This is a genomic window from Chryseobacterium gambrini, from assembly GCF_027920505.1.
GTDB lineage: Bacteria > Bacteroidota > Bacteroidia > Flavobacteriales > Weeksellaceae > Chryseobacterium > Chryseobacterium gambrini.
Map to the genome: position 1 here is coordinate 230,686 of NZ_CP115857.1, position 57,671 is coordinate 288,356.

Sequence of the window (57,671 nt, forward strand, 5' to 3'; positions counted from 1 at the left end):
TAAAAAGTTTTCCTGTGGTGATTCACGAAATGATCCTATATACTCACCTTCACAATCATTACTTTTTGAAATGTTTTTTAATTTTTTTAAAAGTTCAGCCTTAGCATTATTTAGCGATTCGTAAACAGACTCATACCTTTCTTTCAGTTCCTTACTTGCTATGAATGAACTTATTTTATCAGTAGCGTCAAAAGAATTATCTTCTGCATCAATAACAAGGATTGAGTTTCTATTGATTTCGTTCCCATCCATTAAAATTTGATAGGTAGATGTTTTATTGTATACTAAATCTTTAGGCTTTTCATTTTTGGAAATCATCTGCAAAGTTTTTGCAAATGAGGTTTTCATTGTACCATTTGGAGCGTAGATAATGTAAGAGTTTGACTCATTAAAATCAAATTCATATTGTAATTTTCCAATTCCAAAGCAGTTTTTAAGATTAATTGTTAATTTTTTCATAGTTAGTAGTGAAAATTAAATGCAATTTTGCTTACTAGCAAAAATAATTGAAAATGCCTATATTATCTTACGGCTTTCCGTAAACAAAAAAATCCCAACTCTCGTCAGGATTTTCATGTATTAATATTTCCAAAAAATTCTTCTAAGGTAATCTCCTTTTTTCGACAAATTCTGATTAAAGTTTTTAAGGACATATTATAATCAGTCTTTGATGTTCCTAACGCAATATTTTTAATTCTTCTTATGGTACTTTCTTCTACGCCGCATTTTGACGCAAAATCTCTTTGCGATTCCGCTTTTGAAATCCAATTAGTGTAAATGTATTTGCAAATAGAAATGATTACGTCTTTTTCATCGTCCATATTAACAAATTAAAAGAAAGAGAAAAAAAACAGTGCGGTTTTCTGTGCGCAATAATGAAATATTATTACATTTGTAAAATAAGTTACATAAGTAAAATAAGTTACATAAGCAACCCAAAAAACAATAAAAACACAAAACCTTCTTCGTATGAAAAAGAACAGCATAGACTTTGAATCCCGTTTTTGGTGCGGCCGGAAGAAACATTCCGCGCTTTCCCTGATGGAAGTATTTTTCCAGTTTCATGATTTGGTAACCGCCAAAAAACATCTAAATCTCATCATGCAATACGCCGCACAGCGCAAAACACGGATTCCGGAAGAACCTTCCGTTATCTTTTATTTTCACCAGTCGCTCCGGTCGTTTATTCGGGCAGGATATTCCCTTAGAAAAGATCGCGGAAAATGGCTGGTTCATGAACTTTCGGAACATAAAAACCCGATGTTGCAGGGTTCATTGTCAGAAAAAGAATACCGCGATCCGGCAAAAGTTTTCCGGAAAGCCTTTAAAAAATACCGTCTTGAGGAATTCGAAGAGTTTCTGTCGGAAGTCGTTTATTTCTCGCTCGGAAACTTCAACAATGTACCGGAGCGCAATATCGTAGATCCGTATTTGTACCTCATAAAAATGCTGGATGCAGCATGGCTCATTCTGGAACGTGAAAATATCAGGGAAAAACTTCCGCATGAGGAGGAGTCAATTGCTGAACTTCAGTCATGACAATATTTCAGTTCAATCCAACGCGATCAGAAAATTATACCTTTATGGTTTAATTTAAAGAAAAGAGTTAGAGAGTCAAGTAAAATAAGCGGAAATATAAAAAAAACCGGCATGAAGTAAACTTCTAATGCCGGTTTTTGTGACCTCGACAGGATTCAAACCTGTAACCTTCTGAGCCGTAATCAGATGCGCTATTCAGTTGCGCCACGAGGCCGTTGTTTCCTTATCGTTTAAAGGTTTGCAAATATAGCACTTTTTTCTTTTCTTTGAAAGATGAAATCAAGAATTTTACTATTAATCGCGTTTTTCGCGCTAACCTCTTGTAAAAGAGAGATAAAAAATTCACCTTCAGAAGCTGTTTCAGTTTCAAATTTGGTGCAGTACAAGGAAGAGAATGAAGGAATACACATCAAATCGGGAAATTTCACCTATGATTTCAAAAAAAATCAGCTTCCTTTTAAAAGAATTATCCTGCTGAATGCAAGTATGGCGGGATATATTTCCGGTCTTAATGCAGAAAATCTCATTATCGGCGTTTCAAATCCGGAATATATTTATTCAGAAAAAATTCAGAATTTAATCAGGCAGGGAAAAATTCAGAATTTGGGAAGCGAGCAGAAATATGACGTGGAAAAAATTATTTCGCTAAAACCCGACGCTATTTTTACCAATCATATCGCAAGTTTTGACAATACGTACCAATTGCTTAAAAACAACGGAATTCAGGTCGTTTTTCTGGATGAATATCTGGAACAGAAACCTTTGGAAAAAACAGCCTATATCAAGCTTTTCGGAAAACTTTTCGGAAAAGAAAAAGAAGCAGATGCAAAATTTGATGAGGTGGAAAAAAATTACAGTGATCTGAAAAAACTGGCGCTTACCGCAAAAGAAAAGCCAACCGTTTTGGCGAACGAAATGTATGGAGATGTTTGGTATCTTCCGGGAGGAAAAACTTCTGCTGCAAATTTTATTTCCGATGCCAATGCAGAATATATTCTTAAAGACAATACAGATCAGAAAGCCGTAACCATGAGCTTTGAAGAGGTTTTTGCAAAATCAGGCAAAGTACAATACTGGATTAATGCAGGAAATCATATCTCCAAAAAAGAAATGTTGGGCATGAATCCTTTTTACAGCAAACTGGAGGTATTCAACAAAGGAAAAATCTATGTGATTACAGGAAAGGAAAAAGGACAGGCAAATGATTTTTTTGAAAGCGGCGTGGTGCGTGCAGATTTGGTATTAAAAGATTATATTAAAATTTTTCATCCGGAACTTTTACCCGGTTATCAGCTTACTTACATGAAAGAATTGCAATAACTCGGAGTATTTCCTTATTTTTGACTTTCTTTTTTAAAAATTATGTGGAAAAAAATTAAACAGATTATATTTATTCTTCTTATTGTGAACGTAGTTTTTATTGTGTGGGGCAGGTTTTTCAATCCTCCCATCACGCTTACCCAGATTGGCGGACTCTTCGAATACGGAAGGTTGCAGAGAGATTATATTTCCTATGATGAAATGGGAAGTAACGTAAAAAAAGCTGTAATTGCCTCTGAAGATCAGAAATTTTTCGATCATGACGGTTTCGATTATACAGCCATCGAAAAAGCCATGAAAAACAATGAAAAAGGCAAGAAACTAAGAGGAGGAAGCACAATTTCCCAGCAGACTGCAAAAAATATTTTTCTTTGGCAGGGCAGAAGCTGGATCAGAAAAGGACTGGAAGCGGTGTATACTTTTATCATCGAAAAAGTCTGGAATAAAGACATCATTCTTGAAAGATATCTTAATTCCATTGAAATGGGACAGGGCGTTTTCGGGATAGAAGCCGCTTCGGAATACTATTTTGGGAAATCTTCCAAAGATCTCACCACTTCAGAAGCAGCCTGGATTGCAGCCGTTTTACCCAACCCTAAAAAATACGATCCCAAGAATCCGTCGCCGTATCTGAGAAAGAAACACAACTGGATCATGAGACAGATGAGGAATGTGCGTTTGAAATAGTATCTTTGCACCAATGAAACTTTTTAATTCCAGCACAAATTTTGACTCCGTTCTTAAAAAATATTTTTCTTTTAAGAATGAAACGGTTTCGCTAGATCCGCTTGCCGAAATTCTGAGCAGTGTAAAAAAATCTGATTTTACACATGTGCTTGATTTTTTCAGAAACAATCCTGAGCTTCTTGAAAATTTTAAATACTATCTTCATCATATATTTCAGGGAAAAGCCTTTAATTTATCGCTTACGGAAGCCAATATTCTTTCGGAGAATGCATTCTTTCCCGAGCTTAAAAAAAGAATTCTGAATAAAATTCTTCCGCCGGTCGTTAATGAAAATACGATCTGGTATATGGTTGATAACGTAAGTCTTACCCCAAAAGATGATTTGGGTTTCTTTCATAATCTTCCTGAAAATGAAATTGATGAGCTTTTCAGACTTTTAGGGATTTCAGATTTTATCATCAGTCCGGAAGTGAAGAAAGAAATGCTGTTTTCCATGAACATCCTTTCGTGGCGCGTTACCGGTTCTGCGATGGAAGTTGAAGTCGTAAGAATGGCTCCTCAGTACAAAAATTTCGATAATCCTTTTCTGGCATTGCAAAATGAGCTGGAAGAACTGGCGGCAGATTTCGAAAAAGACAATCAGCTTCAGCTCAGTTCCAAAAACAGCCGTTATAAGCAGATTAAAATTTACATCGAGCAATGTCTGGAATTTGTAAATATTGCCTTTAAAAACTCCTCAAAATACGGAATTTCGGGGAAAATCAATCAGTCGCTTCTTAAAATCCGCCAACAGGTACAGCGAATTTTTGAAATCATTCAGCTTTTGGTTATTGATGAAGAGAAAGATGTTTTGTTAAATTCCAAACAGTTGGTTTTTAATATTTTAAGCTATAAATCTCACAGAAATAACATTTCTGAACTCATCAACGACAGTACAAGGCTGATTTCGCACCTGATCACGAATCACACTGCCGAAACAGGAACCCACTACATCACTTCGAGCCGGAAAGAATACATGACGATGTTCTACAAAGCGAGTGGAGGAGGAATTATCGTAGGTGCTTTGTGTGTACTGAAAATGCTGTACGGATACATTCCCGGAAGCGATTTTTCCCATGCATTTTTATATTCCATGAACTATGCGATGGGATTCGTGATGATCTATCTCATGGGTTTCACCTTAGCAACGAAACAGCCTGCAATGACAGCGGCAACGATGACGAAAGTTTTGGCAGAAGAAGGAAATATTAAAAGCAGTAGTACAGAATTTGCGCATTTGGTTTCCAAATTATTCAGAAGCCAGTTTATTGCTTTTGTCGGAAATGTTTTGCTTTCCTTCCCGATTGCTTTGCTGATTATTTACGGACTGGATGTATTTTTCTCGCAAAATTTAGCCATAGAACGATCTGATAAATTACTGAAAGATCTGGATCCTTTTAAATCCAAAGCCATTCTTCACGCCTGTATTGCAGGATTTTATCTTTTCATTTCCGGAATTATTTCAGGGAATATCGGAAACAATTCGGTGTTCTATCAGATTCCGGAAAGAATAGCAAAAAGTATTTCCATCAGTCGTTTATTCGGTAAAAATTTTGCCAAAGGACTATCCAAATACTACGCTAAAAACTGGCCCGGAATTGTTTCCAACTTCTGGTTCGGGGTATTTCTTGGGGCAACAGCTCCGGTAGGATTATTCTTAGGACTGGATCTTGATATTCGACACATCACTTTTGCCGCAGGAAATTTAGCTTTGGGATTGTACGGGAAAGATTTCACTATCGATTCTTATACCTTCTTCATTTCTCTGGTAACGGTTTTCCTGATTGGGTTTTTCAACTTTCTGGTAAGTTTCAGTTTGTCTATGTTTTTGGCTTTCAGATCCAGAAAACTGAATTTCGGACAGGTTGGAGAACTTTACAAAGGAATTTTCAGGTATTTTTTAAAACATCCGCTGAAGTTTTTCTTTCCGATACGATCCGGTCTTGATAAAAAAGCAGACGAACTCATGAGCAATACGAAATCTGCCAAACCTGAAGAAGAGTAAAATCTAATTTTTACAATATCTGAAGATCATCAAACTTCTCCACACCGAATTTATCCTGAAATTTTCTCAGGAAAAAGCTTTTCCGCATCTGGAAATCGTGCTTCAAAAGCGGCGAGTTAATTTTTATAAAAACGCATTTATTTTCAATATTTACACTCTGGATTTCGTTGAAAAGGCTTTCATCAAGATAATCCGAAAGAAAATCTTTAATCTCAAAAGCTAAAAGTTTATGCTCAAAACCATGAATTTTGGCAAAAGATTTTACAAGTTCCGAGGACTGGAATTCACGTTTTTTCTTCTTCATTTATTTACTGATGTATTGTGTTTGCAAACCTTTGCTTTGGAAAAATTTTTCTAATTCAGGATATATAAATTCACAGGCTTTTTTCCAGTTGAAAAATTTTGAAGGATAGCTTTCTACATTTCCGCACTCAAAGCAAATTTCAATTATTTCGAATATTCTGTCGTTTTCATCATAAAAAACAATGGCATTTCTTGGGGAAAAGCATCCTGACTGAGAAAACATAGTGATAACATGTTTATTACAGGTATTAAAAATAATATGACTGAGTTTTGATATTTCTTCTAAATTCAGAGTTTTAGATTCTTCAATTTCTTTTTCAGATTGATTTTCTATAATCTCTCTGAAATCTATGGACTTGGGAAGATGATAAAATTCGTTCAATTGTACAGAATCTTCTTTTGTTTTTGGCGGCGGTGGTGGCGGTAAATATCCTGAACTCTTTTTAAAATTTAAGTTATAGGAAACAATTTTGATTTTGCTTGCTTTATTAAAAGGGTAGTTTTTTATTCTCTGACCGAATGAAACCGGATGGTAATTTTTATTGATTTCGCCTTCTGAAAAAGCATAATCATCAGGCAGGTCTTTCGGATTTTTCTTCTTTTGACCTGAATGAAAACAATAGCAAAAAGCAAAAAATAAAAACAGTATATTTTTCATGGTCTAAATCTCAAAAATGATACTTTCCTCATTAATCTTCTTCACCACACTTTCCGTGCGTTCACGATGTGTATCCGTAATAAAAATCTGTCCGAAATTTTCCTGATTCACCAGTTCTATCAATTGAGAAACACGGCTGTCGTCCAGTTTATCAAAAATATCATCCAGCAAAAGAATAGGCGTTTTCTTTGTTAATTCTTTTATCAGGCTCATTTGCGCCAGTTTCAAAGAAATTAAAAAGGATTTCTGCTGTCCCTGAGAGCCAATTTTCTTAATTAAGACAGCATCCATTTCAAAAAGCAGATCATCTTTATGAATTCCTTTCGAAGTATAAGTCAGCATTCTGTCTCTTTCCAGACTTTCTTTCAGCAGATTTTCAAAGGAATTTTCAAGCAGATGAGACTCATAAAGCACAGAAACCGTTTCTTTTCCTCCTGAAATAATCCTGTAGAAATTCTGAACAATCGGATTTAATTTTTCAACGAATGTTTTTCTTTTAGTAAAAATTTTTGTTCCGAATTTAATGATCGGATCATCATAGATTTCCAGTGAATCTTTATCCCAAACCCTGTTTTTGGCAAAATATTTCAGCAAAGCATTTCTCTGCTGAATGGTTTTCTGGTACTGAATTAAATCAAAAAGATACTCAGAATCCGTTTGTGAGATCATCGAATCCAGAAATTTTCTTCTGCTTTCTCCCGAATCTGAAATTAAATTTGAATCATACGGAGAAATCATCACACTGGGTAAATAGCCGATGTGATCCGCCATTCTGTCGTAGCTCTTATCATTTTTTTTAATGACTTTTTTCGCTTCTTTGGGCTGAAGTACTTTGATGTTGTCTTCACTGTCATCATTCTGAATTTCAGCATCTATCGTAAAGAAATCTTCGTCATTTTTAATATTGTTGAGATCCGTATTTCCCAAAAAACTTTTGCCTACGGAAAGATAATGAAGCGCATCCAGAATATTGGTTTTTCCCACGCCGTTATTCCCTACAAAACAGTTGATTTGCGGAGAAAATTCGAATTTTTTCTCGGTGTGGTTCTTAAAATTGTACAGGGAAAGCTTCTTGATAATCATTCGTCAAAAATACTTCATTATTCCTAAAAATAAAAAGGGAAGTGCCGAACAAGTTTCTACCCCGAAAGAAAAATACAGATCATCTCTTTCGTTTTCAGAGAAATAGATGAAAATATACGTGACGATGCTTGAAAGAAAAAAAGCTAGTGCATAATTGAAATCAAGATAAAAAACAGATAAAATATTGCTGATAAAAATAAGCAGATACGCCAGATATTTAGTGTTCTGAATGCCGATCATCGTCGGAAATGTTTTCACGGTATCAACATTCATATCCCGAATGTCGAAAGGTAAAACCAAAGCCGTAATGAAGAAAAAGCTGATTAGGAAGATCGGGATACTGAATTCCGGCAACGTAAGCCAGCAATTCATCAGTCCCCAAACCAATCCTACATAAAATACCTTCAGTAAAGGGATTTTTCGGATATAAACATCAAGAAAAAAGCTGTTGTACAGTAAACCTAAAACAACGATTACAAACCATTTCATCAACCGTATTTCGTTGTGGTTATGAATAATTAACAACGAGCAGATAACTCCTGCAACAGCATTCAGAATCAGAATTTTAAAAAAATGCTTTGTTTTCTGGTATTTGGTGTACAGATAACCGCTGAAATACGTTATAAAAAGGAGGGAAACCGTCGGATAGCGGAACGTGTTTTGCTCCAACATGAAAAATACTGCAAAAAGAGTTCCCGTTAAGGATACGTAAAACTGACTGTCTATAACGGATTTTTTCAGTACTTTTAAGAAATTCATTTATCAAAAATAACATATATGAAAAGATTTTCCAAGATTTTTATGCTTTTGCTTCTCCTGCTGAATTTTTCGGGGATTTCCGCCCAGAAATATTATGAAGAGCAATGGAAAAAAATATCAGCAAATTCCCAGAAAGGAGCGTATAAATCTAATCTTCCCATCATTTCAGAAATACAGAAACAGGCGATGAAAGATAACAATACTTTACAGCTTATCCAGTCTTTAAAAGCAGAATTCAGCATTGTAAACCAAACACAGGACGATGAAAAGAACGATTCCGTAAGCAGGCTTTTCAAAAAATTGAGTGAGGTAGAAAAACAACTGAAAGACGATGACAGGATATTATTTGAAGTTCTGCTGAATGGTTTTTTCCTCGATTATTACAACCAACATTCCTGGGAGATCGAACAGCGTACCAATATCAATTCTCAGGATCTCTCGCAGATCGAGACATGGAGCAAGCTTGATTTTAAAAATTATCTGAATAAAAAATATCAGGAACTTGATCTGCAAAAAGATAATATGAGAAAAATTTCTCTTATAAAATATGATAAAGCTTTTTCATACAACGATTATATTTCTTATTTCCCGACTTTATGGGATTGGTATTCAACCAAAAAGATCGAATTTCTTTCTGATAATGATCTCTTTACCAAAAATGAACTTACGGAAAATCAAATAAAGATTAACGCGATCTATGATGATCTGATAGCACAGAATTCAGGTAATTCCAAATTGTATTTCATGCATAAAAATTTGCAGGCCAACTGTGATCGGACGCTGTGTAAAGATCGTCTGACTCAGCTTCAAAACCTTTTGAAAACGGAAATTGAAGGCGATTATAAAGTTCTGATCATGGAAGATATCATAGAGCAGTTGCTTTCCCAAAAAAAGGAAAAAGAAGCTCTTGCAGTTGCGGATCAGGCAAAAAAGCAGTATCCCAAATCTCCTTTTATTGATAATATTAAAAATAAAGAAAATCAGATCTTAAATCCGTTTCTGAATATTAAATATGAGCAGCAGACCCAAAGCAAAAAGCCGATTCATTTTGTGGCAGAATATAAAAATGTTTCCGCCTTTTCTATTACAATTTACGAAGTAAAAGAGGATCTCACTACTTTTTTGCAGTACGCCAAAAACTCGTATTCTACTAAATTTAATAAGATTAAAAAAAATCTGGTTAGGAAAGAAGCTTATAAACTGGATGATCCGAAAGATTTTAAGAATCATAAAACGTCCTTAGAAATAAAATCTCTTCCGCCGGGAATTTATCTTGCCGAATACAACGTTGCCGGAATCAGCGACAATGAAACCGAAGCGGAAAAAGACTTTTATTTTCTGGTTTCGGATAACAGAATTATTTATCAGTCAAAAACAGACAGAGATCAGTTATCCAATCAATTGAAATTAGTGAACAGTGAAAACGGACAACCCGTAATTAACGAAAATCTTACGTTTTATGAATTTGTTTCCAATAATAATTTAACCAAAATAAACGGTAAAACAGATAATAACGGTATTTTCAAATTTCCTGCGACAAAAAACAATGATTATTACAGAACATTCCTGATCCGACAGCCAAAAACCAATGATGTGCAGATCATGGAAGTCTATGGAGAAAGGGGTTACAATAGTGATCTGAATATAGAAACAAAACAAAGCAAGGTACAGATTTTCACAGACCGGGCAATTTACAGACCGGGACAGACGGTTTATTTTAAAGTCATTAATACACAGCGTGATAAAGATATAGAATCTGTAGTGGCCGGATTAAAACAGAAAATTACATTAACCGATACCAACGGACAGGAAGTTTCTTCGCAGACATTTACCACCAATGAATTCGGTTCTTATCACGGAAGTTTTGTGCTTCCGAAAGGGAAACTGAACGGAACTTTTTATCTGAGAACAGATGGAAATGACGGGTATAAAAATTTCAGAGTGGAGGAATATAAAAGACCGAAATTTGAAGTGACGTTCGATCCTGTAAAAGATGAGTACAAATACGGACAAACCATAGAACTGAAAGGGAAAGCCATGATGTTTTCCGGAGTTGCTTTAAGCAATACAACCGTTAATTATGAAATTAAAAAACGAAATATCCGCGGGAGATATTTTTCATGGTATCCGCAAAATGATGATGATAATGAAAACTCAGTTTTAGGAGAAGCAAAAACCAATGAAAAAGGAGAATTTATCATTAAAATTGATCCTAAAAAAGACGAAAATGTAGAAGGAATTCAGATTGATAATTATGAAATCAATGCATCCGTTACAGATATCAACGGCGAGACACAGACTGCAGATACACAGCTAAAAGTAGCTTCCGTTTCTCATTACATTCAGGCTGAAGAAATAAAGAATGTTTTTTCTGATGAAAATGTAAAACTGAATGTTGAAACAAAAAATTATAACGAACAGCTTCTTAAAAAATCGTATCAGGTAAAATTATCAAAACTGGTGTCTCCGGACAGAATTTTCAGACAGAATTTCAAATCTGAAGTTCAGGATTTACCAAAATTCTCAAAAGAAGAATTCATCAGCAGATTTCCGCATGATTTTTACGATAAAAATGATGAGCCTAAAAACTGGAAATCAACCGTAATTCTTGAGAAAATACAACAGCCAATAACTAACGACCAACAATTATCAACCAATCTGGACTTAGGAAAACTGGAAGCCGGAGATTATCAGTTGGAACTGTATAATATTGAAGGAAAAGACACAATAAAAACTTTGCAGAATTTCAGTGTTTGGGATAAAAAATTGCTTAAACCCGATCAAAAAACTTTCCTGACGGTTGTGCAGTCCAAAAAAGAACTGAAAAGAGGAGAAAAAGTTTTATTTACAGTTTATTCTTCGGTTCCAAACGCTCTTCTGAATATTTTTGTACAGAATGGTTCAGGAAAAACGGTTTCTGAAGTTTTGCCTTTTAAAAACGGAATGCTGGAATATACAGCAGATATTCCAAAAGATAAAGATATACGAATTTTGAATGTACAGTTTCAGGTAGTTGCCTTTAATGACGTTCAGACAGAATCTGTAAATCTGGATATAGATGATACTGATAAGTCTTTGACGATTGAAACCCTTACTTTCAGAGATAAAATTCAGCCGAATTCAAAAGAAAAATGGTCTGTAAAAGTTTCAGGAAATGAGAAAGAGAAAATTAACGCCGAAGTTTTAGCGAATATGTACGATATGTCTTTGGATAAATTTGCTGTTAATCGATATGACTGGTACACTTTATATGCTCCGTTTATAAGTACAGTATCATACGAACTGAGAGATTATCTGCGACAAAAAAATTACCAGAAAAGATTAGATTATTTTTCAGGAGAACAGGTTGAGGTTCCTGTTTTTAACTGGTTTGACGGAAGTATATTATGGATGTATAACAAAAGTAACCTTTTAGAAACCAGAACAGGAATGGTTAATGTAGAAGGCGTAAAAGCAGCGGCATATACACCGCCACCTCCGCCGTCGTCAGCAAAAGCTCGAATGAAATTATCAAGTGTAAGAATGGATGATGCGGCAATTGATATTCTTAATTCAGGAAGACAATTAACAGAGCAGGAAAAGAAAGAATATTATGATGGAACCGATGGAGATGGTATACTGGATAAAGATGATAAACCTTTGGAAAATATTCCCGTTCGCCAAAACCTAAATGAAACCGCGTTTTTCTACCCGGATCTAAGAACCGATTCCGAAGGCAATGTAAGCTTCGAATTTACTTCTCCAGAAGCACTGACAAAATGGAAACTGATGTTTTTGGCGCATACGAAAGACGCAAAAGCAGGAACACTGGAAAAAGAAGTCGTAACGCAGAAAGAATTTTCGGTAACGCCAAACTACCCAAGATTTTTGAGAGAAGGGGATGAACTGAATCTCCAGTCCAAACTATCGAACTTAACGAACAAAAAATTAAACGGTTCGGCAAGCTTACAGATTCTGGATGCATTTACCAATGAAGATATTTCGTCTCTGTTTGGTTTAAATTCAAGCATTCAGAACTTTGAATTAAATGAAAACGGAAATTCAGCTTTGACATGGAAAATAAAAGTTCCGGAAAATGCTTCATCCATTATTTTAAAAGTGGTGGCGAAAGCAGGACAATATTCCGATGGAGAACAGAAAGCCATTGCGGTTCTACCGAACAGAATGCTCGTAACAGACGCGGTTCCGGTTTTTGTAAAAGAAGGCGAAACCAAAACATTTGAACTGGAAAACCTTAAAAATTCAACTTCCACCACGATTTCCAATGTCTCCAATACACTGGAACTTACGACCAACCCAATCTGGGAGATCATGTTTGCGCTTCCGAGCCTGAAAAATGACCAGAACAATTCTGCGGATGTGATCTTTAACAAATGGTTTGCCGATGTTTTGGCATCAGAAATCTTTAAAGCCAATCCGAAGCTGAAAACCGTTTTCGAAGAATATCAGAATAAAGGATTATTGAATTCCAATCTTGAAAAAAATCAGGAACTGAAACAACTGCTTTTGGAAGAAACACCGTGGGTTCTGGAAAGCAAAAATGAAGAAGAGCAGATGGCTAAACTGGCTTTGCTGTTCGATGTCAATTCAATGAAAAACTCCATTCAGCAGGATTGGGAAGATTTAGAGAAACTCCAGAATCCGGATGGAGGATTTTCGTGGTATAAAGGTTATCCGAGTTCATATTCCACATCATTGTACATTCTTAAAAATTTAGGAAAAATCAATGTCTGGCTGAAAGATAACGTAAAAGATTATCAAAATTCCGAACAGAATGAAATGGTTTCAAATCTGATCAAATACGTAGATAATGAAATTGAAAAATACACTTCGACTTCGCTCAGTGCGGGAAAAGAAAATGTAATCAATAACTGGACTTTAGACTATCTCGACACGCGAAATTACTGGGAAAAACAATATCCGTTAAAAGGAAAAGGAGCCACTTTAAAATCCTTGGTAAAACAGAAAGTAAAAACGATGAAAATTACAGATTTTACCTTCTTCGGACTGCATCGTGCCGCTTTGCTGATGAATGATTATGGATTAAAAGAAGTTTCAGATAAACTTTTAAATTACCTGAAAGAAACTTCCGTAGATTCAAAAACGCAGGGTGTTTACTGGAAACAGAATCTTGATGACTGGGGTTGGTTCAGCTCGAAAGTGGTGAATCATGCAGGAGCATTGGAAGCATTTAACAAATTAAAACCCAACGATCAGAAATTCATTGAAGATTTGAAAATCTGGCTTGTTACGCAGAAAGAAGTGAATTCATGGGGAAGTTCAAGAGGAACTTCAGAAGTTATTTTTACGATTTTAAATTCAGGAAAATCATGGACGAATGCGGAAAGCGATAAAGCAACCATTATTTGGGGCGGAAAAGAGCTTCAGCCACAGACTCAGGCGACGGGTTATGTGAAATCTACCGTGAAATCGGATGTTTTGGATAAAAATTTAGCCACCGTTACCATCACAAAACCGGGCGCAGGAATTGTTCAGGGAGGGCTGTTCTGGCAATATTATGAAGATCTGGATAAGATCAAATCCTCTGAAAATTATCTGTCCATCATCAAAGAATTGTACAGAAAAATAAAAACCGTGAACGGGGAAGAATTGCAGAAAATCACTCCGGAAACTCCATTAAAAGTAGGCGATAAAGTGACGGTACGAATGATTTTAAATACCGACCGACCGATGGAATTCATCCATATTAAAGACATGAGAGCATCAGGATTTGAACCTTTGGATGTACTTTCGGGGTATCAGTGGAAGAATAATTTAGGATATTATCAGTCGACCAAAGATGCTTCCACGAATTTCTACATTGAACAGATGCCGAAAGGGAAATATGTTTTTGAGTACGATTACGTTGCCAATGCATCCGGAAGATTCTCGAACGGAATTACCACGATCCAGAATTATTACGCACCGCAGATGAATGCGCATACGAAAGGAAGTAATGTGATGATTTCGGAATGATTTGTTTACAAATGATAAAACGGTAAAAAAGATATTTTAAAAAATCATAAAAGATAACGCGATAATTAGAATATCTTAAGTTTTCAAAAAGAATAAAATTTCAATTTTAAGATTTGGAAAATATAAAAATTAAAATACAGCTTCATAAAAATTGGATACATGATAAAGGAGGAGAGCAGCTGAACGTTGAAAATGAAGAGTTGAGCAATATGGAATTATTTGATGAAAATTTAAATTCAGCTGTATTTTGTAATACAAAATTTATAAACGGAGTTTTCCGAAATGTAAATCTGGGCGGAAGTTCTTTCTTTAACTGTGTTTTTTCTTCGGTCAATTTTGAAAATTCGTATCTCAGAAAGTGTGAATTTCACCAATGCAGATTCCAAAACTGTATTTTTTTAGAAAGTGAAACAACAAAAGCAGAGTTTTATGATACTTCCGTGGAGTTTTGTCTTTTTAAGAATTTAAAATTAGGCTGGAGTTATTTTGGAAATTGTATAATTTCTGGCTCAAATTTTCAGTTGGTAGAAGTGGATGGCTTAATTTTTTCTGACTGTCAGTTTCAGAATCTTGATTTTAAAGATCTGAAATTCAGCAAAGCTTATCCTGTGAAGATAAATGACTGTACAAATATTATTGCTGTAGAAGAATTAAAAAAACAAACAAAATGTACATCCGCCTGAACAGTGAAGAAACGAAAAAATCGTACAGCGATACCCTTAATCTGGCGATACAGAAAACGGAGGAACTAATAAAATTATCTCCTGAAATTCCCATGTATCATTCCATCTATAATCAATTACTTGATATCGATGAAAAAATAATAAAGAATACTAATGTTTTTTCTGAAAACGAATTATACAAAAGGTATTCTTTAGGACATTTGGCTGTGAAAAACTTCGATTACGAAAATGATGAATATGCAAAATTGTTAATTGATATCTTCGGAGGAACATTTGATTATCATGCATCATCCGAAAGTTTCAGGCAGCTTCTGTTTGATGGAGATGAAAGAGAATGTGTAAACAGAGTATTTGAGGTTAATCATCAGAAAATCAGGTTGGTTGATTTTTGTGACAATCTGTTAAAAGAACTGAAAAAAGAAATAGATCATGAAAGTTTTGATCTGATGGTGGAAGAAAACAGCTTTAAACGGATCAATAATATTATTGAAAAATACATTTCTGAAAAAGGGCTGGAAATATATTATCTGAAGAAAAATAATCTGATTTATTTATTTTCCTACGGCGAATATCAACCCGGAAGATATATGCTTTTTTTAGAAGACATCCGGATTTGGAACTTTTAAAATTACGAACATTTTACTGAAACAAATTATATTTAATTAAGAAGAATTGGAAAACGAAATATATGATACGCTGTACTATTACAGCGAAGATGGCGAAGAAGGTTATGATCTCACAGAAGTGCAGCTCCTCGGAAAAACAGACGAAAACCGTGTTGAAAAACTGAAACATTTGCTTCAACATAAAAATGCCTACATTTCTTATCAGGCAATGCTTATTTTGGTTGCTTGGGCAATTCCGGAAGGATTCCATCAGCTTGACCGTTTCATTTCTGAAAAATGGGATGAAAAGCACAGTTTTGAACCTCACAGAATTTATAATGAAGATAATGTATATGATGTTATCGTAGATGCATTATACATTTCAACATTTAATGGGAAAGAAGAACAGGAATTATATCCTTATGTAAAACATTTCTTAAGTATTTACGGAGATAGGTTTTTCGAATCCTGTTTAAAAGATTTTCTGTTGAAAAAAGACTGCGAACCGCTATTGAAAGAAATTGAAGAGGCGATGAAAAGTGCTTTGAAAAATGAAAAATACTATCAGGCAAGTCAGCTTTTTCCGGTTATCGTTCATTACGATAAACACAGGTTTGAGGAATATTTTGAGGTCTTCAGTTCCTTATTAAAAGATGATAAGAGAATTGGATATAATATTGAAGAGGCTGAGAAAATCAGATCATAGATAGTTATAGTTGATAGGAAAACTTATATTTTAATGTTAAGACCAATAAAAAATAATCATGAAAGACCTTTTAGAAAAAAAAGACTGGTATTATTATATTTATAAAAACGGCGATACCATTGAATTATCCGTTCCGATTTCTGCTCCGGCACCGGGTTTTGATGCAATCCATACGCTGACTGATCCTGAAAAAAAGGAATATCTTACAAAAGGAATTACAGCTCTCGAAAACCGAATAAAAGACATGGAAATGAATTTTACTAAGTATGTTTTGAATTCTTGGAAGTAAAATAATAATGAGAGTAAATTTTTATTGTAATCATGTTTGAAACAAAATTGAATACAACAGAAAAATCGGAAGTGTAGATTCTGAATATTATAGTTTTTAAAAACAATAATCTACAAGATTAAACGATCTTCCTGTTTTTATTATATTTGTTTTATGGGAAGATATTACGGTCTTAATGCAAAAACCGAAGAAGAATTTAACGCCAATTTGGAAAACTTGGTAAAGGCAATAAAGAAAAACAAACATAAATTGTCAGATATTAAAGATTTTGACGATTTTTTCAGTTTTATTAGTGGTTTTAAAAATGATGCGGATTACAGAAATCCAATCTGGATTGATGAAGAAAAGATTGTTACTTCCGCGGAAATAGATCTTCTCAGAAGCCATAATTATCCTGAAGATTATATAGAATGGTGCCAAAAATACGGTCAGTACAGCATTGGATTGGGTATACAATTATCATCTGTATCCGATGTGCTCGATAATATTTCCGAAGAATATTACGCGCTACAGGTTAAAAATAAATATTTGTATTTCGCGACCGACGGATCAGGGAATGACTTTGCATTCGATACTGGTGATAACGGGAAACAGATACGGATCTTTTATCACGATGCAGCGATTACTTCAGAAAGTATTCCAGATATTTACAGTGAATTCTATTATTTTTATTTTAATGATGAAACTAACGAATACGAAAATCCTGAAGAACTGGATATTTCGCTAATCTTTGACGAAAACGGCGAATACATACAGGACTCGGTTTATATAAAAGATTATTTGAAAACTGAGGAAGCCAGCAAAATTGTCGGTAACAAAGGATTTTTATCTTTCCTGATTGAAAATACCATTGAAGGACTTGATGCTGTTGTTAACTACTACTGTTACGATATTGAGAATCTGGCACTCTCATATCAGGAAAGAGGCAATTTAGATCATGCTTTTTCATTATACGATACCACTATTGAAGCCAATACACAAAAAGCGCTCGCATACAATAATTGTGCTTATAAATTGCGGACTGCAGGTTTTACAGAAAAAAGTATGGAGTATATCGATAAAGCATTAGATCTGGAACCTGAAGTTGGTTTATATCACGGTACAAAAGCGGAAATACTTTTCGATATGGGATCAGAAGAGCGGTTTTTCCAAAGTCTTGAGCTTGCCTTAAAATTCGGAATGGATAAAAGTCTGATTGATAAGGCAATGATTGAAAAATATAAAAACGACAGCAGATTTAATGGGATCTTATCTCGTTATTGATAGTTTATTTTTTACATTTCATAGAATTTTTAACAAATTAAGATATAATAGAATAAGATAAAAAATATTCGAGTAAAACACTTAAAAAACTGTTTCTGATCAAAATAACCATGGAAGACCAATACATTTATACCGACGAATTTGGTAATGAATCTGTTTTTCTCAGAAGAAAATATTACAAACTCGTCTGTGCAACAGTTACAGACTTTTTTGAAGAGCCGTTGCCGGAAAACTGGTTTAACAGACATTTTTTAAATCTATTAAATACACTGGAAGATTATCACGATGTTTATATTATAACTACTGAAATGCCTTTCTACTGGGCAATTTGTATTATAGAGAATAACTGGACTATAAAGCATCTTCTAAAAAATAAAACAAACGAAGAATATCGGGAATGGTATATTCGCTATAAAAAAGAGAACGATATTGTCAGCTTTATCATTGAAGGAATTAATGAAGAAACTTACGAATTTACAAACAAAGACGGCGATAAAAGCTTATTTTTAAGAAAGAAATACTATGAGTTTATTTGCAGCCTTGTTACAGATTTTTTTAAGAAACCTCTTGAATACAATTCGATGAACGCAGACTTAATAAGTTCTCTTAATGCTTTATTTGCAGATGGAAAACATAAGGATGTCGACAGATTTATCGGGCAGGAAATTTATTGGGCAATGTCTGTTATTGAGGATAAGGAATTCCAAAACCTATTAATTTCTACAAATTTAGAAGGGTATAATGAATTTCTTGCTGACTTTCACAGGGAAAATAAAATAAATTCCTTTGTTATTCAGGAGTTTAAATGAAGAAATATGCTGTAAGAATCTATCCTGTATTTTGAAAATATATTAAATTATTGAAAATTAATAGATTGTATTTTTTTGTGATTAAAAAATTAATGAGTTTACAGGTATTTTAAAAGCAAATGTTGATAAAAGTAAAACAGAAAAATCTTTGAACTTAAATTTAATACATATTGGTTAATGTCTGAAAATATTTATGATTAAAAACATTATCGAAGTCGACAACCTCATGCAGCAAATCGCTTCAAAATACAGGCTCGAAACTTTAAATAAAGAAAGAATAGAAAATCTGTGGGAAGAAGAAACTCTGGAAATCATGAAGCAGGCAGCATTTATAAAAGACGATGCTTATTTTTATTTTTTAAGTCAATACGGAGGCTGCAATATTTATGGAGACGGTTTTGATATTGGGATTTTTGGTTTCGACGACTGGCTGAATCCAAGTCTTTTGACCTCTCCGTTACTGAATGATGCAGACATCTATTTATTGGCAGATCATTATCAGGATCATCATGATGAGATAATTTTTTACGGATATCACGCTACACAGGAAAATGAAAATTCAATCTGGGTTTCCAATGAACTGGAATCCGGATATCAACCGGTTTATAAAAACTTTATAGATTTGTTACAATATATTTTAGCAATTGAGGATGGAGAATAATATAATTTCCGGACTTGTTTATCAGAATGATTTTTTAAATTCCGACGAAGAAAAAGCAATTCTTTCACAGATTGAAAAAGAAGAGTGGGACAACAATTTGAAGCGCAGAGTTCAGCATTACGGTTATATTTACGACTACAAGAAGAAAAATATCAGTCAGGATGTAAGAAAAGGTGAACTTCCGGATTGGCTTCTGGCATTGGAAAAAAAGATTAAAACAACTTTTAATATAGAACAGTCTTTTGATCAGGTCATCATCAACGAATATGAACCGGGACAGGGAATATCAAACCATATAGACTGTGTACCTTGCTTTGAAGACATAATAGTTTCCGTAAGCTTACTTTCTTCCTGCGTGATGCAGTTTTCAAAAGATTCGGAAAAACATGAAATAATACTGAATCCCCGAAGCATTCTTCTACTCAGCGGAGACGCAAGATACCTCTGGAAACACGGGATCAAAGCCGTAAAAAACGATCAATGGCAAAATACAGCAATTCCAAGAAAAAGAAGGATATCAATCACTTTCAGAAAGATAAAAAAATCTTAATTAAAGCTCATATTTTAATTTAAAGTGCGTTTTTTTCTGTGGTATTTCATTTTCAATAAAAACTTCCTATATTTCGAAGAATTTAAAAATTTTAAAACCATGAAAAAAACACTATTCGTTTGTGCTGTTATGTTTAACTTATCACTTTTAAGCGCACAAACCATAGAATCGGGAAGCCGCAGTACAGCAGGATACATCAAAAGCAACGGAACCATTGAAAACAGCAGCCATTCCACAGTAGGGTATATTACAGGAAACGGAACTATCGAAAACAGCAGCCATTCTACAATCGGTTATATTAAAAGTGACGGTACCATACAGAACAAAAGCGGTTCTACAGTAGGCTACGTAAAAAAGGACGGAACCGTGGAAAACAGCAGTCACTCAACCATTGGTTATATTAAAGATAACGGAACGGTAGAAAACGGCAGTCATTCCACCATCGGTTATGCAAGCGGAATTAAAAAAGAATGGGCGGCAGTTGCATTTTTCTTTTTCAAGCTGAATTAATAAGTCAACACAGTTAAACTTTCAATCAGTTTAAACAGATATAAAAAAATACTCCTGACAATTCCTGTCCGGAGTATTCTTTTTATTAAGGGCAAATAAAAAAGATGTATAAAAGTTGGATGTTATTTGTAATTTCTATATGAAATTTGTGTTTTTTGCTTAGTGAATAGTTTATGGAAGTACCTTTGCCTAGTTAAAAGCTGTGAGTATTAAAAAAACTTGCGCACTTTGTGTTAAAATTATCGGATAATCATCTCAAAATTTATTTTTATGAATTTTCCATGTCTTTAATATTCTTTTTCCACGTAAGGAAAAGATTCAGCACTTTAATAATTTTAAAGATGAATATGAAGACAAAGAATGAAATAAGTGTCGTATAAATAGAGTAGTTCGGGAAAAACACATACTGAACAATAAATGTCACGATATTCAGAAGAACAAAAGTTAAGGTAATTCTTTTGTGAGACAGACCCAACTGTAAAAGATGATGATGAATGTGCGATTTATCCGCCTTGAATGGCGATTTTCCCCGCGAAATTCGATCCGCATACACTCTCACAGAATCAATAACAGGAATTGTGAATACAAAAAGAATAAAGAAAATACCGTAAGGAAACTCTTCCGAACCTCTGTCGAATTTCGTAATGTAAATTCCCAGACAGATCAACAAATATCCCAAAAATAAAGAACCCGAATTTCCCAGAAAAATTTTGTTCTTCAAAGAAAAATTATACCGTAAAAAAGCAGCAATACTTCCCACGAAAAGCAGTCCTATTCTTGCCAGTCCGAAATGTCCTTCAATTAAAGCAATAACGAAAAACAAAGCAAAACCTACTCCTGCAACACTTCCTGCCAAACCGTCAATTCCGTCAATTAAATTAAAAGCATTTACTGCCGTTGTAATAATAAGTACCGTAAGAATATACTGAAAATAAACATTCATTTCATGGATTCCGAAAAGTCCGTAAAGAGTGGTAATCCGGATTCCTGAAGTTGCAATAATCACACTCACACAAATCTGTATTCCCAGTTTATAAATCGCTCTGATGTCTGTTTTATCATCCAGCGTTCCCACAAAAAGCATAATGTAGGAAGTAATGATGATCGGAAGAATATCTTTCCAGCTTTTGTCATCAGAAATCCATAAAAGCAAAAAAACAACAAGTCCGATCACAAGACCTCCGATCAGCGGAATAGCAGTCTGGTGCACTTTTCTTGCATTGGGAACATCCACCAGCTTAATTTTCTGGGCAATCATTCTCATGAGCGGAATGACGCACATCGAAAGGATGAATGCAAGAATTCCGTATATAGAAAGTTCTACAAAGTTTTTCATAGCCTCGTTTTTTAGCAGTTTATTTAGAGTTATTGAATAGTTTGATGTGCTTAAGATGCTCTACATTGTACTTTTTCAGAATTGCCTCATCAATTTCAGAGATTCTGGGCATAACATTGGTTTTCTTGCTGATAGTAAAGGTTTCTTCGATAAGCTGACTGTATTTTTTTGCGATTCTTTTCCAAGTATATCTTCTTTCCGCTATTTTCTTCATTGTTCCGGCGCAGAGTTCCAAATCTTCTTTGCTTACCTCCTCCAGAATACTTCTAAGCTCATTTTCATCCGAAAAATAAAAAGCCTGATTCTCGGTTGTCGTTCTGTTGTAAGAAACGCCGTTGCTGATGATCGGCAGACCTAAAAACATGGCTTCCACAAGCGAAGGATTGGTTCCTCCCGCAGAATGCCCATGAATGTAAAGAGAAGCATTTCCGCGGATCAGATCAATGGTTTCCTGTTCGTAAATAGGATCGAGCAGGAGAATATTTTTAAATCCTGAATACTGCTCTTTCAGATTTGTTCCGTACTCGCTGTTTTTCCAGTTTCCAACTAAAACCAACTTGCGCTCAGGAAGCGTGCTGAATACTTTTAAAATCGTATGGACATGATTTTCAGGTTCAATTCTGCATACTTTTACCGCATATTCTTCATTCAGGAAAGGGTATTTTTCAAGATTTTCAGCAGACGGAACACGGTTGATTTTCGTATGATCCGCTCCGTATTCAATAACGCGGCTTATCGTTTTATAGCGTACAGAAGTATAATCCTGGATAGATTCGTTATCCGAAATATCAATATGAGAAAACTTTACCGCCAGTTTTTCTGCCCACCAAAGATATAATTTTGCAGGAACAGACCATTTGTCTCTTTTCCATTCAATTCCGTCGATGGAAATAATAATTCTTTTATTGGTGAATAATTTTACTAATGGTAAAAGCCACGCTCCGGCAACGCCTAAAATCAGAAGAACATCACTTCGGAATAAAGCATGAAAAATAGACCATGTATCGTAAGGAATACTCTGGATTCCGTTGGCGTCTAAAGGAAGATACTTCAGTTTTGCCCCTTTCCAGCTTTCGATTCTCTCTTCCTTGCTGTATTTTTTTGAAGAGCAATATACCGTAAAATCGTAGGTATCGGAAAGTTCTTCCACAAGATGAGCCGTTAAGGTTTCAAAGCCTCCGTATTTTGCAGGCAGACCTACCGTTCCTATAATTGCTACTTTTGTCTTCATAATTATTTTATTTTAACATATTATGACCATTTATGTTCCAAATTGTGTAAAATAATGTAACGTAATGAAAATGTGTTAATTATAATTTATTGAAAGCGTGCCGGATTTCCATAATCTGGAAAATGGATTATAAATTGGAAATTATATCCAGAGATTTTCTCTCAAAATATGCCTCCGAAAACAGAAGACTTTTCTCGTAAGAAGCCTCACTGAAGGATTTGTAGACCGATGGATCGTTCAAAATGTAGTTTAATTTTTCAGAAAGTTCATTTGTGTTTTTAGAATCGATTAAAAAACCGTTTTTATTATCTTCAACCAGTTCTGTAACGCCTCCTAAAGGCGCAACGATCGCAGGTAAGCCGTAACGCATTCCTTCCAGAATCGTAAGTCCGAATGTTTCCACCCAAAGATCAGGATGAGACAGATTAAGAATCATGCTGGCTTCCTGATAAAAAGGATGCGTATCCGTTTGGGTAGGATAAATAATAAGCTGTTTCGGAATTTCCTTCCCTTTAAAATACTCCTGAATTTCCTTTTCCGTCGCATTCACCACAAGTTTGAAAATGTAAGAAGGATTTTTTTTGGCTAATTCCAGAAATTCGTCAACTCCTTTGTAAACTTTTAAAGAACAGATCATTAAAACCACAGGGATTTCTTTTTCCACATTTCGGAAACGGTCTGCTTTTTCGGCAAAATCGCTTTCCAGAACATTGTACAGCAATTCCTGATTGTTAATTAAAGATTCCTGTTTCAGAAGATATTCCGAAACAAAGACAATTTTATCGGCAGTCATTTTTGCTGTTCCGAAAAGAAAATTTTTAAATAGTTTCGGCTTTACCGAAGTTTCGTGGATATGATAAATAATTTTACACCCTCTTAGTTTTCCTGCAATTGCCGCCCCGAAAGGCAAAACCGTGTTGATGTAAACCAGATCACTCTTTTTCAGGAAAAACAGCAATTTAATCATCAGGAAAAACTGACTCAGAAAGAAATTAAGAATTCTTACCAGCGCATTGGATGAAAAGCGATACCAGAACAGATGATTTTTTACCTTGGGAATATCAGACAAAAAACCCTTTCTTCCGCCTGAAGTAAAAAGATGAGCATCCATCCCGTTTTTTGTCCAGGATTTCAGAAGCTGCATCAGAACTTTCGGGCTTCCGCTGTAATCATTCAGAAGATGAACAGAGACAATTCTTTTCATGGCTAAATTTGGTTATAGATTGTATTGAGATGATCGCCTCTTTTTTCCCAGGAAAATCGGTCAAGATAATGTTTTCTGGCTTCAATGCTCATTTTTTGCTGAAGATCTTTGTCTGAAAATAATTTCATTAAAGCATCGCTCAATTCCGTTACCGTTTGATCATATTCCTGCTGTGGAATAGTAAAACCGCATTTTTCGGTAATAAATTCTCCGGGACCTTCATTTTGAAGACAGACAACCGGAAGTCCGAAAGAAAGTGCTTCCGGAACAACCATTCCTGCTCCTTCATGAGACGGAAAAAGAAAAACAGAAGCTTGTTCATACATCTTCATCAGTTCTCTGCGGTCGATCCATTCAATGATTTCAATATAATTTTCAGCGTTATTTTGCTGAATTAAATCTTTGTAAAACTGCTTTTGTTCGCCGGTTCCCACCAAAATTAACTTGCATTTCGCTTTTTCTTCTTCTGAAAGCACATTGATGAATTGAATAAAAGAACGGATCGTGAGATCAAAACCTTTTAACGGAACAAATCTTCCTACGCTGATCACTGCAAAATCCGATTTTATCGCTACTTCATCTTTTTGATAAAAATCTTCCGAAGCAACAGAAGGATAAAGCGAATACTGATTTTTTTTAAGTTTAAGCTTCTCCGGAACTCCGCTGTTCATGCACCAGATGTGATTAGAATGCTGAACTGTTTTCTTCAGAGAAGGCGAAAGTTTCCAGAAAAAGTTTTTCACCATCCAGGTTAAACGGTCTTTAAGGAAATATTTATGGGAATAATCTTTCAGATATTGTTTAGGAATGAGAGGATGATGTCCTACAGGTCCCCAAACCAAAGGCTTTTTTAATTTCCATAAAAAACTTGGCGTCCAGTCGTTATGAAAATTCACATTGTGGGCAATGTCAAAATCCACCTTCTGTTTTTTTACAAATGAAACAATGCCTCGTTGCCATAGATAATAATACAGAAGTGCACCGCGACCTCCTTTTTTCCAGAAACGCATCCAGTAGGGAAGATCAAAATAAAGGAAATTCATGTTCTGATACAACGGATCTGGATTTTCCTTCATGTATTTTTCAATATGTGTTTTATTGTTTTCTCTCGTTACAACAAAAACTTTACGGAATCTGGCGATCTGATACACAAAATTCCATCCCATCGCATCTTCCGATCCTTTATACGGATTGATGGCGTAGCACGTTGCGAGTATCGTCTGATTGGTTTTCATGGGGTCTTGTTTTTAAAAGTTTAGCGGGAATTCCGCCGATGATGCTGTTGTCCGGAAAAGATTTCGTAATCACACTTCCTGCAGCCAGAATACATCCGTCTCCGATTTCCACACCGTCCAGAATCGTTACTTTACTTCCGATCCAGCAGTTTTTCCCGATTTTTATTCCTTTTCTGTTAACGCCCTGAAGCCGGATTGACGTTTCAGGATCTTCATAATTATGATTTTCGGGGTGACAGCTCAGATATTGTCCTACAATGCATTCGTCTCCGATTTCAAGACCTCCTGAACCGCCCAGATAAGCAAATTCTCCGATCCCGACATTATTTCCTATTTTAATTTTTTCTCCGATATTGTTAAAAGAAGTGGAAACAATCACTCTGCTGAAAGCGCCTATCGATACATTGTCTCCAAATTCAATTCCGTGTTTTGCAAGGGCAGAAACATACACATCATTTCCCAGACGCAGAAACTTTCCCCATTTTATTTTAGAAACATTAAAGAAACTTACTCTTTTGCCTAAAAGCATTCCTTTGGGATTTCTGAAAGAGAGAAGCATCCTGAAACCTCTGATGATGCTCCAGAGCTGGATCCAGATAAACTGCAGAACCGCTCCGGAGTTCAAATCATCATCTATAGTAAAGTAGGGACTTCTTAGTTTTATGATTTTTACGACAAGCTTTTTCATCTCTCTGTGATTATTGTGTTCATGATCGTTCCTAATGTCACATCAAGATCATTGTTTTCGATTGCTAAGTACTTCACTCTCTGGTTCTTTCTTTCCAGTTTAGAGAAAAGGGAACTGTATTCTGAAGTAAGGTCGCAAATCGAGTGATACGAAAGTTCTTTTTTTCTGCTAAGTATTTTTTCAGGCGCGGCGTACAGGAAGAAGTTGAACTCCGGCTTCATCAGGAAATGATATCCTGTCTCCGTTACGGATTTCGGAAGCTGAATGTTGCTTCTTCTTGCATCGGCAATAAAATCGAAATAATACCTGTCGTATAAAACTATTTTTCCCCTCAAAACATATTTTGTGTAAATAACAAACTGTCCTAAAATATAATCTGTATAATAATATCCGAATCGTAATAAGGAAGAAAGGGAGTTTTTGTTGTTTCCCTGTCTTGGCAAAGAATTCACCGCGTCCTCATGTGCTTTTTCCTTTCCTTTGGTCCATACACTCAGGATGGGAAGCAGGGAAGGTCTGTGTCTCAGAACTTTTACAGGTCTTCTGTAACGTTTTTCAATAAGTTCGGAAACTTCCGAGATCACGGTAGATTTCCCGGCTCCGTCTACTCCGCTGAATGTGATGATGAATCCTTTTTCTGCAAACGAATCTTTTAAATAATGAACAATATTTTTAAAATAACTGAATCCTCTGTTTTCGTTTTTCATTTTCAGGGTTTTAATGGTAAGTTCTCTGTCGATTATTTTGTTTGATTTTAAATGTTCTGAAACAAATTTCTCATACGTTTCAGGAATTTCTGCATCGTTCAGGCTGTAAAACAGATCAATAAATCGGGCAGTGTCTTTTTCTGAAACTTTATAAACGCCAAATCTGTTTTTTCTTCTGTTTTCAAGGATTTTTGAAACTTCCATGATCTGTATATGCTTCCATTTTACCTGATGAATAAGATCTAGATTAAGAATTTCGTTTTGAAGCGTAACGATTCTTACCGTCTGCATAAAAGATTTTTTCACCGTTGAAACTTTCTGTACGAGACTGTGCCCGGATAAATAACTGACTAATTTCTGGGCGTTATCAGAAGAAATAATCAGATCAATATCAGAATTCAGTTTCAGCTTTTCCGGTTCTTCGTTGTGAAATTTCAAAGCCGCATAATCGGTATGGTAAAGCGCATCGAAAGTATCTAAAATTACGAGTTCTCTTTCGGTAGAGTAGTCTTTAAGAATAACATTTAAGGCTTCGTTCCAAGTTTGTAACAGCCAGTGAATCTGAAGATGCCATTCTTCCTGTGCCGCATAAATGGTAAGGTAAGACAATGTGTTCGTCAGAAGATAAAATTTTAAATATTTCTGAAGTTCCGCGTCACTGAACCGGAAGGTAATTTTATTTTTCTCTTTAATTTCTGTATAAATTTCTTTCCAGCTTTTTTTCTGGATTAAAATTCCGTTCTGAATGATAAAATGAAAGAAATCGAATGCTTTCGGTTTTTCTGTGGAAGACAGTTCCCAGTCGTAAACCGCCAGTTTTTCATTCTTTACGTAGCAGTTCCATGAGGTGAAATCTCCGTGCGAAAAGGCAACATCGATGTTTTCATCTTCGTTGGTGTGTCTCAGGATTGCTTTTATCTTTCGGAGGATGTTTTTCGGAATTCTTTCATCATCAACACTTAAAAACTGTTCTTTCACCTTCTGAAAATACTTCCATTCCGATATTTTCACGCTTCTTTCATGATGTAAGGAAATCATTTTCAATGCTTCCGCATGAATTTTCGTGAAAGAATTTTCACGCATTCCGCCTTTTGAAATATCAGATAATTTAAGAATGTTTTCATTAATCATGGAAGCTTCCGGAACCTGCAATATATTGCCTGAAATAATTTTTCTCAGATTTCTGTTTTCTGTAGCAATCAGCTTTTTAGCAGAATCTGTTTCCGCGATCTTGTAAAAATATCCTCCGCTGAACAGAAGTGCCTTATTGTTGGGACCAACAGTTCCTGTAAAAATAGCCCAGTCATTTTCGATATTAAAAACCGGCTCACTGTTTTTTACATAATAAAGAACCTCTTTCTTAAAAACAATTTTCTGTAAACGCAGCGCAAAAACCGTTTTTACCAATACCTCGAAAAGTTTTGCTTTCGGTGTGGCTGCATTGTAAAATTTTAGAAATAAAGGCTTTGAGGAATCTGAGTTCCAAAACCACCTTACTGTTCCGTCAGGATTTTTGATGTACGAAAAAGAGATTTTCTTGCTGTTCTTTTCCTGTTTTGTAAACAATTTGTACCCTGTATTTCTAAATAATGTTTTCATGATGATTATTGATATACCAAAATAGTATAAAAATATCTGCCAAAAAATTAAAATACTGATAATTAATTAGTTATGAATTTTTTAATTAAATTTAAATTCCAAAATATGGAAAAAATACTGTTCTGTGGAAATTTAGTCCGGCAGTAACTCCGGTCTTTTTTTCTTCAGGATGATTTTCTGCAACCTTGTAAGATGATTGTTGTTGCGGAATGCAATGGAAAATATAATGATCTGATAGAACATGATCCCATAATTACTTTCCCCGAAAATTCCAAATTCTGTAAAGGAATTGATCACAATCGGAATAAGAATCCCGATGAGCATCAGTTTCAGTTCCTTCTGTTCAGACAATATGGATTTTACGGTAAAAAACACCTGAAAAAGAACAATGGTAAACCCAATAAATCCAAGATTCATGAGAACCTGCATAAAAGTATTGTGCGTCATTTTTCCCGGATACGTATGGGCGCTCTGGAAAAACTCTTTGTAATCGATCCTCATAAAGCCAAAACCTAAAAGCGGTTCTCTGGGTAAACCTTCAGTAATTAAAGCCTGCCAAAACGGAAGCCTTCCTGTAAGACTCATGATTTCTTCCAGCCTTTCCTGATCGCCGCCTTTCAGAATAACCGTATATACCGCGAAAGGAGCAACCATGGCAACAAGCGCAATAATGGCAAATTTCAGGGTTTTCTGTTTGGTCTGGTTGATGTGGAAAAAGACAATCAGCAAAACGCCGATCAGCGAAGATCGTGATCCGGTCATGAATAAAGCATATAAAATGACAAGAATTTTTATGATGGTCCAGACTTTCTTTTTAAAGCGGTACAGATCAAAAATAAGACATGCAGAACCCACTCCGGCAAGCATTCCAAGCTCGTTGGGATTCATCATTGTTCCGCCCAGTCTGGCTTCTTCACCACCGTCTGTAAGCCGGAAAAATACATCGGGATTAATCCACATTCCGATGACGAAAACCAGTTGAAGAACGAAAACGGTGTTTCCCAGAAGATGATACAGTCTGATGTTGTGACCTTCGAAATAAACGTCTAAAATTTTCAGACTTTTTACGAAAAAATAAGCAAAAACAAAGCTCTGAAAGGTCATAAACCATTGCAAAGCGCTGAATCCCGGATTGGTACTCCAGGAAAATGATATAAAGCCTAAAATTAAATAGCAGATGTATAAAATCGGCGAAAATATGTTTTTGTATTCTAAAGAATTAATGCTTCCGTATCTGATGATTTTCCGGTACAACAGAATAGAAGAGATCATCACGCCCATTCTTCCGACTACTTTGATGGCTCGTGTAATGTTTACATTTTCGCTCCACGTAAAAAAACACGCCACCATAAGCAGCAGAATAATAAACAGCTGATTGTTGAGCTTTTTAAGAAATTGCTGATGATGAAGAGGTAAGGTTTCCATTTCAGCAGTTGTAGAGTTTGGTATTCATTTCATCAAGAATGTTGTTCCAGTCAAACGCTTCTTCTACCATTTTTACCGCATTTCCGCAGATCTTTTCATAGCTCTGCCGGTCTTTCCAGATTTTGGAAATGTCGAAAAATGCTTTGGTAAGGAGCGCTGTATGAGGCGACGGAATATTGATTCCCGCATTGTATTGTTCAACAAGATAGCCAATGTTGGTGTTTTTGGTAACAATACAGGGTTTCCCGAAATTTGCGGCTTCGATTACGGAAACCGGCAATCCTTCGTTTCTTGAGGGATGCACAAAAACGTCCATCTTTTTCAGGAGATCGTTTTTTTCTTCGCCAAATTTACTTCCGAAAAGGATTGTTTTATTCTCAATTCCCAATGCTTTTATCTTTTGGTGTAGCTCCGCTTTCTCGTCGCTGTCGCCCACAATCCACAATTCAGAATAAGGATCCGCTTTAGAAAATTCAGCAAAACTTTCCACAAGCAGATCCAGACCTTTTGTGTAAATATCCAGCCGTCCAACAAATCCGAAAATCCGACTTTCCTTTTGGGAACTGAAAGAAAAGTCTTCTTTTACTCTTTCAAAACCGTATGGAATTAAAGTGCCTTTTTGGGTTGGATAAATCGACTGTAAACCCTCCATTTCGCTTTCGCCAATGCAGTGAATTTTTGCAGCATTTTTGATGACCGCTTTTTCAAATAACTCGAAGTAAAGCTTTTTGGTAATCATGCTTTTCTGCATTGCGACAGCGTTGTACGCACCGTGGGGCGTAATAATATAATTGAATTTGTGTTTCTGCAAAAATCTGCTTAAAGACGAAAATACAGGAATCCATCCGCCGTGAAGATGAAAAACCGTAGATCCGCTGCTGTTTATAATTTCTTTCTGAAGATCTTCAGGAATGGAAAAAGGATTTTTTTTCCGTTTAAAAATCTTCGTTTTAAAGTTTCTTTCGGGGTAGTTGATCTCCGTGTTTTCGGAAATTCCCCAAACTTCTACATCCTGCCTGTTTTCGGCCTGTTTGGTCGCTATATTGTACACGACTTTATTTACGCCGTTCATTTTTTCAGGATTTGCTTTTCCCAATATCAAATGTACTATGCCCATACCGAAATCTGTTTTCTGTTAAGTAAAATTTTCCAGTACACGATCATTAGAATCTGGTTGATTACAAGTCCTGCAACTGCGCCGTAAAGTGCTCCGTATTTCAGTAAAAAATGAAAACTGAGTAATGAAAACACAAACGAAATGCAGTATCCTGTAAAAAAAGCTTTATTCTGCTCCAGAACTCTTATGGAAAGTCGGGTAGGATAGCTGTACAAAATCACAACATATAATACCGAAATAAGTTTAATAACAAAGCCATACTGCTTATATTGTTCTCCGCCCAATAACGTAATTAAAGGTTCTGAAAAAATAAAGAAACCGATGATCAGAATTCCTAAAGCCATCATTCCTTTAGACATACTGAAAAGCAGGGATTTTTTTTCTTCTTTTTTATCCTGATAATGAAGCTGGGCTGTTTTCGGAAGGTAATAATTTTCAACGGTCTGAAGAATGACATTAATAACCCCGAAAAATGACTGAACCAGCCTCAAAGCTCCCAAAGCATTAACTCCTAAATAGATTCCCGCAACGAGCGTAAAAAAATTACTGGAAAACCACTGAACTATAGAAGCACTTAAAAGCCACTTTCCTTCTGTAACATGATAATGAAAAAGGGTAGCATTTTTCAAACTGAATTCTGCATTTTTCACACAATACCAAACTCCGGGAAGGGAAGCAATGGCGTTGACGATAGCAATGATCAGAAGACTTTTTCCTAAATCAAGACTGTTTTCAAACCAGATTAAAGGAAAAACAAGAAGGAAGATGCTGTCGATAAAAAGCACCAATTGTATGCGGTCTATCGTAAGCAGAACCTTTCTCAGGAAATCCTGAAAAACATATGCCGCCGCAAAAGCGATGATCGCCAATAGATTATCTCTAAAAAACGCCAGTGCAGAAACGGGCAAAAATTTAGCCATCAACAGTAAGGCAGAGAAAATCATTATTAAAACTACTGAAGCCTGAAAAACAAAGCCCAGCGATTTTTTAGTGAATTCTTTGGCTGCCAGAATCTGGAAAGGCTGTACCACAATAGCATTGCAGATGCCTACCAAAAGATACGTCACCAAAAGCACAGACGAGAACAGACCAAAATCTGAAATGTTCAGTTTTCGGGCAAGTAAAAACGTCAGAAGAAAATTTGTTCCGCTGAAAATCAACTGGTCTGCGAAAACCAGAGATGTGGGTCTGCGAAATATTTCTGTAAGCTTTTTCACGATCTTTTTCTGTTTACAAAACTTTTAATAGAGGTCATTAAACTCGGGTTATAGCCTTCTTTATTCAGCACAAACCATAGATTGGTCAGTTTGTATTCATCCTTCAGAAGTTCTACGTTCATAATGGTTTTTTCGGCTGTTTTCCGGCTGTCTAAAACAAACAGATTTTCATCTGCCATTTTCAGGAATAATAGAGGAAGTTTGCCTTGTTTTATCGACTGATTGTTGATGATGCAGAGATCATTTCCTGTCATTTTTTCACGGATCAGATTTTCAATATCCGTTGAAGTTAATCTTAAGTTTTTTTCTTCTGAAAAATCGATATAATCGATGTTTTCAATGTTTTTTAAGTTTCCTGCCACATCAATAACCAATACTTTTCTGGATTGCGCCTGTAAGGCTTTTATGATGTTTTTTGAATGAAACATATGCTGTTTCGATTTATCATAAGACGTGATGCAGATGAGGTTTTTATCTTTAATGATTTCCTTAAGCTCCATTTCCAGCACGTTCTCGAGAAAGTGATGCATTATGTTTTCCCTGTTTTTAATGAAAGGCGTTGTAAATGCAACAGGAATGGTGCTGTTTTTTTCGATGGTATATACATCATTCACTTTGGCTTTTGCAAAATGTACGGCGTAGATGAGGGCAATAGAGCCGATCATGCTCATAATGGCTGCAACAATGATAATGATGGAGCGCATCGGTGAAACCGGCTGTTTCGGCAGTTCTCCTCTTGTAATAATTTTATGAAAAGAAATTTTTGCCGCTTTTGCAATTTCTGCGTCTATTCTTTTTTCGTTCAGGAAGTTGTAGTTTTTTTCGTATAGATTGAACTCACGATTCATAATGTTCAGCAGTTTTTCTTTCTCGGGAAGCCCGATAAAAGCCTGTTCTGCAATCTGAATATCGCGGTCGATATCGTTATATTTGATCTGCAGGTTTCTCTGGGTGTTTTTAATGCTTTCAGTTTGGTAATCGGTAAGATCTTTAATTTTAGAATCAATAACCTTTACTTTCTCATGTTCCGGAGTGTAGGTTAAGAGCAATTCTTTTTTTTCTGCCTGAAGCAGTTTCATATTCTTTACCATTTCGGTTGAAAGAAGGTCGTTGAATGCTTCAAAATTCGGGGCAAGATCAAGATAGTTGTCTTTACCTTCAGAAATATAATTATTGAGATTTTTTATCGCATCCAGATTCATTTTCAGATTGCTTTTCTGAATTTTAAGCTGGGATATTTTTCTGAGATCAGTTTCTGTTTCCTGCGGAATATTGATGATATTTTCTTTGTTTCGATAATTTTCTATACGGTTTTCTGCACCGGAAAGCTTATTGTTTGCCTGTCCGATTTCATTTTTCAGAAAGTCAACCGTCGTATTGGCAGCGCGGTATTTATTTTCAATATAATCCTGAATATAAGTCTCTGCAAGAGTATTTACGAGAAGACTTGCTTTTTCAGGAACATTGCTTTTGTAATTGATTCTGATAACGGGAACATCTTTGTCCACCGAAACAATATCCAGGTTTTTATTTACCTTATCCAGAAGTTTTTCTCTGCTCAGGAATTCAACTTCATACTGATCGACAATTTTAGCACCGGGTTTGGACTGAAGGTAGCTGTCGTTTTTGGTGATCAGGATTTTTCCTCCTTTAATGGCTGTAGGAACTCCGAAAGTGCCTTTTACTTCTTTGGCAGAATCGGAGGCTTTTATTGTAAAATTCTGATTTGAAGTTATATTAATGATAAATTTTTTGTCGTAATTTTTTTCATCGTTTAGAATGCTTTCCACTTTTATCGGAGAATCGCCGAACAATTCTACGGAACGTACTTTCCCTTTTCTGTAAATTTCGGTGGAAAAGGGGAGCTTTTCCAGTGTTTTTTCAATTAATGATGTCGATTTCAGAACTTCTATTTCTGTGCTTATTTTGTTTGGCGTGGCAAAAACGTCGAAATCTTTGAAGAGATTCGCGCTCGGAACGCCTTCCTGTGTATCCGCAAGTTTCAGTTTTGCGGTGCTTTCGTACATCGGCGTTACATAGTTGAGGTATTTTTTTGCTGCCAAAACCGCAATAATCATAGCAAGAACGACGATGGGAAATCCTCGTAACAGCGGTTTCAGAAATCTTACATTCTCATTGTTCATGGTCATCAAATTTTATAATAATCCTATCAGAATCGCGGCTGCGGAAGTAACGGTTGCAAAAGGAATAATGGTGGAAATTCTCTTATCAAAATCTTTGCTTTTCTTGGAAGGAACAATGATGTAATCTCCCGGATGAAGAAGGATATTCTGGTTCGGAACATCTTTCATTTTGGTAAGATCGATATTGGTAACGCGAACGTTTTCGCCTTCCTGTCTCAGAATTTTAATGGATTTTAAATTGGCATACATTTCAAATCCTCCTGCTTTGGAAACCAGCTCCAGTAAAGTGTTCTGGTCTTTATCCACCTGAATTACCGCCGGATTTCTCACTTCGCCCATCACCGCAATTTCTTTATTCAGCACTTTTACATCCACGATAGGATTTACCAGCCATTTTTTAAGCTTTGTTTTTATTTCTTCCTTCAGTTCGGGAAGAGATTTCCCTACAACGGGAGTTGTTCCCAATTTTGGAATTTCTATATTTCCGTTGATGTCTACCAGAAGCCATTTTCCGTATACTTCATTGGAATTGTAAATTCCGTATACAGAACCCACACTCAGATCATCCTGTCCCCAAACGGAAAGCGTAATTTTGTCGTCTTTACGGATTCTGTATTCATAGTTGGGGTCATAGCTGAAATCCTGCATATTTCGGCTTGCCTGTTCCTCTTCAAGTACGTTGTAGGTTTTACAGGATACCAGAAGCATCAGGAAAAAGGATGAGAGTATGAGTTTTTTTAACATAAGATCTAAAATAAAACTGAAAAGAATTTTCTAAAACCTTTACGCTGGTTCTGAGACATTTCTTCTTTAATTTTTAATATTTTTTCTATGGTCTCCGTCATTTTTTCGCATACATTGGCATCTTTTACAATATAGTCGAAAGCGCCGTATTTCAGGGCATTCACCGCAGTGTCTATATTTTCCTGTGCAGAAACCATGATAACGTAAATATTCGGATCGTATCTTTTTATCTTTTTTAAAACCTCGAAACCGTTAAGATCTTCCATATTGTGATCCAGGAAAATGATATCGGGTTTCTGGTAAAGCTCATCCAGACATTCTTCTCCGCTGCTGAATGAGGAAATATCTTCATAATGATTGTTTTTCAGGTACTGCTCATAAACGGTGGCGCAAAATCTGTCGTCATCTACAATAAAAAACTTTAAATTTTTGTTATTTGTTTCCATCTTTTTTATTTGAATAGAATAACGCGATTACTGTGCCTTTATTTAATTATTTGAAAATCAATACATTAATTATTTTTTTAATTCCAAAATATGGAAAATCTCTTTATTTTGGAAAGGGTTTATCTAATTTCCCGTTCCAGTTGTTTTATTGTCTTGAAGAGTGTTTCCTTTACTTCCAGAAACATAGTGTACAGTTCAGGGAAATCGGTCTGCTGCTCTTTGGATTTTACTTCAAGATCTTTTACGGTTTCTTTGATGGAGTAGATTCCCACACCTTCAATACTTGGTTTTATCCTGTGAATGAGGCGTGCTATTTCGGCATAATTTTTCTCTTCAAAAGCTTTTTCCACCATGGGAATGGTTTCCTGTGTCTGCGTGATGAATATGGACAGCATTTTTTGAATAAAATCATCATTTCCGCGGCTTAAAGCCTGAATGTTTTTGAGATCATAAAGAATTTTTTCTTCTTCCGGATTATCGGTTTTTGATGTATTTTGCATTTTAATATTTTTATAAATGATTTTCAGCAGTTCGTCCTCGTCAAAAGGTTTGGTGATGTAGCTGTTCATTCCTGCAGCAATGCAGTTGTCTATTTCTGTTTTGAAAGCATTGGCGGTAAGCGCAATGATAGGAGTGGTAAGTCTGAAGTCTTTTCTTAAAATTTTAGTGGCTTCTATCCCGTCCAGTTCAGGCATCTGAATATCCATCAGAATAATATCAAACTGCTCTTTTGAAAGAATATCCACGGCTATTTTTCCGTTGTCTGCTTTTGTCACTTCGCATCCGAAATGCGTCAGAGAATTTTCTGCAACAAGCTGATTAAGTTCGTTGTCTTCCACAAGCAAAACGCGTGTTCCCTCAATGGAAATGTGCTCTTTCACTTCGATGTTTTTGGATTCCGATTTTCCGATGCTTTTAGTCATATCCAGAAAAATGCTGATCTCTGTTCCTACATTTTTTTTACTTTTAATCTTTATTTCTCCTTTCATCAGATAAATCAGTTCCCGTGTAATTGCCATACCAAGACCGGTTCCGCCATATTTTCTCGAAATAGAACTGTCTTCCTGATTGAATTTTTTAAAGATCTGCTTTACATAATCTTCACTCATCCCGATTCCGGTGTCGGTGATGCGGATTTCAAGATTCTGATGGTCGGGAAAATCCTTCCTGACGTTGCATTCCAGGCATATTTCGCCGACATTGGTGAATTTGAGAGAGTTTCCGATGATGTTGTATAAGATCTGTTTTATTTTGAGCGCATCGGCTTTAAATTCAGAGAAAAGATCATCTGAAAATTTGGCTTTCAACAGTATTTTTTTCTGTCTTGCTTTAGGCTGAAGAATACTGATGATGTTACTGATGCATTCTTTCAGTGAGAAAACGGTGTTATCCAGAGACATCTCACCGGATTCTATTTTGGAAATATCGAGGATGTTATTGATAATCGACAAAAGATGCTGTGCCGCGTTGAAGCTGTTTTCTACAAACTGGCTCTGTGTGGTTGTGAGATCCAGTCTTTTAAGCTCTCTGAGAAAACCTATGATCGCGTTCAGCGGTGTTCTGATCTCATGGCTCATATTGGCTAAAAAGACTTCTTTTGCTTTAGAAGCTTCAATAGCTTTAGATTTTTCCTGCTTGAGATCTTCTTCCAGTTTTTTCTGATCGGTGATATCGAGATGAATTCCTATGGAGCCTAGAAGATTTCCATGATCGTCATAATTTGGTGCACCGCTGATTGCCCACCATCTCAGTTCACCTCTTTTATTTTTTATCGGAAGCTGATAAACACTGGAAATTCCTTTCTCCCTCAGCTCGATCTGTTCCTGTATAAATTCTAGATTGGCTTCTCCCTGCACGAAAAGTTGTGAAGGATTTTTACCAATAATTTCATCCAGTTCAAAACCCGAAACGTTGCAGAAGCTTTGGTTGGCATACCGTACAATCTCGTCATTATCCACCTCAATAAGTCCGAGATTCATATTCGCTATAATATTGCGGTATTTTTCTTCCTGACGTTTTATATTGTCCTGCGCTCTTTTTCTTTCTTTAAGCTGTTCGGCGAGGTATAAGGAAAGTTCTTTAAGGTCTTTATTTTTTTTGGTATCAAAAGCAGAATCCAATAGGCTTAAAGATTCATAAAGGCTTGAAATGGATTCCTGTTTGAGTTCATTTTCTTTTTTCAGATCATTAAACAGCTCTTTGTATTCTTTTTCGCTCTGTCTGAATGCATGATCGGTTAACTCCTTGTCCCGTTCAAAAGATTTATAGGAATCGTTGACTGCGTTAATGAAATTGTTAAACTGCGGATGATTTTTGAAATCTTCCGTCAGATATTTTTTGATCTGTCTGCTGAGTAAATTGTGCAAGTCGGTTTCCATGGTTATTCCGTTTCATTTACAGTGGTTATGGTAATGGTCTGATTATGAAGCGCGCATTCCCCGAAAGGTTTAACCGGAGAAATTTCACCGTAAGAATAGAAGCCGTTAAGAGCGGTCTTGGTGCCTAAAACGTCTCTTACAATCTCTACTTCTTCGGAAACCCGTTCTCCCAACACCATTTTTCTTCCCACACAGCTTACAATAATTGCCAGCTTTGGGTCCGGATTCATCTGAAGGCATCCATGCGCAGCATCATTTGCTGCATCGATGAGACGGTCCAGATTGGCTTTCATAAATCGTACGCGGCTTCCTTCCGGCAGATCTCCCGCAAAAATCATCATATTGCTTTTTTCATTAATGGAGAGAATTGTTCTTACCACCGGAGCAGAATTTTCGTCGAGTTTTAAAGATAACGGAAAGAGCAGGGCAGAACTTGGAAGTTCTTCTGCGTATTTACCCAGATAATTTTTATAGAGATCTAAAGCATTTTTATTGTCTATTTCTACGAGGATGTTGTTTTGGGATTTTGTAACGGTTCTTTCCAGTCCGAAACTTTCCCAGCCTCCGAATGATGCGTGAGAAAGCTCTAATTTTTCACCATAGAAGCCAATGGCAACGATTTTATTGCATACGGGAACTTCATTAAGACCGACAACGGTTTTCTCAAAACGATCTCCGTCACCTGCCAATCCGCCGGAAATTAAAACTCCTTCGGGACGCCCTTCATTGAGTCCTTTTACCAGTTGGCTTCCATTTACTTTACTTCCGTCCGAAAGTACAAATACCCACCTGAGATTTTCGTGACAAAGATTTTTTAAAAGTGCTTTTCCAGCTTCATAACTGTTCTGAAAATCATTAATATCAATCTGCTGTGTTTTGATGTAAGATGAAGAAAATTCAATGGCGGTAACTGTTACGGTTTCATCAAAAACTTCATTGCAGAAAATTTCTCCTGATGAAGAAGATAAGGCAATTTCTGCATCTGGAAATTTTGCTTTCATTACCTCAAAAAAATCAGGGTTTTCAAGGGTATTCCGGCAACCGTATCCCAAAACAAGCTGAGCTTTCTGATAGTCCAGATTTTCATCATTTATTTCAGATTTCCAGATTCCGTCGGCAAAAAGTAGTTTAGCGACTTTCATGTATTATTTAGTTTTTTTAAGGTCTACGCTGTTAATAAGATTATAAACGGTTGATTTTCCGATGTCTAATATTTTAGCTGTTTTAATGACGTCATTGTTATTTTCTCTCAGAAAGTGAAGAATAATGTCTGTTGTATACTGTTTCAATGTTTTTTGCTCGGAAAGGAAAACTTCGGATTCTTTTTCAAGGCTGTAAAAGCTGATGTCATCCGCAGTTATTTCATTGCTTTCTGCCATTACACAGGCAAGATCGATAACGGATTTAAGTTCTCGGATATTTCCCGGAAAGCTGTATTTCATGAGTTTTTTTCTTGCATCGGAAGCTAAAATCAGGGGTTTGGTTTTGTTTTCTTTGGCAAAAAGATCAATAAAATGTTTGGCAAGAATTAAAGTGTCCTGATCTCTTTCTCTGAGCGGAGGTAATTCTATCGGAAGACCGATAACCCTGTAATAAAGATCTTCTCTGAAGTTTCCTTTCTTTACTTCATTTGCTAGATTTTTGTGGGTCGCAATAATGAGTCTTACGTCCAGTTTTATTTTCTGGGTTCCGCCGACTCTTGTAATTTCTCTTTCCTGCAACGCCCGGAGAAGCTTGCTTTGAAGGTTGAGATCGAGTTCTGCGATCTCATCCAGAAAAATAGTTCCTCCGTTTGCCTGTTCAAATTTTCCGACCGATTTATCTGTTGCTCCTGTAAATGCTCCTTTTTCATGACCGAAAAATTCACTTTCCACCAGATCTTTGGGGATTGCTGCCATGTTTACGGCAACAAAAGGCTTGTTTTTTCTGGAAGAATGATAATGTATTGCTCTTGCAACCACTTCTTTCCCGGTTCCTGTTTCTCCGGTTACAGAGACATTGATATTGGATTTCAGAGCTTTATTGATTTTTGAGAATATGCTTTTGATGGATTCACTCTGTCCGATAATTGTTTTCTCAAAGCTGTATTTTTTTTCGAGTTCATCCTTCAGTTCTTCAACTTCCTGTTTTAGCGAGATATTTTCTCTCAGGCGGATAATGGAGCTCCACAGAAGTTCTTTGGTGTGTTCGTTTTTTACGATGTAATCTTTTGCACCCTGCTTCAGGAAATCAATGGCTACGGAAATGTTTTCCTGACCGCTGATTACAATGATCGGCAGATCCGGATAAAGCGTTTTGATCTGTTTGAAAAGATCATCTCCCTGAATATCCGGTAAACCAAAGTCTATACAGATGATGTCAGGATTCCGGTAAAGCTCGGAAAGGCATTCTTTGCCGGAACTGTAAAGAAAAACTTCATAATCAGGATTAAGCTGAAGATGATATTTAAGCATTTCTCCGAAGAAGGGATCGTCATCCACAAGGAAAATTCTGACCATCATGATATTTGTTAAAAATTCTGATTAAAAGTAGAATTTTTTCTTTACATAATGAAATATTTTAATTAATATCTCAACGGTAATCCTTTGTGGGTGGGTTTTTCTGATTGTTTTGTGTTGATTTTTTTGGAGTTATACAGATTTTACAGATCAATAAATTCAACTTATTAAAACTGTGTAAATTTGAAATTCCTGATGAATAGTAGGATTGGAGGGTATTTAAATAATATATTTCTGTTTTATTTAAGTACGATAACAACATGAAATTTTTAATAATTGGATCATGATTTTAAAATCCACAAATTACTTTACAGAAGTTTTTGGCTGATTGTGATGTGATTTCTTAAAAAATGTTATAATTCTTTAAGCTGTAATTTTTTTATTTAGTTTTGTTTAATATAAAGTTTAAACTCAAATGGATATGATAAAAAAAATACAGATTACTGGAGTGTTTTTAATGTTGCTTTGTTCGCAGAAAGTTTTTTCTCAGCACAATTCCGGCGATGATACTCTGAAATTTAAGAGTGAAAATATTAAGAGAAATACTCAGGAAAAAGTAACAGTTTATACAGGGAATGTCTCTGTAGTATCACTTTATATAAATTTTGATGATGCTGAAAAAGTAATAGTAGATGAAAATAAAAATGAATTAAAAATTTATAAGCCCAAAAAATTTAAGATTATCCATCTTGAATCTCTGTCTAAAAAAGGAGCAAGGTCTGAAGATGAGCCTATTATTTATTACACCGATACTAAGGAACTGATTATATAAGATAAAAATAAAACCTGCTGTAAAAGCAGGTTTTTTTATTTTAAAACTGAAAATTTAATGTCCGGCTTTTGTGCTTTCCTCCTGCTTTACGTGACTCAAATACTTCGTACAATAAGCTCCGAAGATCAGGATTACAATATAACAGAATACAGGAATGATGAAAGAATGCTGAACCCCGAAAATATCGGCTAAATATCCCTGAAAAACAGGAACAATAGCGCCTCCCAGAATTGCCATAACCACCAGAGAAGAACCCTGACTTGTGTATTTTCCCAATCCTGAAATAGCGAGAGTGTAGATATTTGAGAACATGATTGAGTTAAAGATTCCGATTCCCAGAATGCTGTACATTGCCAGTTCGCCATGATTAAACATTGCAGAAATCAATAACAGAACATTAACTCCCGCAAATATAGATAAGGTTCTTGCCGGAGCAGATTTTCCGATAAAAAACGCGATAAAATTTAAGGCAATAAAAACTAAAAAGAAGCTGATCTGAGAAAAACTAAGATCTACAATGCTGAAAATAACCAAAAATACAGCGATAGCCGCTCCCAACATATATAAAGCTTTTTTTGCCTGACTGATTGACTGATTAAGGGAAATTGCACCTAAAAATCTTCCGATCATCGCGCCTCCCCAATACAGGGAAAGATAATTTTTGCTTACCACTTCGGAAAGATTCATCACCTGTGGCTGCTCCAGAAAACTAATGATGAAACTTCCCACTGCAACTTCGCCTCCTACGTAACAGAACATGGTAAGAACTCCAAATTTCAGATGGTTGTGCTGCAAAGCTCCGAATCCTTTTACAATTTCTTCCCCTTTTACCTGAAAGTCCGGAAGTTTAACTCTTGAAATAAGCAAAGCTACCAAAAGCAGAATTGCTGCAAAAATGAGATAAGGAATTTTCGTTGCCGCTGCACTGAAAGATCCGTCCGGAGCGGAAAACAATTCAAAAATTAAATGTCCGCCTAAAACCGGAGCAATTGTGGTTCCGAAGGCATTGAACGCCTGCGTCATGTTCAGACGGCTGGATGCAGATTCTTCCGGACCCAAAAGCGAAACGTAAGCATTTGCCGTAATCTGCAAAACGGTAAATCCTAACCCTAAAATAAATAAAGCTCCCAAAAATAATCCGTACGAAGAAAAACTTGCAGCAGGGTAGAAAAGTACACATCCTAAAGCGGCAAGAAAAATCCCGAAAATGATTCCTTTTTTGTAACCCACTTTGTCAATAGGATCTCCTTTTGTGGTGGAGATGAGGAAATAAATCAGTGAACCGATGAAGTAAGCTCCGAAAAAGCAGAACTGTACGAGCATAGATTCAAAGAAAGTAAGCTTAAAAAGCTGTTTCAGATAAGGGATAAGAATGTCGTTCATACAGGTGATGAATCCCCACATAAAAAACAATAGTGTAATGGTAATCAACGGAACAGTATAGTTTCTGCTGCCCGTTTTAGCATCATTTATCATAAATTCATATATATTAAAGTTTAAAGATAGTTGGTTTATTTAATAAATTATCATTTCGAGACAATAAATTTAACCGTTTAAGCAAAGAATTTTTGATATGATGATTATTTATGACCATCAAAGATTGAATAATATTTATTGTGAATATAATCACTGTATTGGTGTATTTTTATCTAAATTTTAAGAATTTAACTTTATTGAAGAAAATTGGCAAAGAAATTGTGTATCTCTATTTGAAACTATTAAAAAACAAAGCTATGATTTCTTACTACGATTTTAAAAATTTGCCAAATCAGGCACAGTGCAGTTTCGTGATGAATGAAGGACGTATCATGAGCGAAAGAACAATGGATACAGTAAAATATGTACTTTATGAAGTTTCTTATTTTACCGTTGAGGTTATATACAATACTATTAACAACAAAACAGAAGTCATTAATGTTTTTCAGAACAAAGGAGCTTATGCTATGTAAACATATTTAAAGAGACATATTATTTATTAAAGAACAGATCTGTAAAGGTCTGTTTTTTATTGCTTTTATCCGGAAATTCGGGGATTTAAATCAAAAAAATCCTCAGAGAGAATCTGAGGATAAAAACTAATAACCATGAAAACTCAAATTAAACATGAGTAATTAGTAGTATTAAAAAATTGTGCCAAGAAAATACTGAAAAACCTGTATTTAAGATTAATTAAGAATATTAACGAAAATTTATAGTATAAAAATTTTATAACATCCTGCATCTAATTTCTTATCTCGGAATTAATAAATACAGAAGAATTTAAATGATATTTATACTCGGTATGGCATAATAATAGGTTGATTATAGGTAATTAACCAAAACCATCACAAAATGAATTCTAATAATGAACAAAAAAGTATCAGAGGAAAAACTGTAGTAATTACCGGAGGAAGCAGTGGAGTAGGAAGAGCTGCTGCGGAAGCATTTGCTGTGGAGGGGTGTAATATTGTAGTTGCAGCAAGAGGCAAAGAAGCTTTGGACGAAACGGTAGCATTATGCAGGGATTTGGGTGTTTCCGCCATGGCTGTTCCTACAGATGTTTCTATTGCGGGTGATGTTCAGAATTTAGCTAATAAAGCATTGCAGTTTAACGGCAGAATAGATATTTGGGTAAATAATGCAGGAGTAATGTCCAGTGGGAAATTTGAAGAAATTCCGATGGATGTAAATGAACAGGTGATTAAAACCAATCTTTTCGGGTATATGCATGGAGCTTACAGTGTTTTGCCGGTCTTTAAAAAACAGAACGAAGGAATTTTAATCAATAACGTTTCTATAGGCGGATTTATGCCGGCTCCTTACAGTGCAGTTTACTCTTCTACAAAATTCGGAATCAGGGGAATGATGGAGTGTCTTCATGGAGAAATTTCAGATTTTCCGCAGATCCATATCTGTAATCTTTATCCGCAGATTCAGCGTTCTACAGGAAATATGCACTCTGCAAAATATTCAGGGCTGGATTTTAAAGTTCCTCCTTTTGCTGCAGACCCGCGAGATACAGCTGCTAAAATGGTGGAATTGGCAAAACGTCCAAAAAAAGATTTATTTCCGGATTTCACTTCAGCATTCCTGAAAAACGTTTACGGGTTATTTCCAAAACCTGTCATTAATACAGCTTCAGCGGTCATGAGACTGATGATGAAAGTGAAAAATGCCCCATCCGATTCCGGAAATATTCTAGAGCCTTCCTCAGAGCCTTACCGAATTTATGGCGAGACGATGCTTCCTGTTCCATCAAGAAAAACAAAAATTGCAGCTTTAGCAGGTTTGGGATTAGGTCTGGCTTATATGTTCCTGAAATTGAAATCCAATTCTTCAGAAAACAGTTAAATAAAAAATCCTTCAAATTGAATTTGAAGGATTTTTTTGCGGAGAGTGAGGGATTCGAACCCCCGGACCTGTTACAGTCAACAGTTTTCAAGACTGCCGCAATCGACCACTCTGCCAACTCTCCAGAAACTCCGATTATATCGTTGTTTTCAGTGGTGCAAATATAGAACTATTTTTATTTTCTGCAAAATAATTTTTAAGGTTTTTGGTATAAATTTCAAAAACGGCTTTGTATCAGTAAGATAATTTTTAAAAAAAATTAAGGCAGCCATTTCTCCGTGATTTAAAAAAGAAAAGCTGCCTTAATAAACTAATTGTACGTAAAATTTTAATTCCGATATAAATACGGGAATGTATAGAATCTCTTATCTCAAAGCGATTGTTCTGTTAAATGTATTGCCATTTTCTTCAATACTGATGATGTATTGATCTGCAGTTTTAGGATCGAGATCAAAAGTCATGTTCAGCTCACCATTTTCCCCTTCCTTTGTTGAAGAATAATAAGTGTTTCCGGAATAGTCTGTTACAGAAATTCTTACCTTGTTCTTCAGATTTGCAATGTGCAGCTTAACAACATGATCAGAAATACTAAATTCCGGTTTGCTGATAATGGCAAAAGGCGTTTTTTCAATTTCAGCCTTATTGTCATCACTAATCTTTATCTTATATTTTTCAATCTTTTGCTCAGATTCTGCAATAAGGTAATAAGTTCCCTCTGCCAAATCCTCCAGATTGTAAGTCTTTATCACTGAATCTTCATTTTCAAGCCTTTCGGAATAAAGTTCGCCATAAGAATCATTGTAAATAACCAACGATATATTTTTGGCGTTGCTCACTTCAAAACGTACCGTTTTGGATGTAGATGTTCCGAAAGAAAGGGAAAAATCTTTGTCTTTAGCCATTGCATCTGCAGAAACAAATAAAAAAGCTGCTATAAAAACGGATTGAAATAATTTTTTCATAATGATAAGATTTTTATTATCAGTTATTTATATTGCAAATTTAGATGCTTGGTAAACAGTATGCTACCATATAATTTTCATATTTATGTATTATTTTAACTCTAAATTTTATTTATAGATTAATATTTGTTAATTTTGTATATGAATTTTAATTATTGGCTATGAAACATTCCCATCCGGCTTTTGAAGCCGTAAAACCCAATATCGGAAGTAGTTTTACAAGTCTTAAATTTCTTCGTAACGAAAATATAAAGTCTCATGTATGGCATTATCATCCTGAAATTGAACTGATTTTCGTTTGTGGAGGTTCCGGAAAAAGACAGATCGGAAGTAATATTTCTTACTTTTCCGACGGAGATCTTGTGCTTATGGGAAGTAATCTGCCGCACTGCGGAATGACGAATGAAAATACCAATAACGATTATGAGATGGTAATTCAGTTCAAGCCTGATTTTTTGGGAGAAAATTTCTTTGAACTTCCTGAAATGCAGAAAATTTCAGCTCTGCTGGAAAAATCAAAAGCAGGAATTGTTTTTTCGGAAAATATCAAAAAACAAATAGGACAGAAAATTGTAGCAATGCACGAATCTTCATCCTTAGAAAAACTGGTGAAATTTCTGGAGATTCTGGATGCTTTGGCTTCAACCCCGGATTACAGAATTCTGAATGCCGGAAAATATTACCTTCAGACTCAGGTGGAGGATAATGAAAGAATTAATCTTATTTTTAATTATGTGAAAGATCATTTTAAAGAACAGATCACTTTAGAGCAGGTTGCAGATCTTGCCAATATGAGAGTGCCTTCTTTTTGCCGCTACTTTAAAAAAATCACCAATAAAACCTTCACACAGTTTGTTAACGAATACAGAATTACCCATTCGTTAAAGCTTCTTGCAGAACAGCCTTTGAGCATTACAGAAGTATGTTTTGAATCGGGCTTCAACAACTTCAGTTATTTCAACAAAACTTTTAAGGAATACATTCAGAAAAGTCCTTCGCAATACAGAAAGGAATTTAATTTTTTAATCGAATGATTTTAAGTCATCATAATACCAAAAGAAGTATTTAAGATCATAAGTCTGTAACTTACCCTCTTAAATACTTCTTTGATATGTAGAAATTTAGGTTGTAATATTATAATCGCATTAACGGAATTTTCTACCGGAATTCCCATAATGATTGGAAGAGCTTATGCCGTGAAAATTATTATACGTGTAATACAGATCTTTAAAATAAATCTCGTTATCCATTTCATGTTTTTCAGCTGCAAAAGGATTTTTAGGCAGGCTGAAAATTTCTTTTTGAGAATGCGCTGTCTTTTGAGCAGGCTTTTTTATACAGTTGCAATGTTGATGGTCATTTTTTTCATGCTCATGAAGATCCATTACTGTTACTTCTGTATTTTCTAAATTTCTGAATTTTTCAAAAGTTTTCTGGTCCAGTGTAAACGCGGGTTCTCCGTGATAGAAAAAATGATCAATAATATCAGGATGATTATTATGTTTCTGTTCAAGTGGGGCAGCGGAAGTATAACCTTTGCATTGCGTGCATCGGGCAACTTGTATTTGTATCGACATATCTAATGATTTTAAGTGTGTCTTATCTATATCACAAGTTGTGCCATCATCTTTATTTTTTTCAACATAATAGTTAATTTTAAGAATAATATTCAGAAAATAAGCCACTTAAAAAAAATGAAACAGGCTGAATAAAATTCATAAAAAAATCCCCGACTTTCGGCGGGGATAAAAACTAATAACCATGAAAACTCAAATTAAACATGAGAAATTCGATGCAAATATAAGAACAATAAAACAAACCCACGCAATAAAACGTGGGTTAATTTTGAAAAATATATTTAAGTGAAAAAGTGTTACTATCCTGTATTCAAACACTGTGCCGTGAATAATTTTTTTAAATTAAAATTTTAACTAAAAACGTTGTATGTGGTTAAAATTTTACTCTTAAATCACTGAATTGAAGAAAGAAAAAATTTTTAAAATTTTTTGTAAAAAAATGAGCATCACAAAATTTTTTTCCACTATTGTGGTATGTGTTTTGATAATAGGTAAAAAATTCCTGTTTTTCGAAATATTGTGAGTATTTTTGAAGCTGAAGTAAATATAATTAATTATTGATTTAAAGTTTATATGATCTTAATTGTTGATGACAACCAAAGTAATCTCTATTCACTCAAAAAACTACTCGAATCCAAAGATTTTCAGGTAGATACTGCAGATTCCGGTGAAGAAGCGCTGATGAAGGCCTTAAAAAATGATTACGCACTGATTATTTTGGATGTTCAAATGCCGGATATGGATGGCTTTGAAGTGGCGGAAACTTTAGCAGGATACAGCAAAACAAAAGAAGTTCCTATTATTTTTCTTTCTGCTGTAAATACCGAGAAAAGATTTATCACACGCGGCTACGCTTCCGGAGGGAAAGATTATGTAACAAAACCGGTGGATCCGGAAATTCTGATGCTGAAAGTGAAAACTTTCTACAACCTGCAGGAACAGAATATTGCGATGAAAAAAACGCAGCAGAGCCTGGAACTCGAAGTAAAAGGAAGAAGAGAATCTCAGGTGACTATGAAGTCGCAGATTGATCATTTTCACTTAATGCTTGAATCTCTTCCTCAGATTGCTTTTACCCTTAATGAAAACGGAATTGTAGATTTTGTAAATGGTAAATGGTATGATTACTCAGATTCTGAGAAAAATTTTCCCGAGACCCATCCGGATGATGACAATATTCAGGAAGAATTTGAACGATGCAGAAAGAAAGGAAAATCCCTGGATCTTGAAATCAGAATAAAAAATAGAGAAACGGGCGATTTCCGCTACCATCTTTTACGCGTAACTCCCGTCTACGAAGAAAACGCGATTAAAAACTGGGTAGGAACCTTTACAGATATCGACGATCAGAAAAAAGTGGAGAAAGAAAAGGATGAATTCCTGAGTATTGCAAGCCATGAACTCAAAACTCCTTTAACGAGCATTAAAGCTTATGTACAGTTATTGGAAAGAAAATTAAAACTCGATAAAGAAAGCGCAGAAGCCGGTTTCCTGACCAAAGTACAGGATCAGATCGAAAAACTGAACACTTTAATTACAGACCTTCTTGACGTTTCCAAAATTGAAAACGGAAAACTGAAAATCACTAAAAAACCTGTAAATCTTGAAAGCGTGATCAGCAACGCAATCGATACAATTGTGCAGACGCACGAAAGCAGAGTGAAAATCAAGCGCGATGGAATTAAACCCGACATTCTTATTCCGCTGGACGCAATCCGTATCGAGCAGGTTCTCATTAACTTTTTAACGAACGCTATAAAATATTCACCTCAAAACAATCAGGTGATTGTAACTACTTTTGTAGACGAAGAAGAGCAGGAAGTAAGAGTAAGTGTTACAGATTTCGGAATAGGAATTCCGGATTTTAAGCAGGAAGCTGTTTTCAATAAATTTTACCGTGTGGAAGAATCTTCACTCCAGTTTCAGGGAATGGGGATCGGTCTCTTTATCTGTTCAGAAATTATAAAGCAGCACCATGGAAATATCGGGGTTTCCAGCAAAGTAGATGAAGGATCTACATTTTATTTCACTTTACCTTTAAATTAATTTTCCATGCCGAAAAAAATTATAAGAAATCTTCAGTTCGGGGTAGGATTTTCCATCCTGATCCTTATTGCAAGTTCATTGGCGTCCTATTTCAGCATCCAGAATCAGATGAACCATCGTGAAAGCGTGGGAAAAAGCAGACGTGTTGTAACGGCGGTAAAAGATATTCTGGTTGCGGTTCTTGATGCGGAAACCGGAAACAGAGGATATCAGCTTACCGGTCAGGAAAGTTTTCTGGATCCTTTTAAAAGAAGCGTTTCCGAGTATTCAAAAACCTTTGAATATGCAAGAAGTCTGGAAATTACAGATCCCCACCAAAAAAGACTTTTGGATCTTCTGGAAAAAAATGTAGAGACCAATCTTGCCAATATGAAGCTCTTTGTAGAAAACCGCAGAAGAGGCATCATGATGACGCAGGAGCAGATTGAAGAAAGTAAACTGTATATGGACCGATGCAGACAGATTGTAAAAGATTTCTCTCAATATGAAGAAAATCAGCTTGCTGTAAAAACCAGAGATCTTAATAAATCTTCCCGAACTACCGTTTTCTTCATTATATTTTCCTCAATTGCAGCAGTTGTGGTTACTGCATTTTTCTATGTAAGACTGAGAGCAGACCTGATCCGTAGAGACAAACTTGAAAAAATGCTGAAAGCAAAAGATCAGGAAATGTCGAGAAGAGTAATCGCGATCAAACAGATTGCCAACAGAATTGCCAACGGAGATTACAACCAAAGGGTAGTGGATAATGCTGAAGATGACCTTGGAGAACTGGTGGAGTCTTTAAATAATATGACGGAATCTCTGAAATTATCTTTCGATACCATTAATAAAAGCGACTGGAGACAGAAAGGTCTTGCCATACTTAACGAATCTTTGGTAGGAAATAAATCGGTAAAAGACGTTGCCAAAGAATCGCTGCACCAGTTAATAGAATACGGAAACTGCATCAATGGCTCTATCTATCTTTATGATGAAGGATTACTGAAGCTAAACGTTGCTTTCGGTCTGGAAAACAACATGAAAAAGATTTTCGAACCGGGAGAAGGAATGATAGGGCAGACTTTCATCAGCGAAAAACCTCAGGTGTACAATAATCTTCATGAAGATGATTTTGTAGTAACGTTTGCGAGCAGCACGATCCAGATTTACGGAATTATGCTGATCCCGATCTTTGCCGACGGTTTCATCATTGGAGTTTTAGAATTAGGTTCAACAACCAATTTTGAAAAAGACAGAGTCGATTATTTCCTGGAATGCAGCAGAAACATAGGAATTGCCTTAAGCGCTGCAAAAGGCCGTGAAAAAGAACAGCAGTTGCTGGAAGAAACGCAGGCGCAGTCGGAAGAATTGCAGGTACAGCATTCCGAGCTTGAAAATCTGAATACCGAACTCGAAGCGCAAACCCAAAAACTACAGGCTTCAGAAGAAGAACTGAAAGTTCAGCAGGAAGAACTGATGCAGGCAAATGCAGAGCTGGAAGAGCGTTCAAGACTGTTGGAAGAAAAAAATCATTTGATTGCAGAGCGCAACAATGAAATTCAGAAAAAAGTAGAAGAACTGGCTTTGAGTACAAAATATAAGTCGGAGTTTCTGGCAAATATGTCCCACGAATTGCGTACCCCACTCAACTCGATCCTTCTTCTTTCCAGGCTGATGGCGGAAAATCCGGATGAAAATCTTAACGAAGATCAGATAGAATCGGCTAAAGTAATACAAAGCTCAGGAAGCAGTTTATTAACCTTAATTGATGAAATTCTGGATCTCGCAAAAATTGAATCCGGAAAAATGACCTTGGAATATCAGGATGTGGTGATTAATGATGTGGTAAAAGACTTAAAAGACCTTTTCAATCCGGTATTTCAGGAGAAAAATCTTCAGTTTAACATCAATATCGACGAATCTGTTCAGAAAAATCTTGAAACCGACCGTTTAAGAGTCGATCAGGTTCTGAGAAACCTATTATCGAATGCGCTAAAATTTACTACAAAAGGAAGCATCGATTTAAATATTAAAAAAGATCCTAAAAAAGCAGATTTTATCATCTTTTCCGTAAAAGATACGGGAATCGGTATTGCGGAAGACAAACAGAAGATTATTTTTGAAGCATTTCAGCAGGCAGACGGTTCCACAAGACGAAAATTCGGGGGAACAGGTCTCGGATTGTCCATCAGCCGTGAAATTGCGAGATTATTAGGCGGAGAGCTTACCTTAAAAAGTAAAGTGGATGAAGGAAGCGAATTCAGCTTAAGTATTCCTGTAAAAGCAGTTCCGGAAGTTCCTCAGGTTGAGAACGATCAGAATCTTGTGGAAATCATCCGTGAAGATGTTGAAGAAATTCAGAATATTCTTGATGAAAAACAAACACAAGAAAAGGAAGTCGTAAATACCCTTCAAATCCCTGAAAATGTGGACGACGACAGAAATACCATTCAGGAAGGCGATAAAACCATTCTTATTATTGAAGATGATACCAATTTCGCCAAAGCATTGCTGAAATATGCACATTTACAGAACTACAAAGCTGTGATTGAAGTAAGAGGAGACCGCGGTCTTGCCGCAGCGCTCGAATATCGTCCGCAGGCAATTCTGCTGGATGTTCAGCTTCCTGTAAAAGACGGATGGCAGGTAATGGATGATTTAAAATCCAATCCTGAAACAAAACACATTCCGGTACACATGATGTCTGCGCTTCATGTAAAGAATGAAAGTCTGATGAAAGGTGCAATTGATTTCATCAGCAAACCTGTTGCGCTCGATCAGATGACCGATGTTTTCAGAAAGATTGAAGAAGCCCTTAAAAAAGGTCCGCAGAAAGTATTAATTGTAGAAGAAAACGCAAAACACGCAAGTGCACTGTCTTATTTCCTCAGCAATTTCAATATTTCTTTGTCGGTAGAAAATAACGTGCAGGACAGCGTAAAAGCCTTAACGGCAAATCATGTAGACTGCGTCATTCTGGACATCGGAGCTTCAAGAGGAAACGAATACGAAATTATAGAATCCATAAAAAGTTATGAAGGACTGGAGAATCTTCCGATCATCATCTTTACCGAAAGAAATCTATCCAAATCCGAAGAACTGAAAATAAAGCAGTATGCAGACTCCATCGTTGTAAAAACAGCACATTCTTACCAGAGAATTCTGGATGAAGTAGGATTGTTCCTGCATCTGGTTGAAGAGAAAAATAATTCCATTGAAAACGTAAGAAGCAAAACAATGGGATCGCTTACGGAAGTTTTAAGCGGTAAAAAAATACTCATTACCGATGATGATGTCCGAAATATTTTCTCCCTTACCAAAGCACTTGAAAAATACAAAGTGGAAGTTGTTGTCGCAATGGACGGAAACCATGCAATTCAGCAGATTAAAGAAAATCCTGATGTAGATGTGATTCTGATGGATATGATGATGCCCGAACTCGACGGTTACGAGGCGATCAAGGAAATCAGAAAAATGCCTAAGTTCAAAAGACTGCCGATTATTGCCATTACCGCAAAATCCATGATCGGAGAGCGTGAAAAGTGCATCACGGCAGGAGCGTCAGATTATATCTCCAAACCGGTGGATATCGATCAGTTACTATCCTTACTTCGTGTTTGGTTATATGAAAGTTAAACAGCTAAAATTCTGATGAATAAAAAAATTCTTATCGTGGACGATGATCCGCGCAATATATTTGCTTTAAAGCTCACCCTGAAAGCCAGAGGATATCACATTGAAAGCAGTACAATGGCTCAGGAAGCCATTGAAGTTTTAAATAAAGACAACCATTTTGATGTAGTTTTAATGGACATGATGATGCCGGAAATGGATGGGTATGAAGCCATAAAGATGATCAAAAATACACCTTCTATCAGCAATATTCCCGTAATTGCAGTTACCGCGCAGGCAATGCCTGAAGACCGCCAGAAATGTCTGGATGCAGGAGCTGCAGACTATGTTTCAAAGCCGATAGATGTAGACCTTTTAATGAACGCTATAGAAAAATTATCGTAAATGCTGGAACCAAGTATTGTAAAAGATGAAGAAGTAGAATATCTTATTAAAGATGTCTACGATATGTACGGCTACGATTTCTCCGAGTACAGCCGCGCTTCCTTCAAGCGCAGGGTGAACCGCATATGCCTGATCGACAGATTTACAAGCTTTGCAGAGTTAAGATATACAATACTTAATGATCCGGAATACCTGAAAAGATTCATCGAAGAAATTACCGTGAATGTAACGGAAATGTTCCGCGATCCTCAGTTTTTTAAAGCATTACGGGAGAAAATTCTTCCGCAGTTGGGAACCTATCCGCTCATCAGAATCTGGGTGGCGGGATGTTCTACCGGAGAAGAAGCCTACTCAATGGCTATTTTGCTTAAAGAGGCAAATCTTTACCATAAATCTTTAATTTACGGGACAGATCTTAATCCTTCCGTTCTGGAAACAGCAAGAGCAGGAGTTTTTCCTTTGCAGCAGATGAAGCTGTATTCTGAAAACTATATTTTATCGGGCGGGAAAAAGGATTTTTCAGATTATTATACAGCCAATTACGACAGTGTGAAATTTGATAAAAGCCTTCAGGAAAAGCTGATCCTTTCTACCCATAATCTCGTTTCCGACAGTTCTTTCAACAGTTTTCAGCTTATTATCTGCCGAAATGTTCTTATCTATTTCGATCGCGGTCTTCAGGAAAGAGTCTTCCGTCTTTTTGATAACAGTCTGGAAAATTTAGGTTTTTTGGCTTTGGGCGCAAAAGAAACCCTTAGATTTTCTAAATTAGATAAAAATTATAATCAGGTGGATGATCAGAAGATCTGGAAAAAAGTAGATCATCAGTAAGCTGTTTTATCATGAGAACGAATAATACAAATATCGAACTGATCGTTATCGGAGGATCCGCAGGAAGTTTGCAGGTGATTCTGGAAATGATTAAAAAAATAAACGAAAAGCTGGATTTTACCATTCTGCTGGTGGTTCACAGAAAAGCACATTCCAACAATATCCTGCAGACTTTGCTGCAGCAGTTTTCGCCTATCCCGGTTATTGAGATCGAAGATAAAACAGAAATTCAGAATAATACAATCTATATCGCTCCGGCAGATTACCATTTATTATTCGAAAATAAAAACATCATGTCTCTGGACAGCTCGGAAAAGATGAACTATTCCCGTCCTTCCATAGATGTAACCTTTAAATCTGCGGCGGAGATTTATGGCGACCGGATGATCGGCGTACTGCTTTCCGGAGCCAATGCAGATGGTGTGGAAGGTTTGGCATACATCAAAAAAAACAACGGAAAAGTCTGGATTCAGGATCCCGAAACCGCAGAAGTAGATTATATGCCGAAACACGCTGTGGAAGAAATTAATTTTGATCTGATTATAAAGCCCGATAATCTGGCAGAGTACATCAATCAGTTATAAAAATATAACCCCTAACTAAAGTTAAATAGATATGAGCAAGAAGAAAATTTTGATTTTTGATGATGATAAAACTATTTTGGAAGTCATCACCATCATTTTTGAAGAAAATGGTTATCAGGTCGAAATTTCGGAAACTTCACATGATATTTTGGAGAAAGTAGAGCAGTTCCAGCCCGATGTCATTCTTATGGATAATTGGATTCCCAAAATTGGTGGAGTGGAAGCAACAAGGCTTCTGAAAAATCATCAGGAATTTAAAAGCATTCCCGTGATTTATGTAACGGCAAATAACGACATTGTAGCTCTGGCGCAGGAAGCTCAGGCGGATGATTATGTTGCCAAACCTTTCAATCTTGAAGATTTAGAAGATAAAGTTGCACAGTATCTGCAGTAATATTCGAAAAATTTAAAGTAATTCTCTCAAAAAATAAAACTCCCTGTACAAAGATGTACAGGGTGTTTTATTTAAACAATTTCCTGCATTTCCCTCGAATCGGTTTCAGGATAAATTTCAACTGCTTTCTGCATTTGTTCTGTTGTACAGACTCCGATATTTATTTCTGTGATTACAGATGTCAAAACCATTTTTATATCGGGCTGCGAAAGAATTTTTTCCGAGAAAGTAGTGGCAATAATCGGTTTTTTGGAAACCAGATTTTCGGTAAATGTATATTCTCCTCTCAAATCAATTTCTGTATTGAATTGCTGTTTAATGACTAATTTTAAATACTTGTTTATTAAATCTTTATTGGCTAACAGGTTTTCCATCTTCAACGTGTTTATTATAATGCAATAATATTCATGCCATACTTTATTTTTTAAACTTAAAATTTTCTTAATCATTATTTAAAATGTAAGAAATCCCCTGAAACAGTGCAACCGATTGAATCGTATTGATAAATTGCCACCAATTCGGGATTTACGGCAAGTAATTTGTTGCACAAAACAAAACTCACACAGAAACACCAAAATTTCGAAATATGAAAATAAGAACCTATCATGTACTGGTTGCTGCTTCGCTGGTAATGGCAAGCTGTTCGGATACCATCGAAGAAAATAACGGTCCCTCGCTTCCTCCGGTAGAATCCAATGCTGCCAATACGAATTATCAGCCGGCTTTTGCAGGACAGACGAGAGCGAATGGTGCAAAAACTTCCACACCGTATGTAAGTGAAGTGGTAACTTCAGCTCTGGCTTCCCCTTGGGGAATTACAGCTTTGCCGGATGGCAGGCTGCTTATCACCGAAAAAGCGGGAACCATGAGAATCGTAAGCAGTACCGGAACCTTAAGCAATGCCATTACCGGGCTTCCTTCCGTAAATTCAGGAGGACAGGGAGGATTGCTTGGACTTTGTGTAGATCCACAGTTTACTTCCAACAGAATGGTGTATTGGGTATTCTCTGAAAATGTTTCAGGCGGAAATATAACTTCTGTGGCAAAAGGAAGACTGTCAAATTCAGAGACAACAATAGAAAATCCGACCGTAATTTACAGGGCAAATCCTTCTGCCAATGTCGGAAATCTTCACTACGGCGGAAGAATTGTTTTTGATAATACAGGGAATCTGTTTGTAAGTACGGGAGAACGTTCTGATCTTTCCACAAGACCTCTTGCACAGTCTGTAACAGCAGCTTTAGGCAAAATCCTGAGAATTACAACCAGTGGTCAACCCGCACCCGGGAATCCTTCGTTTTCACAATCGGGGGCGTTGCCGGAATTATACAGCATCGGACACAGAAACCCTCAGGGAATTGCCATCCATCCTGTAACCGGAGAATTATGGCAGAGTGAACACGGACCGAGAGGAGGGGATGAGATCAACAGGGTTTTAGGTGGCAAAAATTACGGCTGGCCTACCATCACTTACGGAATTGAATACAGCGGAGCCACCATTGGCGCAGGAATTCAGCAGCAGGCAGGAATGGAACAGCCGGTTTATTACTGGGATCCTGTAATTTCGCCAAGCGGAATTACTTTTTATAAAGGAAACACCATTCCGGAGTGGCAAAACAATCTTTTCGTAGCTTCCCTAAGCGGAATGCATATCGCGAGACTGGTTATGGAAAACAACAAAGTAATAGGCGAAGAAAGACTTCTTTCAAACGAAAACCAGCGTTTCAGAGATATTACACAGGGAACAGATAGCAATTTATATGCAGTGACGGACGGAGGCAGACTCTATCGAATCCGTAAACAGTAATTTCAAAAGATTTTTTAAGAATCAACGCCGGAAAAAGATATTTCATCTTTTTCCGGCTTTTTTATTATAAAACTTGTCTAAACTTTTTTATCGCAAAAGAAGCGAAAGATTTTAACTTTAAGTTTAATACTTAAATCGAAAAAAATGATAATATAAAAGACTTTAACAGACTTGTCATTTTCAAAAAAGAATGTTAAGTGTAATGATGAAAATTAACATGAGTTCAATTCAAAATCAATACAAATTATCAATAGGAATGGGCTTTAGCCCATTCAAATAGTTTTGCGAAATTAAATGGCTTTAGCCAAAACTTAAAGTGAAATAAAAATTTCAGAGATTTAAAAATCATCATTATCATTAGCTGATTTTCAAGAATTTGCTCTCGGAAAAATATTCTCATAAATTTCAAAGCAACCTCAGCGAGCTTAGCGTTTTCAAAAAAGAACGTTAAATGTGATGATTAAAATTAACGTGAGTTCAATTCAAAATCAATACAAATTATCAATAGGAATGGGCTTTAGCCCATTTAAATAGTTTTGCGAAATAAAATGGCTTTAGCCAAAACTTAAAACGAAATAAAATTTCAGAGATCTAAAACCATGATTATCATTAGCTGAGTTTCACGCCGTTGCGCTCGAAAAATATTCTCATAAATTTTAAACCAATCTCAGCGAAATTAGTGTTTTTAAAAAAGCACCATAGAACAATCTCTGCTCAATATCTATTAAACCTCAATCAACACGTCTTTTAATATTCCAATGAGGTTATCCATCGATCCCGATACGTTATTCAATCATCTGGATAGGTTACGGAAAGATTCGTAGACGTATTTTACTCTTCCGGAATGGTCTTTCACATCTTCGTATTGATATAAAACGTGTCGCGAGATCTACATGACGTATCACGAGATCTTCAAGACCTCAACGGACGCATCAAAAGCCTCAACGGACATGTT

50 protein-coding genes and 2 tRNA genes (1 of these 52 running past the window's edge) are annotated in these 57,671 nt (G+C 35.9%); 25 read left to right on the forward strand and 27 right to left on the reverse strand.

Annotated elements, in window-relative coordinates; genetic code table 11:
• Both PFY09_RS00960 and PFY09_RS00965 read right to left on the reverse strand, forming a co-directional pair.
• Positions 1–459, reverse strand: the 5' end (the start) of a protein-coding gene (locus PFY09_RS00960) for an ATP-binding protein (protein ID WP_271161101.1). The gene continues 1,698 nt to the left of window position 1, outside the view; the window shows 459 of its 2,157 coding nt (coding positions 1–459); it begins with the start codon at positions 457–459; its stop codon lies off the left edge, out of view.
• 113 nt (positions 460–572) lie between these two features.
• On the reverse strand, positions 573–821 hold the full coding sequence (locus tag PFY09_RS00965; RefSeq protein WP_271161102.1) for a helix-turn-helix transcriptional regulator: 249 nt from the start codon (positions 819–821) through the stop codon (positions 573–575).
• A 148-nt stretch (positions 822–969) separates the two neighbouring features.
• On the opposite strand from PFY09_RS00965, the gene PFY09_RS00970 reads away from it, so the two are divergent.
• Positions 970–1,539, forward strand: coding sequence for a hypothetical protein (locus PFY09_RS00970; protein ID WP_271161103.1), 570 nt, complete (start codon positions 970–972; stop codon positions 1,537–1,539).
• 140 nt (positions 1,540–1,679) lie between these two features.
• Here PFY09_RS00970 and PFY09_RS00975 read toward each other — a convergent pair.
• Positions 1,680–1,753, reverse strand: a tRNA-Arg gene (locus PFY09_RS00975).
• Between the two features lie 59 nt (positions 1,754–1,812).
• On the opposite strand from PFY09_RS00975, the gene PFY09_RS00980 reads away from it, so the two are divergent.
• From PFY09_RS00980 to PFY09_RS00990, 3 genes are read left to right on the forward strand one after another with little or no spacing between them, the layout of a single operon-like run.
• Entirely contained in the window at positions 1,813–2,859 is a 1,047-nt protein-coding gene (locus PFY09_RS00980; RefSeq protein WP_271161104.1) for an ABC transporter substrate-binding protein, read from the forward strand.
• A gap of 42 nt (positions 2,860–2,901) precedes the next feature.
• On the forward strand, positions 2,902–3,546 hold the full coding sequence (gene mtgA / locus PFY09_RS00985; protein ID WP_271161105.1) for a monofunctional biosynthetic peptidoglycan transglycosylase: 645 nt from the start codon (positions 2,902–2,904) through the stop codon (positions 3,544–3,546).
• Positions 3,547–3,559: 13 nt separating this feature from the next.
• On the forward strand, positions 3,560–5,590 hold the full coding sequence (locus tag PFY09_RS00990) for a site-specific recombinase (RefSeq protein WP_256040474.1): 2,031 nt from the start codon (positions 3,560–3,562) through the stop codon (positions 5,588–5,590).
• Between the two features lie 10 nt (positions 5,591–5,600).
• On the opposite strand, the gene PFY09_RS00995 is transcribed toward PFY09_RS00990, so the two are convergent.
• The 4 genes from PFY09_RS00995 to PFY09_RS01010 are packed head-to-tail and all read right to left on the reverse strand — an operon-like array spanning position 5,601 to position 8,393.
• Positions 5,601–5,894 (reverse strand): hypothetical protein, encoded by a 294-nt coding sequence (locus tag PFY09_RS00995; RefSeq protein WP_108411556.1) that lies wholly within the window; start codon positions 5,892–5,894, stop codon positions 5,601–5,603.
• Positions 5,895–6,551 (reverse strand): hypothetical protein, encoded by a 657-nt coding sequence (locus tag PFY09_RS01000; RefSeq protein ID WP_271161106.1) that lies wholly within the window; start codon positions 6,549–6,551, stop codon positions 5,895–5,897.
• Between the two features lie 3 nt (positions 6,552–6,554).
• Positions 6,555–7,634, reverse strand: a complete 1,080-nt coding sequence (gene recF / locus PFY09_RS01005; protein WP_108409982.1) for a DNA replication/repair protein RecF — start codon at positions 7,632–7,634, stop codon at positions 6,555–6,557.
• 3 nt (positions 7,635–7,637) lie between these two features.
• On the reverse strand, positions 7,638–8,393 hold the full coding sequence (locus PFY09_RS01010) for a UbiA prenyltransferase family protein (protein ID WP_271161107.1): 756 nt from the start codon (positions 8,391–8,393) through the stop codon (positions 7,638–7,640).
• An 18-nt stretch (positions 8,394–8,411) separates the two neighbouring features.
• On the opposite strand from PFY09_RS01010, the gene PFY09_RS01015 reads away from it, so the two are divergent.
• The 10 genes from PFY09_RS01015 to PFY09_RS01060 all read left to right on the forward strand — a co-directional run bounded on the left by PFY09_RS01015 (position 8,412) and on the right by PFY09_RS01060 (position 20,445).
• Entirely contained in the window at positions 8,412–14,369 is a 5,958-nt protein-coding gene (locus PFY09_RS01015; RefSeq protein WP_271161108.1) for an alpha-2-macroglobulin family protein, read from the forward strand.
• Positions 14,370–14,482: 113 nt separating this feature from the next.
• Complete coding sequence (locus PFY09_RS01020; protein WP_271161109.1) at positions 14,483–15,052, forward strand: pentapeptide repeat-containing protein; 570 nt, start codon at positions 14,483–14,485, stop codon at positions 15,050–15,052.
• Entirely contained in the window at positions 15,037–15,678 is a 642-nt protein-coding gene (locus PFY09_RS01025; protein ID WP_271161110.1) for an immunity protein Tsi6 family protein, read from the forward strand. The genes PFY09_RS01020 and PFY09_RS01025 overlap by 16 nt, the downstream gene beginning before the upstream one ends.
• A gap of 46 nt (positions 15,679–15,724) precedes the next feature.
• A complete protein-coding gene (locus PFY09_RS01030) occupies positions 15,725–16,363 on the forward strand; it encodes a hypothetical protein (RefSeq protein WP_271161111.1) in 639 nt (212 codons plus the stop codon).
• Positions 16,364–16,421: 58 nt separating this feature from the next.
• Positions 16,422–16,652: a hypothetical protein gene (locus tag PFY09_RS01035; protein WP_271161112.1), complete on the forward strand. Its 231-nt coding sequence runs from the start codon at positions 16,422–16,424 to the stop codon at positions 16,650–16,652.
• A gap of 153 nt (positions 16,653–16,805) precedes the next feature.
• Positions 16,806–17,915, forward strand: a complete 1,110-nt coding sequence (locus PFY09_RS01040) for a hypothetical protein (RefSeq protein WP_271161113.1) — start codon at positions 16,806–16,808, stop codon at positions 17,913–17,915.
• 110 nt (positions 17,916–18,025) lie between these two features.
• Complete coding sequence (locus PFY09_RS01045; RefSeq protein WP_271161114.1) at positions 18,026–18,724, forward strand: hypothetical protein; 699 nt, start codon at positions 18,026–18,028, stop codon at positions 18,722–18,724.
• Positions 18,725–18,917: 193 nt separating this feature from the next.
• Entirely contained in the window at positions 18,918–19,385 is a 468-nt protein-coding gene (locus tag PFY09_RS01050; protein ID WP_271161115.1) for a hypothetical protein, read from the forward strand.
• Positions 19,375–19,935 (forward strand): alpha-ketoglutarate-dependent dioxygenase AlkB, encoded by a 561-nt coding sequence (locus PFY09_RS01055; protein WP_271161116.1) that lies wholly within the window; start codon positions 19,375–19,377, stop codon positions 19,933–19,935. Before PFY09_RS01050 ends, PFY09_RS01055 begins: the two co-directional genes overlap by 11 nt.
• Positions 19,936–20,034: 99 nt before the next feature.
• Positions 20,035–20,445 (forward strand): 5-fold beta-flower protein, encoded by a 411-nt coding sequence (locus PFY09_RS01060; RefSeq protein ID WP_271161117.1) that lies wholly within the window; start codon positions 20,035–20,037, stop codon positions 20,443–20,445.
• Positions 20,446–20,713: 268 nt separating this feature from the next.
• Here PFY09_RS01060 and PFY09_RS01065 read toward each other — a convergent pair whose 3' ends face one another.
• The 15 genes from PFY09_RS01065 to PFY09_RS01135 all read right to left on the reverse strand — a co-directional run bounded on the left by PFY09_RS01065 (position 20,714) and on the right by PFY09_RS01135 (position 40,417).
• Positions 20,714–21,781 carry a glycosyltransferase family 4 protein gene (locus tag PFY09_RS01065; protein ID WP_271161118.1) on the reverse strand — a complete coding sequence of 356 codons (1,068 nt, stop codon included), beginning with the start codon at positions 21,779–21,781 and terminating at the stop codon, positions 20,714–20,716.
• Positions 21,782–21,800: 19 nt separating this feature from the next.
• On the reverse strand, positions 21,801–23,012 hold the full coding sequence (locus PFY09_RS01070; protein ID WP_271161119.1) for a DUF1972 domain-containing protein: 1,212 nt from the start codon (positions 23,010–23,012) through the stop codon (positions 21,801–21,803).
• Positions 23,013–23,139: 127 nt separating this feature from the next.
• Positions 23,140–24,216 (reverse strand): glycosyltransferase family 4 protein, encoded by a 1,077-nt coding sequence (locus tag PFY09_RS01075; protein ID WP_271161120.1) that lies wholly within the window; start codon positions 24,214–24,216, stop codon positions 23,140–23,142.
• Between the two features lie 2 nt (positions 24,217–24,218).
• On the reverse strand, positions 24,219–25,451 hold the full coding sequence (locus PFY09_RS01080; protein ID WP_271161121.1) for a glycosyltransferase: 1,233 nt from the start codon (positions 25,449–25,451) through the stop codon (positions 24,219–24,221).
• Complete coding sequence (locus PFY09_RS01085) at positions 25,399–26,139, reverse strand: acyltransferase (RefSeq protein ID WP_271161122.1); 741 nt, start codon at positions 26,137–26,139, stop codon at positions 25,399–25,401. The genes PFY09_RS01080 and PFY09_RS01085 overlap by 53 nt, the downstream gene beginning before the upstream one ends.
• Positions 26,136–28,445, reverse strand: a complete 2,310-nt coding sequence (locus PFY09_RS01090) for a nucleoside/nucleotide kinase family protein (protein WP_271161123.1) — start codon at positions 28,443–28,445, stop codon at positions 26,136–26,138. The genes PFY09_RS01085 and PFY09_RS01090 overlap by 4 nt, the downstream gene beginning before the upstream one ends.
• A gap of 132 nt (positions 28,446–28,577) precedes the next feature.
• Positions 28,578–29,870 carry an O-antigen ligase family protein gene (locus tag PFY09_RS01095; RefSeq protein ID WP_076390504.1) on the reverse strand — a complete coding sequence of 431 codons (1,293 nt, stop codon included), beginning with the start codon at positions 29,868–29,870 and terminating at the stop codon, positions 28,578–28,580.
• Between the two features lies 1 nt (position 29,871).
• A complete protein-coding gene (locus PFY09_RS01100; protein WP_271161124.1) occupies positions 29,872–30,987 on the reverse strand; it encodes a glycosyltransferase family 4 protein in 1,116 nt (371 codons plus the stop codon).
• Complete coding sequence (locus tag PFY09_RS01105; RefSeq protein ID WP_271161125.1) at positions 30,978–32,204, reverse strand: lipopolysaccharide biosynthesis protein; 1,227 nt, start codon at positions 32,202–32,204, stop codon at positions 30,978–30,980. The genes PFY09_RS01100 and PFY09_RS01105 overlap by 10 nt, the downstream gene beginning before the upstream one ends.
• The gene (locus tag PFY09_RS01110) at positions 32,201–34,348 is read right to left on the reverse strand and encodes a GumC family protein (RefSeq protein ID WP_271161126.1); all 2,148 of its coding nucleotides are present in this window, start codon (positions 34,346–34,348) and stop codon (positions 32,201–32,203) included. Before PFY09_RS01110 ends, PFY09_RS01105 begins: the two co-directional genes overlap by 4 nt.
• Before the next feature lie 12 nt (positions 34,349–34,360).
• Complete coding sequence (locus tag PFY09_RS01115; protein WP_083477485.1) at positions 34,361–35,092, reverse strand: polysaccharide biosynthesis/export family protein; 732 nt, start codon at positions 35,090–35,092, stop codon at positions 34,361–34,363.
• A 5-nt stretch (positions 35,093–35,097) separates the two neighbouring features.
• Positions 35,098–35,538 (reverse strand): response regulator, encoded by a 441-nt coding sequence (locus tag PFY09_RS01120; RefSeq protein WP_076390500.1) that lies wholly within the window; start codon positions 35,536–35,538, stop codon positions 35,098–35,100.
• A 119-nt stretch (positions 35,539–35,657) separates the two neighbouring features.
• On the reverse strand, positions 35,658–37,916 hold the full coding sequence (locus PFY09_RS01125) for a PAS domain-containing hybrid sensor histidine kinase/response regulator (protein ID WP_271161127.1): 2,259 nt from the start codon (positions 37,914–37,916) through the stop codon (positions 35,658–35,660).
• A gap of 2 nt (positions 37,917–37,918) precedes the next feature.
• Complete coding sequence (locus PFY09_RS01130) at positions 37,919–39,058, reverse strand: FIST signal transduction protein (RefSeq protein WP_271161128.1); 1,140 nt, start codon at positions 39,056–39,058, stop codon at positions 37,919–37,921.
• A 3-nt stretch (positions 39,059–39,061) separates the two neighbouring features.
• The gene (locus PFY09_RS01135) at positions 39,062–40,417 is read right to left on the reverse strand and encodes a sigma-54-dependent transcriptional regulator (RefSeq protein WP_271161129.1); all 1,356 of its coding nucleotides are present in this window, start codon (positions 40,415–40,417) and stop codon (positions 39,062–39,064) included.
• Positions 40,418–40,835: 418 nt separating this feature from the next.
• Between PFY09_RS01135 and PFY09_RS01140 the strand changes: the two genes are divergently transcribed.
• Positions 40,836–41,186 (forward strand): hypothetical protein, encoded by a 351-nt coding sequence (locus tag PFY09_RS01140; RefSeq protein WP_271161130.1) that lies wholly within the window; start codon positions 40,836–40,838, stop codon positions 41,184–41,186.
• Positions 41,187–41,240: 54 nt separating this feature from the next.
• Here PFY09_RS01140 and PFY09_RS01145 read toward each other — a convergent pair whose 3' ends face one another.
• Entirely contained in the window at positions 41,241–42,662 is a 1,422-nt protein-coding gene (locus PFY09_RS01145; protein WP_271161131.1) for a sugar MFS transporter, read from the reverse strand.
• Between the two features lie 257 nt (positions 42,663–42,919).
• Here PFY09_RS01145 and PFY09_RS01150 point away from each other — a divergent pair, with 257 nt between their 5' ends.
• Both PFY09_RS01150 and PFY09_RS01155 read left to right on the forward strand, forming a co-directional pair.
• Positions 42,920–43,135, forward strand: coding sequence for a hypothetical protein (locus tag PFY09_RS01150; RefSeq protein ID WP_076390494.1), 216 nt, complete (start codon positions 42,920–42,922; stop codon positions 43,133–43,135).
• A 382-nt stretch (positions 43,136–43,517) separates the two neighbouring features.
• Positions 43,518–44,516 (forward strand): SDR family oxidoreductase, encoded by a 999-nt coding sequence (locus PFY09_RS01155; RefSeq protein ID WP_271161132.1) that lies wholly within the window; start codon positions 43,518–43,520, stop codon positions 44,514–44,516.
• Positions 44,517–44,555: 39 nt separating this feature from the next.
• On the opposite strand, the gene PFY09_RS01160 is transcribed toward PFY09_RS01155, so the two are convergent.
• Positions 44,556–44,640 (reverse strand) — tRNA-Ser (locus tag PFY09_RS01160).
• Positions 44,641–44,881: 241 nt separating this feature from the next.
• Positions 44,882–45,478, reverse strand: coding sequence for a hypothetical protein (locus PFY09_RS01165; RefSeq protein WP_108408607.1), 597 nt, complete (start codon positions 45,476–45,478; stop codon positions 44,882–44,884).
• Between the two features lie 161 nt (positions 45,479–45,639).
• On the opposite strand from PFY09_RS01165, the gene PFY09_RS01170 reads away from it, so the two are divergent.
• Positions 45,640–46,512 carry an AraC family transcriptional regulator gene (locus PFY09_RS01170; RefSeq protein ID WP_076390460.1) on the forward strand — a complete coding sequence of 291 codons (873 nt, stop codon included), beginning with the start codon at positions 45,640–45,642 and terminating at the stop codon, positions 46,510–46,512.
• A gap of 111 nt (positions 46,513–46,623) precedes the next feature.
• Here the strand turns inward: PFY09_RS01170 and PFY09_RS01175 are convergent, their stop codons facing one another.
• Positions 46,624–47,055 (reverse strand): hypothetical protein, encoded by a 432-nt coding sequence (locus PFY09_RS01175; RefSeq protein WP_123906936.1) that lies wholly within the window; start codon positions 47,053–47,055, stop codon positions 46,624–46,626.
• Between the two features lie 573 nt (positions 47,056–47,628).
• Between PFY09_RS01175 and PFY09_RS01180 the strand changes: the two genes are divergently transcribed.
• Genes PFY09_RS01180 through PFY09_RS01205 form a run of 6 tightly spaced genes read left to right on the forward strand, consistent with a single transcriptional unit; the run spans position 47,629 to position 54,909 of the window.
• On the forward strand, positions 47,629–49,101 hold the full coding sequence (locus PFY09_RS01180) for a hybrid sensor histidine kinase/response regulator (protein WP_256040594.1): 1,473 nt from the start codon (positions 47,629–47,631) through the stop codon (positions 49,099–49,101).
• 6 nt (positions 49,102–49,107) lie between these two features.
• Positions 49,108–52,719: a response regulator gene (locus PFY09_RS01185; RefSeq protein WP_271161133.1), complete on the forward strand. Its 3,612-nt coding sequence runs from the start codon at positions 49,108–49,110 to the stop codon at positions 52,717–52,719.
• A gap of 15 nt (positions 52,720–52,734) precedes the next feature.
• Complete coding sequence (locus PFY09_RS01190) at positions 52,735–53,100, forward strand: response regulator (RefSeq protein ID WP_076390456.1); 366 nt, start codon at positions 52,735–52,737, stop codon at positions 53,098–53,100.
• Positions 53,101–53,931: a CheR family methyltransferase gene (locus PFY09_RS01195; protein ID WP_214589554.1), complete on the forward strand. Its 831-nt coding sequence runs from the start codon at positions 53,101–53,103 to the stop codon at positions 53,929–53,931.
• 11 nt (positions 53,932–53,942) lie between these two features.
• The gene (locus PFY09_RS01200; RefSeq protein ID WP_271161134.1) at positions 53,943–54,515 is read left to right on the forward strand and encodes a chemotaxis protein CheB; all 573 of its coding nucleotides are present in this window, start codon (positions 53,943–53,945) and stop codon (positions 54,513–54,515) included.
• Positions 54,516–54,546: 31 nt separating this feature from the next.
• A complete protein-coding gene (locus PFY09_RS01205; RefSeq protein WP_108409457.1) occupies positions 54,547–54,909 on the forward strand; it encodes a response regulator in 363 nt (120 codons plus the stop codon).
• A gap of 71 nt (positions 54,910–54,980) precedes the next feature.
• Here PFY09_RS01205 and PFY09_RS01210 read toward each other — a convergent pair whose 3' ends face one another.
• Entirely contained in the window at positions 54,981–55,283 is a 303-nt protein-coding gene (locus PFY09_RS01210) for a hypothetical protein (protein ID WP_123906934.1), read from the reverse strand.
• A 212-nt stretch (positions 55,284–55,495) separates the two neighbouring features.
• On the opposite strand from PFY09_RS01210, the gene PFY09_RS01215 reads away from it, so the two are divergent.
• Complete coding sequence (locus PFY09_RS01215) at positions 55,496–56,716, forward strand: PQQ-dependent sugar dehydrogenase (protein WP_271161135.1); 1,221 nt, start codon at positions 55,496–55,498, stop codon at positions 56,714–56,716.
• The last annotated feature ends 955 nt before the right edge of the window (positions 56,717–57,671 follow it).

Coding starts and splice junctions, on each gene's coding strand:
- PFY09_RS01060 (WP_271161117.1), top strand. CDS start 20,035: ATGAAAAAAACACTATTCGTTTGTGCTGTTATGTTTAACTTATCACTT.
- PFY09_RS01200 (WP_271161134.1), top strand. CDS start 53,943: ATGAGAACGAATAATACAAATATCGAACTGATCGTTATCGGAGGATCC.
- PFY09_RS01135 (WP_271161129.1), bottom strand. CDS start 40,417: ATGATGGTCAGAATTTTCCTTGTGGATGACGATCCCTTCTTCGGAGAA.
- recF (WP_108409982.1), bottom strand. CDS start 7,634: ATGATTATCAAGAAGCTTTCCCTGTACAATTTTAAGAACCACACCGAG.
- PFY09_RS01190 (WP_076390456.1), top strand. CDS start 52,735: ATGAATAAAAAAATTCTTATCGTGGACGATGATCCGCGCAATATATTT.
- PFY09_RS01155 (WP_271161132.1), top strand. CDS start 43,518: ATGAATTCTAATAATGAACAAAAAAGTATCAGAGGAAAAACTGTAGTA.
- PFY09_RS01075 (WP_271161120.1), bottom strand. CDS start 24,216: ATGAAAAGAATTGTCTCTGTTCATCTTCTGAATGATTACAGCGGAAGC.
- PFY09_RS01080 (WP_271161121.1), bottom strand. CDS start 25,451: ATGAAAACCAATCAGACGATACTCGCAACGTGCTACGCCATCAATCCG.
- PFY09_RS01140 (WP_271161130.1), top strand. CDS start 40,836: ATGATAAAAAAAATACAGATTACTGGAGTGTTTTTAATGTTGCTTTGT.
- PFY09_RS01215 (WP_271161135.1), top strand. CDS start 55,496: ATGAAAATAAGAACCTATCATGTACTGGTTGCTGCTTCGCTGGTAATG.
- PFY09_RS01180 (WP_256040594.1), top strand. CDS start 47,629: ATGATCTTAATTGTTGATGACAACCAAAGTAATCTCTATTCACTCAAA.
- PFY09_RS00995 (WP_108411556.1), bottom strand. CDS start 5,894: ATGAAGAAGAAAAAACGTGAATTCCAGTCCTCGGAACTTGTAAAATCT.
- PFY09_RS01070 (WP_271161119.1), bottom strand. CDS start 23,012: ATGAAGACAAAAGTAGCAATTATAGGAACGGTAGGTCTGCCTGCAAAA.
- PFY09_RS01195 (WP_214589554.1), top strand. CDS start 53,101: ATGCTGGAACCAAGTATTGTAAAAGATGAAGAAGTAGAATATCTTATT.
- PFY09_RS00970 (WP_271161103.1), top strand. CDS start 970: ATGAAAAAGAACAGCATAGACTTTGAATCCCGTTTTTGGTGCGGCCGG.
- PFY09_RS01100 (WP_271161124.1), bottom strand. CDS start 30,987: ATGGGCATAGTACATTTGATATTGGGAAAAGCAAATCCTGAAAAAATG.
- mtgA (WP_271161105.1), top strand. CDS start 2,902: ATGTGGAAAAAAATTAAACAGATTATATTTATTCTTCTTATTGTGAAC.
- PFY09_RS00990 (WP_256040474.1), top strand. CDS start 3,560: ATGAAACTTTTTAATTCCAGCACAAATTTTGACTCCGTTCTTAAAAAA.
- PFY09_RS01110 (WP_271161126.1), bottom strand. CDS start 34,348: ATGAACAATGAGAATGTAAGATTTCTGAAACCGCTGTTACGAGGATTT.
- PFY09_RS01055 (WP_271161116.1), top strand. CDS start 19,375: ATGGAGAATAATATAATTTCCGGACTTGTTTATCAGAATGATTTTTTA.
- PFY09_RS01065 (WP_271161118.1), bottom strand. CDS start 21,781: ATGAAAAACTTTGTAGAACTTTCTATATACGGAATTCTTGCATTCATC.
- PFY09_RS01205 (WP_108409457.1), top strand. CDS start 54,547: ATGAGCAAGAAGAAAATTTTGATTTTTGATGATGATAAAACTATTTTG.
- PFY09_RS00980 (WP_271161104.1), top strand. CDS start 1,813: ATGAAATCAAGAATTTTACTATTAATCGCGTTTTTCGCGCTAACCTCT.
- PFY09_RS01130 (WP_271161128.1), bottom strand. CDS start 39,058: ATGAAAGTCGCTAAACTACTTTTTGCCGACGGAATCTGGAAATCTGAA.
- PFY09_RS01050 (WP_271161115.1), top strand. CDS start 18,918: ATGATTAAAAACATTATCGAAGTCGACAACCTCATGCAGCAAATCGCT.
- PFY09_RS00965 (WP_271161102.1), bottom strand. CDS start 821: ATGGACGATGAAAAAGACGTAATCATTTCTATTTGCAAATACATTTAC.
- PFY09_RS01120 (WP_076390500.1), bottom strand. CDS start 35,538: ATGGAAACAAATAACAAAAATTTAAAGTTTTTTATTGTAGATGACGAC.
- PFY09_RS01000 (WP_271161106.1), bottom strand. CDS start 6,551: ATGAAAAATATACTGTTTTTATTTTTTGCTTTTTGCTATTGTTTTCAT.
- PFY09_RS01025 (WP_271161110.1), top strand. CDS start 15,037: ATGTACATCCGCCTGAACAGTGAAGAAACGAAAAAATCGTACAGCGAT.
- PFY09_RS01045 (WP_271161114.1), top strand. CDS start 18,026: ATGGAAGACCAATACATTTATACCGACGAATTTGGTAATGAATCTGTT.
- PFY09_RS01185 (WP_271161133.1), top strand. CDS start 49,108: ATGCCGAAAAAAATTATAAGAAATCTTCAGTTCGGGGTAGGATTTTCC.
- PFY09_RS01165 (WP_108408607.1), bottom strand. CDS start 45,478: ATGAAAAAATTATTTCAATCCGTTTTTATAGCAGCTTTTTTATTTGTT.
- PFY09_RS01090 (WP_271161123.1), bottom strand. CDS start 28,445: ATGAAAACATTATTTAGAAATACAGGGTACAAATTGTTTACAAAACAG.
- PFY09_RS01145 (WP_271161131.1), bottom strand. CDS start 42,662: ATGATAAATGATGCTAAAACGGGCAGCAGAAACTATACTGTTCCGTTG.
- PFY09_RS01040 (WP_271161113.1), top strand. CDS start 16,806: ATGGGAAGATATTACGGTCTTAATGCAAAAACCGAAGAAGAATTTAAC.
- PFY09_RS01010 (WP_271161107.1), bottom strand. CDS start 8,393: ATGAATTTCTTAAAAGTACTGAAAAAATCCGTTATAGACAGTCAGTTT.
- PFY09_RS01125 (WP_271161127.1), bottom strand. CDS start 37,916: ATGGAAACCGACTTGCACAATTTACTCAGCAGACAGATCAAAAAATAT.
- PFY09_RS01035 (WP_271161112.1), top strand. CDS start 16,422: ATGAAAGACCTTTTAGAAAAAAAAGACTGGTATTATTATATTTATAAA.
- PFY09_RS01085 (WP_271161122.1), bottom strand. CDS start 26,139: ATGAAAAAGCTTGTCGTAAAAATCATAAAACTAAGAAGTCCCTACTTT.
- PFY09_RS01170 (WP_076390460.1), top strand. CDS start 45,640: ATGAAACATTCCCATCCGGCTTTTGAAGCCGTAAAACCCAATATCGGA.
- PFY09_RS01015 (WP_271161108.1), top strand. CDS start 8,412: ATGAAAAGATTTTCCAAGATTTTTATGCTTTTGCTTCTCCTGCTGAAT.
- PFY09_RS01115 (WP_083477485.1), bottom strand. CDS start 35,092: ATGTTAAAAAAACTCATACTCTCATCCTTTTTCCTGATGCTTCTGGTA.
- PFY09_RS01095 (WP_076390504.1), bottom strand. CDS start 29,870: ATGGAAACCTTACCTCTTCATCATCAGCAATTTCTTAAAAAGCTCAAC.
- PFY09_RS01175 (WP_123906936.1), bottom strand. CDS start 47,055: ATGTCGATACAAATACAAGTTGCCCGATGCACGCAATGCAAAGGTTAT.
- PFY09_RS01210 (WP_123906934.1), bottom strand. CDS start 55,283: ATGGAAAACCTGTTAGCCAATAAAGATTTAATAAACAAGTATTTAAAA.
- PFY09_RS01150 (WP_076390494.1), top strand. CDS start 42,920: ATGATTTCTTACTACGATTTTAAAAATTTGCCAAATCAGGCACAGTGC.